The sequence below is a fragment of the Micromonospora sp. CPM1 genome (assembly GCF_023896895.1).
Taxonomy (GTDB): domain Bacteria; phylum Actinomycetota; class Actinomycetes; order Mycobacteriales; family Micromonosporaceae; genus Micromonospora; species Micromonospora tulbaghiae.
Genome location: NZ_JAMHIU010000033.1, coordinates 1 through 43,195, shown reverse-complemented (window position 1 = coordinate 43,195; position 43,195 = coordinate 1). Strand labels below are relative to the sequence as shown.

Here is a 43,195-nt window from a genome sequence, read left to right as displayed (position 1 = left end):
AGGACAAGTCGACGCCACGGCACACCAACTGACAGCGGCCAGATCTTGCATGAGTCACCCATAGATCACCAACGTCGAACCCTACCGATACCAACCTCCCGGAACCGGCCCACCTATAGAAGCGTCGACGCGCGGAAGGGGCCGGGGGGGAAGGGCGAGGACGGGGGGCGCGGGTTACCAGTGGGTCAGGCGGGTGGCCAGGACCGTGAGGGCTGCCACGCCTGCCGTGGACGTGCGCAGGACGGACGGGCCCAGGCGGACCGTGCGGGCGCCCGCCTCGGCGAACGCGGCCAGCTCGTGGTCGGCGATGCCGCCCTCCGGGCCGACCACCAGGACGATCTCGCCGGCCGCCGGCAGGTCGACGGTGGTCAGCCGGTCCTGCGCGCCCTCGTGCAGCACGTACGCACCGGCCGCCCCGGCGATCCGGCGGGCCACCGAGACGGTGGACTCGTCCGGCGCGCCGGCCACCACCGGCAGCCACGGGCGGCGGGCCTGCTTGGCCGCCTCCCGGGCGGTGGCGACCCACTTCTGCCGGGCCCGTTCGCCCCGCTCGCCGCGCCACTGCGCCACCGAGCGGGACGCCGCCCAGGGCACGATCTCATCCACGCCTACCTCGGTCATCGCCTGCACGGCGAGTTCACCCCGGTCGCCCTTGGCGATGCCCTGCACCACGACCAGCCGGGGCACCGGCGCGTCCGCGTACCCCCGGCTGGTGAGCCGCAGGTCGAGCGTGCCGCGGCCGACGGCGGTGACCACCGCGGCGGCGGTGCCGCCCCGGCCGTCGGCGAGCACCAGTTCCTCGCCGACGCGCAGCCGCTGCACGGTGGCCGCGTGGTGGCCCTCCGGGCCGTCCAGCGTCAGCGTGTCACCGGTGGGCAGCGCGTCGACCAGGAACAGCGGCGCGGACACCTCAGGCGTGCCCGTTGAAGGCGTCGCGCATCCGGGAGAAGAAGCCGCCCTGCTTGGTCAGCTCGGCGACCTCCTCGCCACGCGTCTTGGCGAAGTCGCGCAGCATCCGCTCCTGGTCGGCGTCGAGCTTGGTCGGGGTACGCACGTCCAGGTGCACGTAGAGGTCGCCCCGGCCGGTGCCGCGCAGGTGCGGTACGCCCCGGGCGCGCAGCCGCAGCGTGCTGCCGGGCTGGGTGCCGGGCTTGACGTCGACCGTCTCCTCGCTGTCCAGCGTCTTGATGGTCAGCCGGGTACCGAGCGCGGCGGCGGTCATCGGCACCGTCACCCGGCAGTGCAGGTCGTCGCCCTTGCGGGAGTAGACGTCGTGCGGCCGCTCGTGGATCTCGACGTAGAGGTCGCCGGCGGTGCCGCCGCCCGGGCCGACCTCGCCCTGCTGGGCCAGGCGGATCCGCATGCCGTCCTCGACCCCGGCCGGGATCTTGACGGTCAGCGAGCGGCGGGTACGCACCCGGCCGTCGCCGGCGCAGGTCGGGCAGGGGTGCGGGATGGTGGTGCCGTAGCCCTGGCAGACGGTGCACGGGCGGGCCGAGACCACCTGACCGAGGAAGGTCCGCTGCACCGACTGCACCTCGCCGCGGCCGCCGCACGCCTCGCAGGTGGCCAGGTGGGTGCCGGCGGCGGTGCCGGCGCCGGAGCAGGTGGTGCAGAGCACCGCGGTGTCGACGGTGATCGGCGCCTCGACGCCGAACGCGGTCTCGTTGAGGTCCAGTTCCAGGCGCAGGATCGCGTCCGCGCCGGGGCGGGTACGCGGACGCGGGCCCCGGCTGCCGCCCGCGGCGCCGCCGAAGAACGCGTCCATGATGTCCTGGAAGCCGACGAACGGACCGGCGCCGCCCGGGCCGCCGGGACCGCCCGCGCCACCGCCGCCCGGGGCGAGCGGGTCGCCGCCCAGGTCGACGATCTGCCGCTTCCGGTCGTCCGAGAGGACCTCGTACGCGGCGTTGATGTCCTTGAACTTCTCCTGGGCCTCCGGGTCCGGATTGACGTCCGGGTGGAACTGCCGCGCCAGCTTGCGGTAGGCGCGCTTGATCTCGTCGTCGGAGGCGTCCCGGCTCACGCCGAGAATGCCGTAGTAGTCCCTGGCCACTGCGTTAGGTGTCCTCATGTTCGTCTCGCGTCGCTCCGGTCGTCGGCCGGAACCGGCCGTCGGCCCTGACTTGTCAGTTCTGGGCCAGCAGTTCGCCCACGTAGCGTGCCACGGCCCTCACCATGGCGATATTGCCGGGGTAGTCCATCCGGGTCGGCCCGAGCACGCCGAGTCCGCCGACGATCGTGCTGCCCGGTCCGTAGCCGGTGCTGACCACCGAGGCGGCCCGCAGGTTGTCGTATTCGTTCTCGTCGCCGATGAGCACCCGGGTGGTGCTCGGCTCGGTCTCGCCGATCAGCTTGAGCAGCACGACCTCTTCTTCGAGCGCCTCCAGGATGGGCCGCAGCGAACCCTGGAAGTCGAGCAGGCCACCCCGGGTGAGGTTGGCCTGGCCGGCCAGCGCGAGGCGCTCCTCGTGCCGTTCCACGAGCGTCTCCAGCAGCACGGTGGAGAGCGTGGTCATGGCCGGGCGCAGATGCGGCGCTGACTCGTCGACGAGCGCCTGCACCAGCGGCGGCGTCTCGGCGAGCTGGCTGCCGACGAGCTTCTCGTTCACCAGCCGGCGCAGGTCGGTCACGTCGTCGGCGGGCACCGGGGCGGGCAGCTCCACCAGCCGCTGCTCGACCCGGCCGGTGTCGGCGATCATGACGACCATCAGCCGGGTGGTGGAGATCGGCACCAGCTCCAGGTGGCGCACCTTGGAGCGGGCCAGGCTCGGGTACTGCACCACGGCGACCTGCCGGGTGAGCTGGGCGAGCAGCCGGACCGTACGGTGCACCACGTCGTCCAGGTCGACGGCGCCGACCAGGAAGCGCTCGATCGCCCGGCGCTCGGCCGGGCTGAGCGGCTTGACCCGGGAGAGCCGGTCGACGAAGAGGCGGTAGCCGCGGTCGGTGGGCACCCGGCCGGCGCTGGTGTGCGGCTGCCGGATGTAGCCCTCCTCCTCCAGCACCGCCATGTCGTTACGCACCGTGGCCGGCGAGACGCCGAGCTGGTGCCGCTCGACCAGGGCCTTGCTGCCGACCGGCTCCTGCGTGGCGACGTAGTCCTCGACGATGGCGCGCAGCACGGCGAGTTTGCGGTCGTCGAGACCCATTCCCCACCTCCTGACGCACCTCGGTCCGGCCGGCGCGCGGCATCCGCCGGGCGGCTGGCACTCGACTGTAGCGAGTGCCAGTCTACGTCGGCACCCCCGCCGATGCGATGATCGCCTGACGGACCTGCGGTGCGGCCCGCCACACAGCACGGCCCACCAGGGCCGAACAGCCGGTCATCGTCGGTCTGTGTCGCTCTGGTGCGGGTTGCCCGGTGCACCTACCGTGGCGACCATGACAGAACCTCCTCGCCCTCCCGGGGCAGGGGACTCCGGCCCCCAGCCCGACCCGTCGGCGCCCTACGGCTCGCCGGCCGGTGAACCGCCGACCGCTCCACTGTCCGGCGCGCCGGGCGCGGGCGGCTATCCCCCGCCCGGTGACTATCCGCCCCCGGGTGGCTACCCGCCTCCGGGCGGCCAACCTCCGCCGGGCGGCTACCCGCCCCCCGGTGGTTACCCCCCGCCGGGCGGCACGCCGGGCTACGGCGCCGGCTACCCCGCCGGTGGCGGATACGGCCCCGCCGCGTACGCCAACAACGACGAGAAGACCTGGGCGCTGGTGTCGCACTTCGGTGGCGCCGCGGGCGTCATCGTCGGCGGTGGCCTGCTCGGCTGGGTCGCTCCGCTCATCGCGCTGATGAGCCGGGGCCAGCAGTCGCCGGCGGTCCGCGCGCACGCCGTCGCGGCGCTGAACTTCCAGATCACCTGGGCCATCGCCAGCGTGCTCGCCTGGGTGATCACGATCATCACCTGCGGGATCCTGTTCTTCGTCCCGATGCTGGTCTGGCTGGTGCCGCTGATCTTCGGGATCATCGGCGGGGTCAAGGCGAACGACGGCGTGCTCTACCGCTACCCGATGAGCTACAGCTTCACCAAGTGACTCCGCCGGCCGGCCGAGGGGGCGGCCGGCCGGCCCCGGTCACGGCAGCAGGTCGCGTACCACCGCGTCGGCCAGCAGCCGGCCGCGCAGCGTCAGCACCACCAGCCCCCGCGCGTACGCCCCGGCGTCGAGCAGCCCGGCGTCCCGGGCCCGCTCGGCGCCCGCCCGGCCGGCGGCGTCCAGCACGTCCAGCGGCAGGCCGGAGGCGAGCCGCACCCGCAGCATCACGTCCTCCATGTGCTGCTCGTCAGCGGTGAGCCGTTCCCGGGCCAGCGCGGGCGAGGCGCCCTCGGCCAGGCGCGCCGCGTACGCGCTCGGGTGCTTGACGTTCCACCAGCGCACGCCGCCGACGTGGCTGTGCGCTCCCGGGCCCAGACCCCACCAGTCGGCGCTGGCCCAGTAGAGCAGGTTGTGCCGGCACCGGGCCGCCGCCGAGCGGGCCCAGTTCGACACCTCGTACCAGGAGAATCCGGCCTCGCCGAGCGCGGCCTCCGCGGCCAGGTAGCGGTCCGCCGCCACGTCGTCGGAGGGGTACGGCAGCTCGCCGCGGCGCATCCGCGCGGCCAGCCGGGTGCCGTCCTCCACGATCAGGGCGTACGCGCTGACGTGGTCCACGCCCGCGTCGACCACCTGGGCCAGCGAGGCGGCGAAGTCCTCGGCCGTCTCGCCCGGCGTGCCGTAGATCAGGTCCAGGTTCACGTGCTCGAACCCGGCGTCGCGCGCCTCCAGCGCGGCGGCGGTGGCCCGGCCCGCGCTGTGCCGCCGGTCGAGCACCGCGAGCACGCCCGGTGCGGCGGACTGCATGCCCAGCGAGATCCGGGTGTACCCGGCGGCTCGCAGCGTCTTGAGCGACTCCGGGCTCACCGACTCGGGGTTGGCCTCGGTGGTCACCTCGGCGTCGGCGGCCAGCCCCCAGACGCGGTCGATGCCGTCGAGGATCCGGGCCAGGTCGTCGGCGGGCAGCAGGGTGGGCGTGCCGCCGCCGACGAAGACGGTGTCGACCCGGGGCGGCGGCGAGTCGCCCAGCACCCGGGCGGCCAGCTCCAGCTCGGCCAGCACGGAGTCGGCGTACGTCTCCCGGCTCGCCCCGCCGCCCAGCTCCGACGCGGTGTACGTGTTGAAGTCGCAGTAACCGCACCGGCTGGCGCAGAACGGCACGTGGACGTACACGCCGAAGCCGCGCGCGCCGACGGCGCGAGTGGCGGTGGCGGGCAGCGATCCGTCGCGCGGGACGGGTTCGCCTTCTGGAAGGACGCCGGGCATGGCCACTAGTGTGCCCGGCATGACCTCTCCGGACGCTCTCGTGCGAGTCGCCACGGCCCGTGGGGTGACCACCCTCACCCTGGACAGCCCGCACAATCGCAACGCGCTCTCCACGCCCCTGATGACCGAGCTGCTGGCCGGGCTGGCCGGCGCGGTCGCCGACGACGCGGTACGCGCGATCGTGCTCGACCACACCGGCCCGGTCTTCTGCTCCGGCGCCGACCTGAAGGAGACAGCCGCCGCGTACGCCAGCGGGACGGTGCCCGCCGGGATGCTCGGCGACGTGCTCGTCGCGGTGCGAGAGTGCCCGAAGCCGGTGGTGGCGAAGGTGGCCGGGCCGGCCCGGGCCGGCGGGCTGGGCCTGATCGCCGCCGCCGACCTGGCGGTCTGCGCGCAGGAGGCGACGTTCGCGTTCACCGAGGTGCGGATCGGGGTGATCCCGGCGGTGATCTCGGCGACCGTGCTGCCCCGGCTGGGTCAGCGGGCCGCCGCCGAGCTGTACCTGACCGGCGACACGTTCGACGGCCGCCGGGCCGCCGAGATCGGCCTGGTCACCGCCGCGGTGCCGGCCGACGAGCTGGACGCCGCCGTCGAGCGCTACTGCGCCTCGCTGGTCAAGGGCGCCCCCGGGGCGCTGGCCGGGGCGAAGGAGCTGCTGCGCCGGCCCGCCGGGCCGGACCTGCGGGCCGAGATCGCCGAGTTGGCCGCGCTGTCGACCGGGTACTTCCTCTCCGACGAGGGGCGCGAGGGCGTGATGGCGTTCCGGGAGAAGCGTCCCGCCGCCTGGGTACCCGCCGAAGACTGAGGTTCGCGGCGGGCCCCGCGTGAGCCACCTGCGGCCGACGTGGGGCCCGCCGGTCGGCCGAGAGCCGCCGTGGCGGGTGGGACGTACGCTTGTCGGACTGTCGGGACAGGGGGTGCGGGTGCGGACGCGAGCGGCGATCGTGGCATCTGGGGTGGCGGTGTGCGTGCTGGCACTGCTCGCGGTCTACGTCGTCACCAAGCAGTTCGGCGAGCACCTGCGGCTGCCCCTGGCCAGCCGGACCTGCACCGTGAAGGCGGACGGCGAGGTGGTGCTCGGCGCCGACCAGATGGCGAACGCGGCCACCATCGCGGCCATCGGGATGCAGCGCCGGATGCCCGAGCGGGCGGTGGTGGTGGCGCTGGCGACCGCGTACCAGGAGTCGCACCTGCGCAACATCGCCCACGGCGACCGCGACTCGCTCGGCCTGTTCCAGCAGCGCCCGAGCCAGGGCTGGGGCACCCCGGAGGAGATCCAGGACCCGCGGTACGCGGCGAACAAGTTCTACGCCGCGCTGAAGAAGGTCAAGGGCTGGGAGCGGATGCGGATCACCGACGCCGCCCAGCGGGTGCAGCGCTCGGCGTTCCCCGAGGCGTACCAGAAGTGGGCGGACGAGTCGGAGGTCCTCACCCGCGCGTTGCTCGGCCACGCGACCGGCGCGGTGGCCTGCACGGTCGGCTCGCCGCCGACGATGCGCGGCCCGGCCGCCGCCAGCGCCGTGCTGGAGAGCCTGTCGCTGGACTGGGGGCTGCCCCGGCTGGCCACGGCGACCGACCTGACCGCGCTCACCGTGCCGGCCGGCGACGACCGCAACGGCTGGCGGTACGCGCACTGGCTCGTCTCGCACGCCGACGACCACGGCGTGAAGAAGGTCCGCTTCGGCAACCTGGAGTGGACCGCCGAGCAGGGCTCCTGGGCCCGGGTGAAGGGCGATCCGACCACCGAGGTGCGCGCCGAGGTGTTCGCCGCGGCCTGACCGGCGCCCGCCGGGTCAGCCCTTGACCGCTCCCGCCACCAGGCCGGAGACCATCCGGCGCTGCACCAGCAGGAAGAAGACGATCACCGGCAGGGTGAACAGCGTGGACGCGGCCATGACCGAGCCCCAGGCGGTGTCGTCCCGGCCGAAGAAGAACGTCATCGCGACCGGCAGCGTGTACTTCTGCTGATCGTTGATGAACGTCAGCGCGAAGATCAGTTCGTTCCACGCGGTGATGAACGAGAAGATGCTGGTGGCGACCAGGCCGGGCGCGACGAGCGGGAACAGCACCTTGCGGAACGTCTGGGCCCGGCTGGCGCCGTCGATGGCGGCGGCCTCCTCCAGTTCCTTGGGCACCGCGGCGACGAAGCCGCGCAGCATCCAGACCGCGAACGGCAGCGAGAAACCGAGGTACGTGAGGATCAGGCTGGGCAGCGTGTTGTAGAGGCCGAGCCGCTGGATCATCAGGAACAGCGGGATGACCAGCGCCTCCAGCGGGATCATCTGCACCACCAGCAGCATGATCAGGAACGTGGTGCGCAGCTTGAACCGGAACCGGGCCACGGCGGTCGCGGCGAGCAGCGCGACCAGCCCGCTCAGCAGCACCGTCGCCAGCGCGACGAGCGCGCTGTTGAGGAAGAAGTCGGCGAACGTGACGCCCGGGATCAGGTTGCCGGTGAGGATCTCCCGGTAGTGCTCCAGCGTCGGCTCCGCCGGCACCGGCCGGGGGGTGGACGAGAAGATCTCCCGGTTGGGCTTCAGCGAGGTCGCCACCATCCAGTAGACCGGGAACGCGGCGAAGAGCGCGACCAGCAGGCCCGCGCCGTTGAGGGCGATCTTCTTCATCATTCGTCCTCCTGCCGCAGCACCATGCGGACGTACAGGGCGGTCACCACGAGCAGGATCACGGTGAGGATGACGGCGATGGCGGAGCCGAGGCCGTACTTGGGCGGCGGCGAGAACGCCTCCGCGTACGAGTAGATCGACAGCATGAACGTCGACCGGTCCTGGGTGCCGCCGGCCAGCACGAACTGCTGGGTGAAGACCTTGAAGTCCCAGATCGTGGAGAGCACCACGAGGATGCCGAAGACCGGCCGCAGCACGGGGAACGTGACCGACCAGAACACCTTCCACGGCCCGGCGCCGTCGACGCGGGCCGCCTCCTGCAGCTCCGTCGGCACGCTCTTGAGCCCGGCCAGGACGCTCACCGCGATGAACGGGAACGAGTGCCAGACCACCACGAGCGTCAGGATGGCGAAGAACAGCAGCGGGTCGTTGAACCAGCCGTACCCGGTCCAGTCGCTGCGCCCGAACAGCGCCGTGGACAGCCCGTCCGGGAGCTTGTTGAACAGCCAGGTGACCAGGCCGCTGGTGTCGTCGAAGATCCACTTCCAGACGATCGTGCCGGTCAGCGCCGGGGTGGCCCAGGCGAGCATCACGCAGCTCGCCACGAACGTGGCCATCTTCTTGCCCAGGCGGTTGAGCAGCAGCCCGACCAGCGTGCCGAGGATCATCGTGAGCGCCACGTTGGCGAGCGCGAACAGCACGGTGTTGCGCAGCACCGTACGGAAGAACGGGTCGCCGAGGATCTGCGCGTAGTTGGCCAGGCCGACCCACGGCCACTCGCGGTCGCCGCGTAGCTGCCGGACGCTGTCCAGCTTGTGGAAGGACATCCACACGACCTGGCCGAGCGGCCAGAGCAGCAACACGGCGATGATCGCCAGGCAGGGCAGCAGGAGCAGGTACGGAAGGTGGTCCACCCGGCGACGGCGCCGCCGCGCGGGGGTCTCCCGCGCGGCGGCCTCGCCGGTGGCCTCGGTCAGCGTGGTCACTTGGCGTTGAGGATGCTTTCCATCTCGGTGGCCGCGTCGGCGGTGGCCTTCTCGACCGTCTTCTGGCCCTTGATGACCGAGCTGTTCATCGCCTGGGTCACCGTCTTGGTGCGGCTGACCTCGACCCACTTCGGGGTGAGCGGGGTCAGCTTGGTGTTCTGGATGGCGGTGGCGAACGCGGCCATCACCTTGTCGTTCGCGTAGTCGCCGCTGCTGACCAGGTCCTGGTAGACCGGGAAGAAGCCGAGGCTGCTGGCGAACTCCTTGTCCTTCTGCTTGCTCAGCAGCACGGTCATGTAGTCCCAGGCCAGCGCCTGCCGCTCGCTGTCCTTCCAGATGGCGATGTCGGATCCGCCGGCGAACGCCGGGGCGGGCTTGCCGTCCGGGCCGGGGATCGGGAACGTGCCCCACACCTTCTCGATGTCGGGGTTGTCCTTCTTCATCGCGCCGCCCTGCCAGCTACCGGCGAACGCCATGGCGGCCTTGCCGGTGGCGAACTGGGTGCGGGCGTCGACCTCGTTCCACCCGGCCGCGGCCGGCGGGGCGACCTTGTGCACGGTCACCAGGTCGGTCCAGAACTTGACCGCCTTCTGCGCCTCGGGCGTGTTGTAGCCGGACTTCCAGCTGTCGCCCTCCTTGGTGGCGATCTCCGCGCCGGCACCCCAGAGGAAGGAGTAGAACGGCAGCTCGGAGTTGCCGGGCAGGGCGATGCCGTAGGTGCCGGGCTTCTTGGCCTGCACGGCCTTCGCCGCGGCGACCATCTCGTCCCAGGTCGTCGGCGGCTTCACGCCGGCCTCGGCGAACCAGTCGGTGCGGTAGTAGACGGCGCGCACGCCGGCGTACCACGGCACGCCGTACTGCTTGCCGTCGAGCTGGGCGTTCTTGACCAGGTCGGGCAGGATGTCCTTGCCCTCGGACCAGCCGTTGAACTTGTCCGAGACGTCGGCCAGGGCCTCCTGTGCGGCCCAGCCCTGGGTCTCGGTGTTGCCCAGCTCGGTGACGTCCGGGCCCTCGCCACCGGCGAGCGCGGCCTGGAACTTCTTCGGCGCCTCGAGCCAGGGGATGTACTGCACCACGACGTCGGTCTCGGGGTGCTTCTTCTTGAACTCCGCCTCGACGCTGTCGAGGAACGTGGTCTGGGCGTCGCCGCCCTCACCCATCATCCACACAGTGAGCTTGCTGTTGTCGGCGGCCTTGTCGTCGTCGCCGGAGCCACCGCACGCGGTCAGCACCAACGCGGCCGACGCCACGATGGCGGTGACCGGAGCCAGCCGCTTCCACCTGTTCACGCCATATCTCCCTCAGGGCCGTTTGGCACTAACCTTCTCCGCCGCACCTTAGTAGGAAAATTTCCTTTACAACAGGGGGTGTTCGTGACGGAGGGCACAGGCGACCGTATCGCAGCCGGAGGCCCGGCCGACATCGATGCCGTCCGGGCAGTTCAGGGCCCCACGTACGCCGACGGGCGCCCGGCCGGTGAGGCCGGGCGCCCGTCGAGGCGCGTGGTGCGGGGTCAGTAGCGCGAGACGCTGCGGCGACGGCCGATACCGGCCACCAGGGCCACGCCGATCGCGGCGAAGAGCACCTGCAGCAGCAGCTCGCGCCAGTCGATGCCGGCGGTCTCGGCGAAGCCGGAGGCCCGGGCCACGATCGTGCCCAGAAGCGCGGCGCCGACGCCGATCAGCATGTGCAGCCACATCGGCATGTTCTGCCGGCCCGGCACGACCAGCCGGCCCAGCGCGCCGACGATCAGACCCACGACGAGCGCGGTGATGATGCCCCAGACGGTGAACTCCACGGTCGGTCCTCCTAAGCGATTTCGCACGTTCTGTGTGCGTTTGCTGTCGTGCCCGCTAAGTGCCCGACGCATCGAAAACCGAAACCGGCGGCATCGACCGCCGCTCCCCCGACCGGGACGAACCCGCAGGTGGGAGCGCTGCCAGAGGCTGAAAATTTCCTGGGTACGCGAACCGGCCGGCGCCCTGGGGACAGGACGCCGGCCGGTTCGTGGAGCCTGACCGTTACTTCTTGCCGGCGGGCTTGCCGTCGCCGGAGTCGGACGACAGCGCCGCGATGAACGCCTCCTGAGGAACCTCCACCCGGCCCACCATCTTCATCCGCTTCTTGCCCTCCTTCTGCTTCTCCAGCAGCTTGCGCTTCCGGCTGATGTCACCGCCGTAGCACTTGGCGAGCACGTCCTTGCGGATCGCGCGGATGGTCTCCCGGGCGATCACCCGGCTGCCGATGGCCGCCTGGATCGGCACCTCGAACTGCTGGCGCGGGATCAGCGAGCGCAGCTTCGCCGCGATCGTCGTGCCGTACGTGTACGCCTTGTCCTTGTGCACGATCGCGCTGAACGCGTCGACCGGCTCGCCGTGCAGCAGGATGTCGACCTTGACCAGGTCGGACGCCTGCTCGCCGGAGGGCTCGTAGTCCAGCGAGGCGTACCCCTTGGTGCGGCTCTTGAGCTGGTCGAAGAAGTCGAAGATGATCTCGGCCAGCGGCAGCGTGTAGCGCAGCTCCACCCGGTCGGCGGAGAGGTAGTCCATGCCGAGCAGGCTGCCCCGGCGGCCCTGGCACAGCTCCATCACCGCGCCGACGTAGTCGTTCGGGGTCAGCACCGTCGCCCGCACGGTCGGCTCGTACACCTCGGCGATCTTGCCGGTCGGGTACTCGCTCGGGTTGGTGACCACGATCTCCTCGCCGTCCTCCTGGATGGCCCGGTAGACCACGTTCGGGGCGGTGGAGATCAGGTCGAGGTTGAACTCCCGCTCCAGCCGCTCCCGGATGATCTCCAGGTGCAGCAGGCCGAGGAAGCCGCAGCGGAAGCCGAAGCCCAGCGCGCCGGAGGTCTCCGGCTCGTACGTGAGCGCCGCGTCGTTGAGCTTGAGCTTGTCCAGCGCCTCGCGCAGGTTCGGGTAGTCCGAGCCGTCGATCGGATAGAGACCCGAGTAGACCATCGGCTTCGGATCCTTGTAGCCGCCGAGCGCCTCCTTGGCCGGGTTGTTGTTGATGGTGACGGTGTCACCCACCCGGGACTGGCGCACGTCCTTCACGCCGGTGATCAGGTAACCCACCTCGCCGACGCCGAGCGCGTCGGCCTTCACCATCTCCGGCGAGATGACGCCGATCTCCAGCAGCTCGTGGACCGCGCCGGTGGACATCATCTTGATCCGGTCCCGGGCGGAGATCCGGCCGTCGATCACCCGGACGTACGTGACCACGCCCCGGTAGACGTCGTACACCGAGTCGAAGATCATCGCGCGGGCCGGAGCCGCGGCGTCGCCCACCGGCGGCACGAACTGGCGGACGATCTCGTCCAGCAGGTAGGGCACGCCCTCGCCGGTCTTGCCGGAGACCTTGATGCAGTCCGCCGGGTCGCCGCCGATCAGGTGGGCCAGCTCCTCGGCGTACTTCTCCGGCTGGGCGGCCGGCAGGTCGATCTTGTTGAGCACCGGGATGATGTGCAGGTCGTTCTCGAGCGCCAGGTAGAGGTTGGCCAGCGTCTGCGCCTCGATGCCCTGCGCGGCGTCGACGAGCAGGATCGCGCCCTCGCAGGCGGCCAGCGAACGGGACACCTCGTAGGTGAAGTCCACGTGGCCCGGGGTGTCGATCATGTTGAGCACGGCGGTCTCGCCGGCCCGGTCGCCCTCGCGGATCGTCCACGGCATCCGCACGGCCTGGCTCTTGATGGTGATGCCGCGCTCGCGCTCGATGTCCATCCGGTCCAGGTACTGCGCGCGCATCTGCCGCGGGTCGACCACACCGGTGAGCTGCAACATCCGGTCGGCCAGGGTCGACTTCCCGTGGTCGATGTGGGCGATGATGCAGAAGTTCCGGATGCGCGCCGGGTCGGTGGCACCAGGAGCGTTCGCGCCGGGATCGAGCGTCGGTGGCACAGCGGTCCGTTCTGGTCGGCTGACGTGAGCGGCCGGCGCGCCGCCGGCCCCCTCCATGGTCCCACGTCGCCCGGGGCGCGCCCGGACTCCCCCTTCACTCCACCGCTATTCCACGGGTGGCTCCGCTATTCCACGGGTGGCTCGACGAACAGGGCGGCCAGCCTCGGCAGGCGGCGGCGGGCCTCCTCCTCGTCGTCGAAGTCCCAGAAGTCGTTGAGGTCGGGCACCGGAACCGGGTCACGCTCGGCCGGCAGGTCGGACGCGGTGGCCTTCCGGTACGCGTCCCACGGCACCGCCAGCATCTCCTCGCACTCGAACTCCTCGCCGCTGAGCGCCGCGGCACGCACCTGCGGCAGCTCGGCCAGCGCGTCGGGGTCGCCGACCGCCCGCGCGAACACCGCCCGCCCCTGGGTCATCAGCCAGCCCCGGAAGTATTCGAAGCCGTCGTCCGAGGCGCCCCCGTTGATGAGGTAGGCCGCGCCCCAGAGGTCGACCTTGTAGGAGGCGGCGAGCACCCGCCGCTGGTGGTGGGCGTACCCGACGATCTCCTCCGGGTCGCGCTCGGCCAGCAGCGCGACCGCCCGGGCGGCGACCGCGTCGGGCTCTCCCCCGGCACCCGCGCGGGCGTCGTCGATCAACTGCCAGAACTCCTCGGTCCTCATGACGGGCAGTCTGGCAGAGCCCACCGACGCGCCGGTTCGCCGCGCACCGCCGGTGCGGCAGCATGGAGCGGTGCGCGCGATCTCCCTACCGCCGGTTCCGTACGGGTCGACAGCCGTCCGGCCCGGCTGGGCCGACCTGCCGGCCGGGCTGCGGGACGCGCTGGCCGCCCGGATCGGCGGCGAACCGGCGGCGGTCCGGGTGACGGCCGGCGGGTTCACCAGCGGCTTCGCCGCCGTACTGACCGGCCTTACCGGCGAGCGCGTGTTCGTCAAGGCGGCGGCACTGCACGGGCAACGGCACCTGGTCGACTGGTACGCCCACGAGGCGGTGATCCTGGCCCGGCTCCCGGCGGGCCTGCCGGTGCCCCGGCCGCGCTGGGCGCTCACCGAGTCCGGCTGGTACGCGGTCGCGCTCGACGCGATCGACGGGCACACCCCCCGGCTGCCCTGGGAGCCGGCCGAGCTGCACGCCGCCCTCGCCACGTACGCCGAGATCGCCGCCGCGCTCGCCGAACCGCCCGCGGAGCTGGCCGCGCTCCGGCTCCCCCGCCTCGCGGACCTGGCCCGCGACGACATCCTCTGGTGGGGCGAGGTGGCCGCCGGACGCGAGCCGCTGCCCGAGCCGGCGGCCGGCGCGCCGCTGGCCGAGCTGGTCGCGCTGGAGTCGCGCCTGCCCGGGTACGCCGACGCGGCACCCGGGCTGGCCCACGGCGACCTGCGGGTGGACAACCTCCTGATCGACTCCGGCGGACGGGCCTGGCTGTGCGACTGGCCCTGGCTCTGCCACGGGCCGGCCTGGTTCGACCTGGCCGGGCTGCTGCTCACCGCATACGCCAGCGGCCTGGACGCGGACGCCGCGTTCGCCGCCCACCCGGCGGCGGCCGGGGCGCCCGCTGACGCGCTGGACGTGACGCTCGCCGCGCTGGCCGGGTACTTCCTGACCGGCGCCGAGGCCGGGCCGTCCAACGCCTCCCCGCACCTGCGCGCCCACCAGCGCTGGAGCGGGGAGCAGGCACTCGGCTGGCTGGCCGAGCGCCGGGGCTGGTCCTGGGCACACCCCACCCCTTCCCCTTGATCCACACCAGTTCGGCGAGATGGCGGCATCCCACGGGCCCTGACCCCGCCACCTCCCCGAAGTGGCCCGCCGCTTCGGGTTGGTGGTGGGGATCGGACGGGCCGGGCGGAGGCGTTTTGGCTCGTACGGGGCCGACCTGGTAGCCTGGCTTTTCGCGCGGCGATGACGCATGCTCGTCGTGCGCGAAAGCAGACCAACCCGAGCTATCAAGACGAGGCTGTCGCGTGGCGAACATCAAGTCCCAGATCAAGCGCAACCGGCAGAACGAGAAGCGCCGGCTGCGTAACAAGTCGGTCAAGTCGTCGCTGAAGACCGCCATCCGGAAGTTCCACGAGGCTGCCGAGGCGGGCGACACCGAGAAGGCCACCGTGCTCATGCGTGAGGCCACCCGCAAGCTGGACAAGGCTGCCAGCAAGGGTGTCATCCACTCGAACCAGGCGGCCAACCGGAAGTCGGCGATCGCCAAGCGCGTCGCCTCGTTCTCTGCCTGACCAGCGCTACAGATCCCACCGGAAGCCCCGGGGTCATTGTGCCCGCGGGGCTTCCGCCTGTCCGCACTCCCCCACGGAGCGGACGCAGCGCGCGGAGATCTTGGAGGATTTCGGCCCCTATAGGGGCCCTTTCGTACCAAGATCTGCGGCGGTGATCGGTGCCGCCGACGGGCAGCGGTGGCCCGGACTGGGTGCATGTGCGGTCGGCTGGCCGGTGATCACGTCGGCGGGAGGATGCGGACCTCGGGAGGCGCGGCGGGCGGCTTTGGTGTGCCGCAGCCCACCGCGGCCGAGGCGAGCTGGGGGTCGGCGCACACCGGGGACGCCGTGGTCACCGCTCGCCGGGGCGGTCGAACGTCGAGCGTCGCGGCTGGTGGTAGCGGACGCCCCGAGGGTCGGCGACCGGCGTCGGAGTGCCCGGAAACGCCCGCCCGCTCGCCGGCGCCGCGCCGCCTGACAACGCGCGAGCGCTCGCCGATGTCGGTGCGCCCGGCAGTGCGCGGGCGCTAGTGGGCACCCGGGCCCGCCCGATCACCGGCTCCATCTGCCGGCGGAAGCGGTCCCGCTCCTGCTCGGGCACCTGCGCGGCGGTGCGGACGACCATCTCGGCCACCACGTCGTTGAGCTTGACCATCGCGGCCACCGCGACCGGCAGCACGAGCACCGCCCACCAGCTCACCAGTTCGGCGAGCGCGAGCAGCACGGCCAGCGCCACCGCGCCCTCGAAGAAGAGGAAGCAGAGCACCCCACCCGGGTTGACGAAGCGCAGTCCCAGCACCCGGGCGTAGAGCGGGCGGTACCGCTCCTCGTCCGTGGCCACCGTCGACCACGCTCGGGTCACCGGGCGCCGCCCTGCCGGGCCGCCGCCACCGAGAACACGGCCCGCTCCAGCGCGTACGCCCGGTCGTCGGCGCCGCCCTTGACGGCCGCGTTGCACTCGGCGGCCACCCGCATCGCCTCGACCAGGCCCTCGGGCGTCCAGCCCCGGGCGCGCACCTGGGCCTTCTCGATCTTCCAGGCCGGCATGCCGAGCGTCTTGGCCAGCTGGAACGCGCTGCCCCGGCCGGCGGCGGCGACCCGGGCCACGGTCCGTACGCCGTCGGCCAGCGCGTCGGCGATCGGCACCGGGTCGACGCCGACGTGCAACGCCCACCGCAGCGCCTCCAGCGCGCCGGGCACGTCACCGACCATCGTCGCGTCGGCGACGGTGAAGCCGGTCACCTCGGCCCGTCCCCGGTAGTACCGGGCGACCGTGTCCGCGCCGATCCGCCCGTCGGTGTCGGCGACCAGCTGCGAGCAGGCGGCGGCCAGCTCACGCATGTCGTTGCCGACGGCGGCGACCAGGGCGTCGGCCGCGTCGGGCGTGCACTTGCCGCCGATGCGGCGGATCTCGTCCCGCACGAACGCGGCCCGCTCCCGGTCGCCCTTGAGCTTCACCGCCGGCACCACAGCGGCGCCGGCCGCCCGCAGGCCGTCGGCGAACGCCTTGCCCTTGGCCCCGCCCAGGTGCAGCACGACGAGCTGCACGTCGGGGTCGGGATTCTTCGCGTACGCGAGCAGCGCGGTCGACAGGTCCTTGCGGGCGTCCTGACCGGAGCGGAGCACGAGCACCCGGCGACCGCCGAACAGCGACGGGCTGAGCATCTCGGCGATCTCGCCGACGGTGAGCGTGCCGGCCTGGTATTCCCGCACGTCCACGTCGGGGTCGACCTCGCGGGCCCGGGCGACGGCTTCGGTGACCGCTCGCGTGGCGAGCAGCTCCTCGTCGCCGAGGACGAGCACAATAGGAGGCAGGTCGGCGGGGGTCACGTCGCCCATACTCGCACGCCCTCCGACCCGGCCGGGCCTGCTCATCGGGGACTGTGACGGCGCAGCCCGCACACAGCGCAAATCCAGACATTTGCCTTGATCCCCCATCTACTGCGACAAGATCCCCCGGTTATCGAGGCGGCCCCGACTCGGCCCCGCGTTTCACCACCGCGAGACCGGCACCCGCCCGGACCGCCGCCACGTCCCCGTCGGTGTCGGTACGCAGCACCCGCGCGCCGCCCCGGGTCAGCCGGTCCAGCAGCCCGGCGTTGGGGTGCCCGTAGTCGTTGTCGACCCCCACGCACACCAGCGCCACCGCCGGGCGCACCGCGGCGAGGAACTCCGGCGCCTGGTACGCCGACCCGTGGTGGGCCACCTTCAGCACGTCGGCCCGGATCTGGGCGGCCGGCGTCGTCTCCAGCATCGCCCGCTGTTCCTCCGTCTCGGCGTCCCCGGTGAGCAGGATCCGTACCCCGCCCACGGTGGCGGCCAGCACCAGCGAGTTGTTGTTCGGATCGGACCGGCTTCCCCGCAGCGGGTACGGCGGCCCGACGGCGACCAGGTCCACCGCGCCCGCCCGCCACCGCCACCCCGCCTGCACCGAAGCGACCGGCGCACCGGCCCGGCGGGCCGCATCCCGTACCTGGGCTGCGCCGTAGGGCGGCTCGGACCAGGACGGACCCACCACCGCACCCACCCGACGGCCGCGGAACACCCCGGCCACGCCGCCGACGTGGTCGACGTGGAAGTGGCTGACCACCAGTAGCGGCACGTCGCGTACGCGGAGGCGGCGCAGGCAGGCGTCCACGCCGGACGGCTCCGGGCCGGCGTCGACCACCACGGCCCGGCCGGCGCCGACCGGCAGCACCACCGCGTCCCCCTGCCCCACCGCGCACGCCACCACCACCCAGCCGCGCGGCGGCCAGCCGGAGGCGAGCAGCCGGACCGGCACCGCGCCAAGCACCACCGCCACCGCGACGACAGCGATCAGCCGGCGCGCCCGGCGTCGGCGGAAGGCGAGCAGCAGCGCCACGCTCACCGCCGCCAGCAGCAGGGCGCCGGCCACCCCGCCCGCCCACGGCAGGTTCCCGGCCGGCAGGTCCGCCCCGTACGCGGCCACCGCCACCAGCCAGCGCGCCGGCCAACTCGCCAGCCAGGCCAGGAACTCCGCGCCGCCCGGCCACACCGGCGACAGCACCGCCGCCAGCACGCCGAGCACAGTGGCCGGCGCGACGGCCGGCACCGCCAGCAGGTTCGCCGGCACGGCCACCAGGCTGACAGTGGCGGACAGTCCGGCGATCACCGGGCCGCAGGCGAGTTGTGCTGCGGCCGGCACCGCCAGCGCCTCGGCCAGCCCGCTCGGTACGCCCCGCCGCCGCAGCGCGTCCCGCCATCCCGGCGCGAGCAGCAGCAGTCCGCCGGTGGCACACACCGACAACGCGAAACCCGGATCGCCCGCGAGGTCCGGGTCGAACAGGACCAGCCCGGTGACCGCCGCGGCGAGCGCGGGCAGCGCCGATCGGGACCGCCCGGCGGCGAGCGCGGCGAGCCCGATCGCGCCCATCGCCGCGGCGCGCACCACGCTCGGCGAAGGCCGGACGAGGATGACGAACCCGACGAGCGCGAGTACGCAGAGCGTGGCGGCGGTACGCGGACCGGCGCGCGCCCAGCGGGCCAGCAGCAGCACCGCCCCGACGACGATCGCCACGTTGGAGCCGGACACCGCGTTGAGGTGCGTCATCCCGGTGGCCCGGAAGTCCTCCTCCACCTCCGGAAGCAGCCGGCGGGTGTCGCCCACCACGAGCCCTGGCAGCAGCCCGCCCGGCGCGTCGGGCAGCGGCTCGCAGGCCCGTTGCAGCCCGGCGCGCAGCACGCCTGCCGCCCGTTGCGGCCACGACGCGTCGCCGCGCAGCGTGGGCGGGTCGGCGGTGGAGAGCACGGCGGCGGTGAGGTCGCCGCCACGCGGGGCGGACAGCCGTCCCCGGCTGGTGACCCGCTGCCCGGGCAGCAGTGGACGCCAGGCCGGGTCGGTGGCGAGCACCAGCGCGCGGACGGGACCGGTGACGCGAGCGCCGTCGGGTCCGGTGAGCCGGATCAGATCCACGCGGACCAGCAGCATCGGTGGGCGGCCGGGCGCACCGCGTACCGGACGGGGGTCGTCGCGGAGCACCAGCTCGGCGGTGACCGGGGCACGGTCGGTGACGAGCGCGCGGACCGGGGCGGCGTCGCGGACCGCGACCCGGGCGCCGGTGGCGGCCGCGCCGCAGAGCACGCCGAGCAGCACGGCGACCGCGATCCAGCCGTAGCGGCGGACCGTTGCACCCGGCCGGCCCAGCACGCCGCACAGGTGTAGGCCCGTGACCAGGGCGAGCGCGGCGGCGACGGCGGCCATCCACACCGTCACCCGGACCGTGAGGTGCAGCCCGGCCAGCGCGGCGAGCCAGGCCGCAACCGCCAACCCGGCCAGCCGAAGATCGGGCACGTCGCGGTCGGCCGCGTCGCCATCGAGGGGCGCGGGAAACCCTCGGCCGAGCTCACCGCCCGCCACAGCGCCGGACAGCGTCCCGGAGGCCACGGGAACGCCCCGACCACGCTCACCCCCCGCCGCAGCGCCGGCCGGCCCGGTCTCGTGAGCACCGGCTCGCCCTGCGGCGCTCCTACCGGCGATGCCAGGGCGATCCAGGGCCGGGCGCGGCCCGCGTCGCCGGCTCACACCGTCACCAGTTCCTTGAGCTGCTCGTACCGGGCGTCGCCGATGCCGTCGACCTGGCGCAGGTCGGACACGGACCGGAACCCGCCGTTGCGGTCCCGGTGGTCGAGGATCCGCTGGGCGAGGACCGGCCCGACGCCAGGCAGCGCGTCGAGCTGGGCCAGCGTCGCCGTGTTGAGGTTGACCGGGCCGGCGGGCGCCGCCGAGCCGCCCGGCGCACCGCCGCCCGCTGCGGCGGGTCCGGCCTGCCCCGGCGGGGCGGTGACGCCGACCAGGATCAGCTCCCCGTCGGTGACCTTGCGAGCCGGGTTGAGCAGCGCCACGTCGACACCGGGCAGCGCGCCGCCGGCCGCCTCGATCGCGTCGGCCACCCGCGCGCCGGCCGGGAGGCGGACGAGGCCGGGACGCCGGACCTTGCCGGCCAGCGCGACGACCACCTGACCGGGTGAGCCGGCCGGCGCGGGCACGCCGGGGACAGCTTCGGTCGCCGCGCTCACCGGCGCCTCGGCGGACGCCGCTACCGGCTGGACGGGCTCGGCGCTGGGACGTGAGCGCCACGCCCAGACGGCGGCCATCACGACCACCACTGCCGCCACCGCCGCGAGCGCCCGCACACCCCGGCGGCCGGGGTCGAACGCCCCTGGGCCGGGCAGCCGGGACACCAGACCTCGCACAGACGCCGACGGAGGGTCAATCTCGGCGTCCGTCGCAACGGACGCGGGATCGCCGAATGGCTGCTCCCACACGCCGTCAGGCTCCGGGAGAGCTGGTCGCAGCCCGTAGCCCGGCTCGCCCTCACCTGTCACACGCCCGGAACCGGATCCGGGCCGATCCTCCGGGCCCAGCCCACCGCCGGATCCCGAACCAGGCCGAGCCCTGGATCCCAGACCGGCCCCACCGGACCCGCGCGCAGAGCCGGACGGATCCTTGGAGTCCGGCCCGAACGCACCAGGGCCGCGCCCAGAGGCGGAATCCAGCCCGGTCCCACCTGACCCAGGTTCGAGACCCGGCTCGAAGGACCGCCGGGGCTCGGGCGGAGACAGCGCCTCCGGCATCATCGCGCCGATGGGCCGGCGCGGACGGCCGACAAGAGCCGGCGGGGCGGCACCTGCCGCATCAGCGCCCCCGAACAGCCGGGCGAGCCGCCGCCGTACCGTCGTCTCCTCGTCGTCTGGCACGGCTCGGGACGCTACGGCGACGGCTCGTCAACCGTCGGCCGGTGAACTCTCACCTGTGGACGACGGGAGCACTGTGGACAGCAACCCGATCAAACCCTGATTGTGCTAGGGCAGCCGGGAGGCGAAGCTCAGCGCGCCTCCGGGTCCAGGCCGAGCGCGGCCCGTCCCCCGTCCACCGGCACCGTCGCGCCGTTGACGAACGAGGCGCGGTCGGAGAGCAGGAACGCGACCACCTCGGCCACCTCGTCGGTACGCCCGATCCGGCCGAGCGGGTGCAGCCTGGCCATCTCCGCGTCGACGTGCGCCACCCCGGCCGGGTCGAGTCCGGCCAGGTAGGCGGCGTGCCGTTCGGTGTGGATCGAGCCGAGCGCGACGGCGTTGGCGCGGATGCCGCGCGGACCGTAGTCGACGGCGAGCGCCCGGGTCAGCCCCTCCAACGCGGCCTTCGCGGTGGCGTACGGCAGCGCGCCGGGCACCGCCCGGCGGGCCTGGTGGGAGGAGACGTTGACGATCGCGCCGCCGGACCCGGCGGCCAGGAACCGGCGTACGGCGGTGCCGGCTCCCGCGACGGCGGGCCGCAGGTTGAGCGCGATCAGGTCGACGACCTCAGCCGCGGGCGCGCGGTGCAGGTCGGCGTCGCGGAAGACGGCGGCGTTGTTGACCCAGCCGGCCAGCGGCGCGTACGCCTCGGCGCGGTCGGCGGCCCGGCCGGTGACCGCCTCGTCGCCGGCGTCGCCGGTCACGGCGTGCAGCCGGTCGGCCAGCGGATGCCGGGCCAGCCAGTCTAGCGCGCTGGTGTCCCGCTCGACCACGACCACGGTTCCGCCGTCGGCGGCCAGCCGTTCGACGATGGCCCGTCCGACTCCGCGCCCGCCGCCGGTGACGACGTACGACAGTGGGCTCATCCGGCCACCCTAGGGCGTGCGGCGGTGCACCACCACGCATGCCAGGCCGGGTCCGGCGTGCGCGGCGACCACCGCTCCGGCCTCGGTGACGTACGTGTCGTGCAGGCGGTCGCCCAGCCGCTCGGTCAGCGCCGCCAGCAGTTGCTCGGCCCGTTGCGGCGCGGCGAGGTGGTGCACGGCGAGGTCCACAGGGGCGTCGTCCGCTGCCTCGACTGCCAGGTCGATCAGGCGTGCCACGCCCCGGCTGGCGGTACGGACCTTGTCCTTCACCACGATCGCGCCGTCCGGCATGTGCATGATCGGCTTGACCGAGAGGGCGGTGCCGAGCAGTGCCTCGGCCGCGTTGATCCGGCCGCCCCGGCGCAGGAACTCCAGCGTGTCGACGTAGAAGTAGATGGTGGTACGGGCGACCGCGTCCAGCGCCGCGTCGCGTACCCCGGTCAGGTCGGCACCCCCGGCGGCGGCCGCGGCGGCGGCGAGCGCCGGGAAGCCGAGGCCCATGCCGGTGGATCGGCTGTCGACCACTGTCACCCGGTCGTCGCCGACCTCGGCGGCGGCCAGCCGGGCGGCCTCGACGGTGCCGGACAGCTCGGCGGACAGGTGCACCGACACGACCCCGTCGGCGCCCTCGGCGAGCAGCGCGCGGTAGACCTGCGCGAACTGTTCCGGCGCGGGCCGGGACGTGCTCACCGAGACCCGCCGGCCGCTCAGCGCGCGGGTGGCGTCGGCCGGGGAGGTCTCGACGCCCTCCAGCCCTTCCGCGCCGTTGAGGACGACTGTGAGCGGGACGACTGTGAGCCCGCGTGCGCGGACCAGGTCGGGCGGCAGGTAGGCGGTGGAGTCGGTGACGACCGCGACGGGCATGACCGGCACGCTAGCCGATGGCGCTGTGACGTGCCGGGGCCGGAGGTGTCAGACCGCGTCGGTGAGCGCCGGCTGGGTGATCAGGCCGACGTTGTGCGCGCGCAGGTGCCAGCCCCGGACGTCGTCGTGGCGCAGTTCGGTCCAGTGGCAGTTGGCCAGCGAACCGAGGCTGCGCAGCACCGTGTGGTCCCAGCCGAGCAGGTGGCCGACGCCCTGCCGGGCGCCGCCGCCGTGGGTGGTCACCACGACGGTGCCGCCGGTGGCCAGGTCGGCCGCGTCCTGGAACCCGGCGCCGAGCCGGGCGCCCAGGTCACCCAGGGGCTCGATGCCGGCGCCGGGGTCGGGGTCGCCGGCCCGCCAGCGGGCGTACTCGTCGGGGTAGCGCTCGGCCACCTCGGTGAGGGTGAGGCCCTGCCAGGTGCCGAAGTGCCGTTCGCGCAGCCGGGCGTCGGAGCGTACCGGCAGCCCGGTCAGCGCCGCGAGCGCGGCGGCGGTGTCGGCGGCCCGGCGCAGGTCGCTGGCGACGATCGCGTCCGGGCGCAGCGCGGCCAGCACCGGCGCGGCGGCGCGGGCCTGCTCCCGGCCGAGGTCGTTGAGCGGCACGTCGGTCTGGCCCTGGACCCGGCTCGCGGCGTTCCAGTCGGTGTTGCCGTGCCGCCAGACGATCAGGCGGGTCATTCGGCGGTGGCGGTGCCGGCGGCCGAGTCGGCCAGGTCGCGATCGGTGAACGGGATCTGCGGGCAGTCCTTCCAGAGCCGGTCGAGCGCGTAGAACTCGCGCTCCTCGGTGTGCTGGACGTGGACCACGATGTCGACGTAGTCGAGCAGCACCCAGCGGCCGCCCCGCTCGCCCTCGCGGCGCACCGGCTTGGCCTTCTCCGGCAGCTCCAGCAGGCGCTCCTCGATGGCGTCGACGATGGCGAGCACCTGACGCTCGTTCGGAGCGGCGGCCAGCAGGAACGCGTCGGTGATCGCGAGCTGGTCGCCCACGTCGATGATGACGATGTCCTGTGCCTTCTTGTCGGCCGCGGCCTGGGCGGCGGCCATCGCCAGCTCGTGCGCGCGTTCGGAAACTGTCACCGTTCTCCTTCGATCAACCGTGCGACCCTCCAAGCCTCTCACACCCGGCGGTGCGCCGACTTGTCAGTTCTGGTCGATTTCAGGCATGAACCGGGACGTACGGGGGCGAATCACCGCTGGTAGAGGCGCCGTTTCGCGATGTACTGCACCACACCGTCGGGCACCAGGTACCACACCGGCTCCCCGCGGGCGACGCGCGCGCGGCAGTCGGTCGAGGAGATGGCCATCGCGGGCACCTGCACCAGGCTCACCGAGTCGGCCGGGAGGTGCTTGTCGGTGAGTTCGAAACCGGGCCGGGTCACGCCGATGAAGTGGGCCAGTTCGAGCGCCTCGTCCAGGTCCTTCCAGGAGAGGATGCGCTCCAGGGCGTCCGCCCCGGTGATGAAGAACAGCTGCGCCTTCGGGCCGTACTCGGCGTGCAGGTCGCGCAGCGTGTCGACGGTGTAGGTGGGACCGCCCCGGTCGATGTCGACCCGGCTCACCTGGAAACGCGGGTTGGAGGCGGTGGCGATCACCGTCATGAGGTAGCGGTCCTCGGCCGGGGTGACCGCTTCCTCCGCCTTCTGCCACGGTTGCCCGGTCGGCACGAACACGACCTCGTCCAGACCGAACCGGTCGGCCACCTCGCTCGCCGCCACCAGGTGCCCGTGGTGGATCGGGTCGAACGTGCCGCCCATGATGCCGACCCGCCGGATGTCTTCCTCCACCCAGCGATCGTAGGCCGCGCCCCGCACGGGCCCGGGCGGGGTCGGCCACGCCGGGCGGATGAGCCCGCCCGGCGTGGCTTCGGTCAGGCCGACGCGGCGGCCACCGCCGTCCGGGCCACGAGCGCCCGGCGCATGTCGTCGTCCAGGTCGGTCACCCACCGCCGCAGGCCGGGCGTCAGGTCGTCGCGGGCCAGCAGCGCCGCGGCCGTCTCCCGGGTGGTCTGCGCCACGGCGTAGCGGGGGTACGCGGCGATAGTGACCGCGTCGGCCACCCACGCGGTACGCAGACGCGCCGCCGCCGGCATGTCGGCGAAGTAGCGCTCCACGTAGCCGGCGGTCAGCTCGGCCTGCTCGGGCTGCCAGAAGCCCTCTGCGGTCGCCTCGACCAGGCGGTTGGACAGCTCGGTGCTGCGGGTGACGATCTCCCAGGCGGCGCGCTTCGCGTCGGCGTCGGGCAGCGCGGCCCGGCACGCGGCGGCCTGCTCGGCGCCGGTGGCGCTGCGGTCGGCGTCGGTCTCGGCGTCGATCTCCGGCGTCCCGGCCGCGCCGAGCACCACGAGCCGGCGCAGCACCGCCCAGCGCAGGTCGGCGTCGATCGCCAGCCCCGGCGGAACGCCCTCCCCGGCCAGCCAGCCGGTCAGCATCGCGGTGTCGGTGGTGGCGCCGATCAGACCGCGCGCGGCGGCGAGCTGCAACGAGCCGCCCGCGGACGCCGAGTCGAGCAGCGCCGCGCAGGCGTTCGCCACCCGCAGCAGCGCCGCGTCACGGGCGAGCGGATCGAGGTAACGGTCGATCAGCCGGCGGCTGAGCAGCAGCACGTCCTCGACGATCGTCACCTCGGTCTCGGCCGGAAGCGCAGCCCCGATCAGCTCGGCGAGCGCGCCGGCCGGCCGTTCCCCGTCGGTGACCGCGTCCAGCGTCTCGGCCCAGAGCAGCGCCCGGGCCAGCGAATCGTCGATCGCGGGAAGCAGCAGCGGCACCGCGTCCGCCGAGGCCGGATCGAGCCGGATCTTCGCGAACGTCAGGTCACCGGCGTTCGGCAGCACGAGCCCGGTGGCGGGCCGCCCGACCAGCTCGGGCAGGGGCGTACGGCCGCCGTCGGCGTCCGGGTCGAGGTCGACCTCGAACCGGTACGCCGGGCCGTCGGCGGTGTGGTGGGCCACGCCGATGCGGTGCGGCCGCAGCACCGGGTGGCTCGCCGGGGCGGTCTGCACGATCGCCACGTCGGTCCACCGGCCGTCGGCGTCCACAGCGGTGTCGACCCGCAGCGTGTTCACCTGCGCACGGCGCAGCCAGCGTTCCGCCCAGCCGTCCAGGTCGCGACCGCTCGCCGCGCCCAGGGCGGCCAGCAGGTCGGCGAGCGTCGCGTTGCCGAACCGGTGCGCGGCGAAGTGCGCGTTCAGCCCGGCCAGGAACGCCTCGTCGCCGAGCCAGGCGACGAGCTGGCGCAGCACGCTGGCACCCTTGGCGTACGAGATGCCGTCGAAGTTCAGCAGCGCCTGCGCGGCGTCGGCGACCTCCTCCGGTGCCACGGGATGGGTGGAGGGGCGCTGGTCGGCGGTGTAGCCCCACGCCTTGCGACGGCTCGCGAACGTGGTCCACGCCCGGTCGAACCGGGTCGCCTCGGCGGTGACCCGGGTGCCGAGGTATTCGGCGAACGACTCGTTGAGCCAGAGGTCGTCCCACCAGCTCATGGTGACCAGGTCACCGAACCACATGTGCGCCATCTCGTGGGCGATGGTGGTGGCGCGCAGCTCCCGCTGGGTGTCGGTGACGGCGGAGCGGAAGACGTAGTCGTCGCGGATCGTGACCAGGCCCGGGTTCTCCATCGCGCCGGCGTTGAACTCGGGCACGAACGCCTGGTCGTACTTGCCGAACGGGTAGCGCTCGGCGAAGAGCTGGTGGAAGCGGTCGAGGCACTGCCGGGTGACGGTGAAGATCTCGTCGGCGTCGGCGTCCAGGTGGGCCGCGAGCGAACGCCGGCAGTAGAGGCCGAGCGGGATGCCGTCGTGCTCGGCGCGCAGCACGTGCCAGGGGCCGGCGATCAGCGAGACGAAGTACGTGGCCAGCGGCTCGGTGGGGGCGAACTCCCAGCGCCCGGGCGCGGGCCGGTCGGCGAGCGGCCCGTTGGCGGCGACAGTCCACTGCGGCGGCGCGGTGACGGTCAGCGTCACCGGTGCCTTCAGGTCGGGCTGGTCGAACGCGGCGAAGATGCGCGGCCCGTCGTCCAGGAAGGACATCGCGTAGAGGTACGTCTCGCCGTCGGCCGGGTCGACGAAGCGGTGCAGGCCTTCGCCGGTGTTGGAGTAGGCCATCTCGGCCTCGACGGTGAGCGTGTTGGTCGCGGCCAGGCCGGTCAGCGGGAGCCGGTCGCCGGCCAGCAGGGCCGGGTCGAGGTCGCGGTCGTTGAGGCGGGCGGCGAGGAGTCGGCGCGGCTTGACGTCGACGAAGGTCTCGGCGCCGGGGGTGGCCCGGAACCGGATGGTGACGGCGGAGCGGAACCGCTCGGCGTCGCCGGTCAGGTCGAGGTCCACATCGTAGGACTCGACAGCGATCGACGCGCGGCGCGCGGTCGCCTCTGCACGGGTGAGGCTCGGCATCCGCTTATCCTGCCCGATGAGGTCCGCTCGGGCCTTCTCGTTACGCATGGCGATGGAGGAGCAGCGATGGGTCAGCACCCCAAGGGCGATTTCGACCTCTCCCGGGCGGTTTGGCAGCGGGCAGAGGGCGACACCTCCGAGGGAGCGGTCGAAGTGGCATTCGTCGACGACCTGATCGGCATGCGCAACTCCGCCGAGCCGGACGGGCCGGTGCTGGTCTTCACGCAGGCCGAGTGGGACGCGTTCGTCGCGGGCGCCCAGGACGGCGAGTTCGACCTGGACTGAGCGCGCCTCAGTCACCGTCGCCCCAGCCGAGGCCGCCCGGACCGGGCGCGTGGTGGAAGCCGGGGTGACCGGCCACGTCGGCGCAGCGCTCGCCGTCGGGCCCGACGGCCTCGCAGAACAGCCGCTCGGCGCGGTGCCAGGCGTCCGCCGGGGACAGCGCCGCCGCCCCGAGCGCCAGCTCCGGGCGGAGCAGGCCGAGCGCTTCGGCGTACGCCACGGCGTGCTCCCGCGCGACGGCGGGATCGGCGGCGGCGAAGCCCAGGTGCACGGTGAAGTGGCGCGGCGGGCGGGGTGCGGAGCGCCGGGGCGCGCCGATCAGCGGCCCGTCGCGGCCGTCGCCGCGCAGCCGGGCCGACGCCTCGAAGTGCCGTCGTGCCGCCCTGTCGTCACGCATCCGTGCCCTCCCCCGTCGCCGGTGACGCCCGCCGGACGTCGCGCCGGCGGGTGGCGGACCGGTCGCCGCCGGCCCGCGAACCCGAGCCAACCAGCTTTTCCGCGCCCGGGGAGGGGCCAGCGCCCGCCGGCGCGGCCGGCCCCTCCCCCGAAGGGCCGGAGCTGCTGGAATGGAGGGTTCGGCCGCGTCGGCCAGGGTAGGTAGGCAGGGTCGCCGAACCGCGTCAGGAGCAGCCCAGATGAGCACCATGCCGAGCGACCGGAGCCCGGACAGCACGATTGCGTTCCTGCGGGAGGGCTACCGCTTCGTCGGCGACCGCTGCGACCGCCTCGGCACCGACGTCTTCCAGACCCGGCTGCTGCTGGAGCCGACGATCTGCCTGCGCGGCCGGGAGGCCGCCGAGCTGTTCTACGACGAGGAGCGGTTCGCCCGGCGCGGCGCCATGCCGATGCGCGGACAGCGCACGCTCACCGGCGTCGGCGGCGTGCAGGGCCTCGACGGGCAGGCCCACCTGGTCCGCAAGGCGATGTTCATGTCGATCATGACGCCGGCCGCGATCCGCCGCCTCGGGGAGATCTTCGACGAGCAGTGGCGGGCCCGGATCCCCGACTGGGCCGAGGGCGGCCCGGTGGTGCTCTACGACGAGGTGGGAGAGATCCTGACCCGTACGGTCTGGGCCTGGGCCGGCGTGCCGCTGGCCGAGGCCGACGTGCCGCGCCGCACCGCCGAGATGCACGCGATGATCGAGGCGCCGGCCGCGCTGGGCCCCCGGCACTGGCGCGGACGGCTCGGCCGCCGGCACGCGCAACGCTGGGCCGGCGAGCTGATCGAGCGGGTACGCGCGGGCGCGGTGCCCGCCCCGGAGGGCAGCGCGCTGGCGGTCGTGGCCGGGCACCGGGACGAACGGGGCCTGCCGCTGCCGCGCCGGATCGCCGCCGTGGAGCTGCTGAACGTGCTGCGCCCCACCGTCGCCGTGGACCGGTACGTGGTCTTCGCCGCGCTGGCGCTGCACGACCACCCGCACTGGCGGGACCGGCTACCCGGCGACGACGCCGCGACCGAGCAGTTCGTGCAGGAGGTACGCCGCTACTACCCGTTCTTCCCGGTCGCCGCGGCCCGGGTACGCCGCTCGTTCCAGTGGCGGGGGTACTCGTTCCCGCAGGGCCGGCGCGTGCTGCTCGACCTGTACGGCACGAACCACCACCCCGACGTGTGGCCCGAGCCGGAACGGTTCCGCCCGGAGCGCTTCGCCGGGTGGCGGGACGACCCGTTCGGCCTGGTCCCGCAGGGCGGCGGCGACCACTACACCGGCCACCGCTGCGCCGGTGAGTGGATCACGATCGAGCTGATGAAGCGGGCGGTGACGAACCTGACCGGCGCGATGACCTACCGCGTACCGCCGCAGGACCTGGCGCTCGACCTCGGCGCCATGCCGGCGTTGCCGCCCGGCGGGCTGGTGCTCGACGGGGTACGCCCGCTCGACGGAGTCCGCCCGGCCGGCGGGGTGCGCCCGCCGCACTGAACGGGCGCACCCCGCTGGACGGTCAGGCGGCCTGCGGGTGCAGCACCGTACGCAGGCAGCCGTCCTCCTTCTTCTCGAAGATCTCGTAGCCCCGGGCGCCCTGCTCCAGCGACATCGGGTGGGTGGCCAGGTAGCCCGGGTCGATCTCGCCGGCCGCGACCCGGTCCAGCAGCATCGGGATGTAGCGCTGGGCGTGCATCTGCCCCATCCGCAGCACCAGGGCCTTGTTCATGGCCGCGCCGAGCGGGAACTTGTCCACCAGGCCGCCGTACACGCCGACGATGCTCACCGTGCCGCCCTTGCGAGCCGCCATGATCGCCTGCCGGACCGAGGTGGGGCGGTCGGTCTGCGCGCGTACCGTCTGCTTGGCCTTGTCGTACGCGTACGCCGGGCCGACGTCGTGCGACTCCATGCCGACGGCCTCGATGCAGGCGTCCGGGCCGCGCCCGGCGGTCATCTCGCGCAGCGCCTCCAGCACGTCGGTCTCGGCGTAGTTGATGGTCTCCACGCCGAGACGCTGCGAAGCGGTGGCGAGCCGCTCCGGCAGCCGGTCGATGACCACGACCCGCTCGGCGCCGAGGATCTGCGCGGACCGGGCCGCCATCTGGCCGACACCGCCGGCGCCCCAGACCGCCACCACCTCGCCGCCCTTGAGGTTGCAGAAGTCGGCGGCCATCCAGCCGGTCGGCATGGCGTCGGAGGCGAACACGACCGAGTCGTCCGGCACCCCGTCCGGCACGGTGAACGCGCCGACGTCGCCGAACGGCACCCGGATGTACTCGGCGTGGCTGCCCGAGTAGCCGCCGGCCGCGTGCGAGTAGCCGAGGATGCCCGCGGGCGAGTGGCCCCACAGCTTCTCGGTGAAGACCGGCTGCGGGTTGGAGTTGTCGCACAGCGAGAACTGCTCGGTGCGGCAGTACCAGCACGAGCCGCAGGCCACCACCGACCCGACCACCACCCGGTCGCCGACGGAGATACGCCGCACGTCCGGGCCGGTCTCGACCACCTCGCCCATGAACTCGTGGCCGAGGATGTCACCCTCGCGCATCGCCGGCAGGTAGCCGTTGATCAGGTGCAGGTCGGAGCCGCAGACGCTGCTCGCGCGCACCTTGACGATGATGTCGCCGCCGGACCTGATCGTCGGCTCCGGCACGTCCCGCACGGCCAGTTTGCCGACGCCCTCCCAGCACAACGCCCTCACGGTCGTCCTCCCGCCATCAGCTTCTCGCGTACCTTGTCCGTCGCCCGTTCCTGCCGCGGGCTGCGCCCGGACGGGTCGTGCCGGGTGTCGAGCACCTGCCCGGTCTCGATCAGCGACTTGATCCGGCGCAGCGTGGTGCGCAGACCCAGGTCCGGGTCGCTGCCGCCGACGAGGCCGACCGCCCGCCGGATCGGGCCGGACCGCCACCGCAGCTCGGCCCGGATCTCGGTGCCCCGGTCCTGCGGGGCGGCGGCCAGCTCGACCCGGCCGCGCTGGGCCACCGGCCCGTCGGTGACCCGCCAGCTCAACCGGCCCGGGCCGTCGACGGTGATCTCGGCCCGCCACTCGGTGCCGCCGCCGGCCGGGTCGGCCGCCACGCAGCGCCACCGGTTCGCGTCGAACTGCTCCAGCGTCGCCCACTCGGCCAGGCCCCGGTCGAGCCGTTCCCGGTCGGTCCAGAAGCCGATGACCTCGTCCATCGGCCGGTTCACGGTGATCCCGCGGCGCACCACGTACCAGCCGTCCTCCCGGTCGGGCTGGTGCCGGTGCCGCCGCCGGGCCACCGTCCGGGTGACCCCGAGCGCGGTCACCGCGGCGGCGCCGGCCAGCGCCCATCTCGTCGCGTTGCTGGGCATCACGTCTCCTCCCGACTCGGACCGTCCGTATCCGGGTGCGCTACCCGGCGCAGCGCGCCCGAAACGGTTTCAGCAGCCGCATTCCGGGCAAGTCGCGTCACCCGACCCGAAGGAGGCGACGTGACCCGACCGACCGCCGCGCAGCCGCGCGACGAGGGCGCCGCGTCCGCGCCGGTCCGGCTGCCGATGGCGTACGTCCTGCCGTTGCGCGCCCACGACGACGGCGGCCTGGACGAGCTGACCGGGTACCTGCGCGAGCTGAGCCGCTGGGTCGACGTGGTGGTGGTCGACGGATCGGCGCCGGAGCTGTTCGCCCGGCACGCCGCCGCCTGGCACGCTCTGGTGCGGCACGTACCGCCGGATCCGGCGCTGCGCGGGCGCAACGGCAAGGTGCTCGGCGTGCTCACCGGCGTCGCGCTGGCCCGGCACGAGCACGTGGTGATCGCCGACGACGACGTCCGGTACGACCGGGCGGCCCTGTGCGCCGTGCACCAGATGCTGGACGGGGTGGACCTGGTCCGGCCGCAGAACCACTTCGACCCGCTGCCCTGGCACGCCTGGTGGGACACCGGCCGGACGCTGCTGGCCCGCGTGTTCGGCGGCGACTGGCCGGGCACGCTCGCGGTGCGGCGGAGCACGTTCCTGGCCATGGGCGGCTACGACCCCGACGTGCTCTTCGAGAACCTGGAGCTGGTCCGGACCGTGCGCGCGTACGGCGGCAGCACCGCCACCCCGGCGTGGCTGTACGTGCGGCGGCTGCCGCCGACCGGCGCGCACTTCCTCGGGCAGCGCGTCCGCCAGGCGTACGACGAGACGGCCCGGCCGGTGTGGCTGCTGGCGGCGCTGGCGGTGCTGCCGGCGACGGCGGTCGCGCTCGCCACCCGCCGGCCCGGGCTGCTGTTGCGTGCCGGACTGGCGACCGTGGCAGTGGCGGAGCTGGGCCGGCGACGGGCCGGCGGCACCCGGGTCTTCCCGGCGCACACGAGCCTGGCCGCGCCCGCGTGGGTGCTGGAACGCGGCCTGTGCGCCTGGCTGGCGGTGGGCCGGCGGCTGCGCGGCGGGGTGCCCTACGCGGGCGCCCGGTTGCGGACGGCGGCCAACCCCACCCGCCTCCTGCGCCGGCGGATGACCCGGCGCCGCCCCGACGATCTGGTGCTGTGGGTGGAGACCGGCGCGGCACCCCCACCGCTGCACGCCGAGCGGGCGGCCCGCTGAACGGTCACCGGCACGGAAAGGGCCCGTCCGATCGTCGATCGGACGGGCCCTTCCCGGACGCGGGAGCGGACCGTCAGGACCGCACCTCGTCGCGCGCCTGCTCGGCGCTGTGCCGGACGTCCTGGGCGGCGGCACGGCCGTCGTCCTTGACCGTGTGCGCGGCGTCCTGCGCGGTGGCCTTCACCGACTCGGCGGCGTGCTGCGCCGGCTCGCGCAGCTCCTCCTTCAGCTCGGTGGCGACCTCGCCCAGCTTCTCCTTGACGACGCCGCCGTGCTCGGCGGCCTTCTCCTTGACCTGCGCGGCGACCTGCTGCTCGCGGCGGGTGGCCGGGATCAGCGAGGAGACCAGCATGCCGACGCCGAAGGCGATCACGCCGGCGGCGATCGGGTTGCCCTCGGACTTCTGCCGCACCACCTGCGGCGCCCGGTGGGCGGCGTCGCTCACCGTGGCGGCGGCGGACTGCGCCTTGTCGCCCACCGTGGAGGCCATCGAGGAGGCGTGGTCGCCCACCGAGTGGGCGGCGTGGCCGGTGCTGTGGCCGAGGTCCGATGCGGTTCCCATCACCTTGTCCTTCACGTTCGTCAGCGCGCTGCGGACGCGCTGCTTGCGGTCGTCGACGATGCGGCTCGGGCTGACCTTGTACGCCAGGGCGTCCACGTCCGAGCTGAGGTTGTTGCGGGTGGCTTCGATCTCGCGGCGGATCTGCTCGGGATCGGTGCTCATCGGGTGACTCCCTCCGGGTGCGGCTTGAGCGCGTCGGGGATGCGCTGCACGCTGTCGTTGGTCTGCTTCAGGCCGCGGATCCGCTCGGCGTTCTTCTTGCCCATCGAGTACAGGACCGCGGCGACCGCGGCCCAGATGACGGCCACGATCAGCGCGGCCAGCCCGGAGTCCATGACGTTGTCGAGGAACTGCCAGATCGCGATCGAGACGAAGAGCGCCACCATGTAGCCGCCGAAGCCGGCGCCGCCGAACAGGCCGGCGGCCTTGCCCGCCTTCTTGCCCTCCTGGCGGATCTCGGCCTTGGCCAGCTCGACCTCCTGGCGCATCAGCGTCGACAGGTCCGTGGTGACCTGGCGCATCAGGTCGCCGATCGAGGTGCTGCGCACCTCGTCGGCGTGGGGCGGGGCGCCCGCCGCCTGATAGCCGGGGTCCTGCGTGGGTACGGTCATGCCGTCGCCTCCCTTCTGCCGGTGCGGCCGGTCACGGGCGGGGAGCGCCGGTCGACGGGACACCCGGCAGCGGGTCGGTGCGCTCCGGCGGCGGCAGCGGCTGGCCGGTGCCACCCGCCGGGTCGGCCCAGGTGTTCGGGGCACCGCCGGTCGGGTAGGTCGCACCCGGCGCGGAGTAGCCCGGGTCCGGCTCGGCGTAGCTGCCCGGCGTCGGGTCGAGGTAGCCGCCCGGCGGCACCTGGTCCGGCACCTCGCGCGCGGTCGGGATGACGGCGGTGCGGTCCGGGTCGTACGCCGGCCGCGCCGTGCTGTCGTCGCCGAGCGCGGTGATGTTGCGGGTGAGCCGCCCGGCGACCACGCCGAGCAGCGCCGCGCCGACGAGGAACGTGCCCGGGTTGCGGCGGGCGTAGCTCTTCACCTCGTTGAGCAGGTCGCCCGGCTCGCGCTGCTCCAGCCAGCCGGCCACGCCCTGCACGCGCTCGGCCGCCTGGTGGGCCAGCTCGGTCACCGGCCCGGAGCCGCCGCCCTGCTGCGCCATGGTGCGCATCTCGTCGGCCAGCGACCGCAGTCCGCTGGCGGCGCGCTGCTGCTGCTGACCGGCCTGCGCGGTGACCTGACCGCGGGCCTCGCCGTAGAGGTCGCGGGCCTGCCGCTTGGCCTCGCCCACCACCTCCCGGCCCTGCTCCTTGGCGGTCTGCGCGACCGCGCCGCCCGCGCTTGCGGCGTCGGAGCCGACCTGGCGGGCCTGGTCACGCACGCCGCCACCGTTCGTCGACTGGTACGTGGCCGAACTGGGAGAAAGATCCTGAGTCATGGTGTCCCTTCCGCTCGTGTGTTCCAGCGGGTGTCTTCGGGGGGTACGCGGATTGTTTCCGCGTGACAATCGCCCTACCCCAGGTCGACGGGTCCATGCCTGTTTCCTGATTTCTCTGCCGGAGCGGCCCGCCCCGGTCAGACAATGGAATGCCTGCCCGCCCGGGGCGGCGGCGAGTCCCACGGGGGTGACAGGGATGGCACGTGACCTGCGCGAACACGCGTCCGCCCGGCCTGCGGTGCAGAAGGTCGCGCTCGCGGCGGCAGCCCTCTTCGCGCTGATCGGCGTGCTCGGTTTCGTGCCCGGCATCACCACCCACTACGGCGACATGACGTTCGCCGGGCACCACTCCGAGGCGAAACTGCTCGGGGTGTTCCAGGTGTCGGTGCTGCACAACCTGCTGCACCTGTCGTTCGGGCTGGTCGGTCTGCTGATGGCCCGGCGGCTGGGCGGTGCGCGGGTGTTCCTCGCCGGCGGCGGCGCGCTCTACCTGGTGCTGTGGCTGTACGGCTTCGCCATCGACCGGGACACCGCGGTGAACTTCGTGCCGGTGAACGACGCCGACAACTGGCTGCACCTGGCCCTCGGCTTCGGCATGCTCGCCGCCGGCCTGCTGCTCAACAACAACCTCGGCACCGGCAGCCGGGTGGAGGCACCCTTCGACCGCCCCTGACCAGGCGCGACACGCCGAGTGGGCGTTTGCCCCGGCCCGGCGCCGGGCAGGAGGGCAACCGCGAACGGGTCGAGGAGGTCCGGCGATGCCACGGTGGTTGCGCGACAACATGCTCTCGATAGCCATGCTCGGCGCGTTCCTGGTCTTCCTGCTGCTGCAGAGCGTCTTCGGCTGGCAGGTGCACAACGAGGAGCTGAGCCAGTACGGCGCCGAGCCGCTGAGCTGGTGGGCCTACCTCGGCACCGGGCACTTCGCCGAGGCGGTGTTCGAGAACTGGGAGTCGGAGTTCCTCCAGATGGGCGGCTACGTGCTGCTCACCGCGTACCTGGTGCAGAAGGGCTCGGCCGAGTCGAAGCCGGAGGACCAGACGGACCGGCCGGAGGACAACCGCGACCACGCCGGCCCCGACTCGCCGTGGCCGGTGCGCGTCGGCGGGCTGCCGCTGGTGGTCTACCGGAACAGCCTCGCCATCGCGCTCCTGATGATCTTCGGGGGCGCGTTCCTGGGGCACCTGTTCGGCGGCGTGGCCGCCTACAACCAGGAGCAGGCGCTGGAGAGCGGCGCCGCCCCGATCAGCGCGTGGCAGTTCCTCGGCACCAGCGACTTCTGGTTCCAGTCCATGCAGAACTGGCAGAGCGAGTTCCTCGCCGTGGGCGTGCTGATCCTGCTCAGCATCGTGCTGCGCCAGCACGCCAGCCCGGAGTCCAAGCCGGTCACCGCGCCGCACGCGCAGACCAGCGCCTGAACGTCCGGCCCCCGATCCGGCTGCCGATCAGGCCGCCACCGGAAGCCGCTTGGCGAAGCAGACGCTGTACGGGTTGTCCACATACTCGCCGTAGACCGGGATCGGCTCGTACCCGCTGGAGCGGTAGAGCCCGATCGCGGCCGGCAGGTAGGTGCCGGTCTCCAGGCACACCGTGCGGTGCCCCTGCCGGAACGCCAGCTCCTCCAGCGCCACGAGCAACTGCCGGGCGATGCCCCGGCCCCGGTACGCCGGCCGCACGTACATCCGCTTCAACTCGCCGGTGTCCGCGTCGAGCGCCTGGAGCCCGCCGCAGCCGACCGCCCGGCCGCCGATCACGACGGCCAGGTAGCGGATGTCGGTGTGCACGACAGTGACCTGCCCGTCCAGCCCGCCGTCCGCGTCGCGCAACTCACGCTGCTGGGCGACGACGAGCGCGGCGATCTCCGGATCGGTGGCGGGACGGGACTCGATCAACATGCCCGTACGCTAGATCGGCCGGATTTCGCGCAGGTTTCCCGCCACCGACCCGGAAACGGCTACTCGGCGTCCGCTTCTGCCGCCGGCGCGGCCTCGACCTCGTCCTCCGGCCGGACCCGGCGGGCCTTGCGGGCCGCCAGTCGGTCCGACGCCGACGGACGGTTCGACTTCTCCTCCAGCCGCACGTCGGTGCCCCGGTTGCCGGGCACGAAGTCGACGCCGGCGTAGAGCGTCGGCTGCCAGTCGAACTCCCGGTCGCCGATGCGCACCAGGTCACCCGCCTGCGCGCCGGCCTTGGCGAGCTTCTCCTCGACGCCGAGGCGGGCCAGCCGGTCGGCCAGGTAGCCCACTGCCTCGTCGTTGTCGAAGTTGGTCTGCTTGACCCAGCGCTCCGGCCGGCTGCCGCGCACCGTGTACGAGCCGTCCGGCTCGGCCTCGATGGTGAAGCCGGCGTCGTCGACCGCCTTCGGGCGGATCACGATCCGGGTCGGCTCGGCCGGCGGGGCGGCGCGGCGGCCCTGGTCGACCAGCTCCGCCATCGCGTACGTCAGCTCGCGCAGACCCTCGCGGGTGGCCGTCGAGATGTCGAAGACGCGCAGGCCGCGGGCCTCCAGGTCGGGGCGGACGATGTCGGCCAGGTCCTTGCCGTCCGGCACGTCGACCTTGTTGAGCGCGACCAGCCGGGGCCGGTCGGTCAGGCCGCCGTACTGGGACAGCTCCGACTCGATGGCGTCGATGTCGGCGAGCGGGTCGCGGCCGGGCTCCAGCGTCGCGGTGTCGATCACGTGCACCAGCACGGCGCAGCGCTCGACGTGGCGGAGGAACTCCAGGCCGAGGCCCTTGCCGCTGGCCGCACCCGGGATCAGGCCCGGCACGTCGGCGACGGTGAAGGTGTGGTTGTCCACCCGGACCACGCCCAGGTTCGGCACCAGCGTGGTGAACGGGTAGTCGGCGATCTTCGGCTTGGCCGCGGAGATCACCGAGATCAGCGACGACTTGCCGGCCGACGGGAAGCCGACCAGGCCCACGTCGGCGACGCTCTTGAGCTCCAGCACCACGTCGAGCCGGTCGCCGGGCTCACCCAGCTCCGCGAAGCCCGGCGCCTTGCGGCGGGCGTTCGCCAGCGAGGCGTTGCCGCGCCCGCCCCGGCCGCCCCGGGCCGCCTCGAACGTGGTGCCGACGCCGACCAGGTCGGCCAGCACCTCACCGTCGAGGCTCTGCACCACGGTGCCGTTCGGCACCTTGATGACCAGGTCACGGCCGTTGGCGCCGTCCCGGTTCGAGCCGGCACCGCCCTTGCCGTTCTCGGCCTTCAGGTGCGGCCGGAAGTGGAAGTCGAGCAGCGTGGTGACCTGCGCGTCGACCACCAGGGACACGCTGCCGCCGTGGCCGCCGTTGCCGCCGTCCGGCCCGCCGAACGGCTTGAACTTCTCCCGGTGGATCGAGACACAGCCGTGCCCGCCGTCGCCGGCCTGCATGTGCAGGACGACCCGGTCAACGAACGTCGTCACGACGCCAATCCTTCCAGCGGGGTCCGCCCCGCGCGTGAAAAGGCGAAGCGGGCCGGGACTCAGAGGTCCGCGGCCCGCTTCGCCAGAAAACTACTGCTGCGGCACGATGCTGACGGTCTTGCGACCGCGCTTGGTGCCGAACTGCACCGAACCGGCGGCCAGCGCGAACAGCGTGTCGTCGCCGCCACGGCCGACCAGGTCACCGGGGTGGAACTTGGTGCCACGCTGACGGATGAGGATCTCACCCGCGCTGACGACCTGACCACCGAAGCGCTTCACGCCGAGTCGCTGGGCCGCGGAGTCACGGCCGTTACGCGAGCTGGACGCACCCTTTTTGTGAGCCATTGGAGGACGACCTACTTCCCGCTGGAGATGCCGGTCACCTTGACCTGGGTCAGCGGCTGGCGGTGACCCTGGCGCTTGTGGTAGCCGGTCTTGTTCTTGAACTTGTGGATCCGGATCTTCGGGCCCTTGGTGTGCGCGGCGATCTCGCCGGACACCGCGACCTTGGCGAGCTTCGCCGCGTCGGTCACCAGGTCGTCACCGTCGACGAGGAGCACCGCGGTGAGCTTCACCGCGTCGCCGGGGGCACCGGCGAGCTTCTCGACCTCGATCACGTCGCCCTCGGCGACCTTGTACTGCTTGCCGCCGGTCTTGACGATCGCGTACATCGGAGGCGGACTCCCTGTCGTTGAGGCTGCTGGCGTCTATTGCACCGTTGCCGGCTGTCACACCGTCGACGGTCGTTCCCACGGCGTCTCGCCGGGAGCCGTGACACCGGCGGCGCGGGCACGCGGGAACTCGGCACACCAAAGTGCGCCGCAGGCAAGCCTACGCCATACCCGGGCCGCCTCCCAAACCGGGCTGCCGGTCGGCGCTTCTCCGCCCGGCCCGGCGGGCACGACAGGGCCCCCGCCCCGCCTTCTCCCGGCGGATCGGGGGCCCTGTTCGCGCGGGTCAGCGCGTAAAGCCTTACGGCCGGGTACGCCGCCGGGCGCCACCACGACGCGCCCGCCGGCGCGGAGCGCCGCTGTCGTCGTCGCTGTCCCCGTCACCGATAGCGTCCGGGTCGTCGGCGGCGGCCAGCCGGGCCGAGTCGCCCTCCTGGCTGTCCGCGACCGCCGGGGCGGCCGGCGTGTCCGTCTCGAACCGGGACAGGTCGTAGCCCTGGGTGTCGTAGTAGTCGTCGTCGTTCTCGACTACCTCGGCGACGGTCCGCTCCGGCGCGACCGGTGCGGCCGGCGGCTCGGCGGCGGCCTGCGCGGCCGGCTGCTCCGGCGCGGCCTCCACCGCGGGCTTCTCCGCGGCAGCCTTGCGGCCCCGGCGGCGGCCCTTCTCCTCGGCCGGCGCGGCGACCGCCGAGGCGACCGCCTTGACCTTCTCCCCCGCCCCGCCGCGCGGCTTCTCCGGCACCGGCTCGGTGTGGATGATCACGCCCCGGCCCTTGCAGCACTCGCAGGTCTCGCTGAACGCCTCCAGCAGGCCCGCGCCGATGCGCTTGCGGGTCATCTGCACCAGGCCGAGCGAGGTGATCTCGGTGACCTGGTGCTTCGTCCGGTCCCGGCCGAGACACTCGGTGAGCCGGCGCAGCACCAGCTCCCGGTTCGACTCCAGCACCATGTCGATGAAGTCGATCACCACGATGCCGCCGAGGTCGCGCAGCCGGAGCTGGCGCACGATCTCCTCGGCCGCCTCCAGGTTGTTGCGGGTGACCGTCTCCTCCAGGTTGCCCCCGGAGCCGGTGTACTTGCCGGTGTTGACGTCGATGACCGTCATCGCCTCGGTGCGGTCGATCACCAGCGAGCCGCCCGAGGGGAGGAAGACCTTCCGGTCCAGCCCCTTGAGGATCTGCTCGTCGATCCGGTACTCGGCGAACACGTCCGCCACCCCGGCGTGCCGGCGCAGCCGCGCCACCAGGTCCGGGGACACGTGCGACAGGTACGACTCGACCTCGCCGTACGCGGACTCGCCCTCGATGACCAGCTCGCGGAAGTCCTCGTTGAAGAGATCCCGGACCACGCGGATGACCAGGTCCGGCTCCTCGTAGAGCAGCACCGGGGCGCCGCCCTCGGTCGACTTGGCCTGGATGTCCTCCCACTGCGCCTGGAGCCGCTTGACGTCGCGCGCCAACTCGTCCTCGCTGGCACCCTCGGCCGCGGTCCGGACGATCACCCCGGCGCCGTCCGGCACCAGCTTCTTCAGCACGTCCCGCAGGCGCTTGCGCTCGGTGTCGGGCAGCTTGCGGCTGATCCCGGAGGCGTTGCCGTTCGGCACGTAGACCAGGTGCCGGCCGGAGAGCGCGATGTGGCTGGTCAGCCGCGCGCCCTTGTGCCCGATCGGATCCTTGGTCACCTGCACCAGCACCGAGTCGCCGGAGCGCAGCGCCTGCTCGATCGAGCGGGCCCGGCCCTCCAGGCCGGTGGCGTCCCAGTTGACCTCGCCGGCGTACAGGACCGCGTTGCGCCCGCGCCCGATGTCGACGAAGGCCGCCTCCATGCTCGGCAGGACGTTCTGGACCTTGCCCAGGTAGACGTTGCCGGCCATGGTGCCGGACGAGTTCCGCGTGACGTAGTGCTCCACGAGCACGCCGTCCTCGAGCACGGCGATCTGGGTGCGGTCGCCGCGCTGGCGGACCACCATCACCCGGTCCACCGCCTCGCGACGGGCCAGGAACTCCGACTCGCTCAGGATCGGCGGCCGCGTACGCCGCTGCTCGCGGCCGTCCCGGCGGCGCTGCCGCTTGGCCTCCAGCCGGGTCGAGCCGGAGACACCCTGCACCTCGTCGACCGGCTTGCGCGGCTCACGGATCTTGACGACGGTCGGCACGCCGTCCTCGGCGGCGGTGTCCGCCTCCCCGGCGCCCCGGCGGCGACGACGGCGACGGCGGCGGGTCATCCCCTCGCCCTCGGCCTCCTCGTCCTCCGCGGACTCCTCGGCCTCGCCCTCGGCGGTCTCGGCCGCGCCGGACTCGTCGATGTCCTCGTCGTCGACGTCGTCCGCGCCGCCCTTGCCCCGGCCACGACCCCGGCGGCCCCGGCGGCGGCGACGCCGGCCCGCGGCCGTCTCGTCGTCCTCGTCCGCCTCGGCTGCCTCCTCGGCCTCGGCTGCCGGCTCCTCCTCGGCGACCTCCGGCTCGACCTCGGCCTCGACCGGCTCGACCTCACGGCGACCGCGACGGCGGCGCCGGCCGGTCTCGACGGCTTCCTCGATCGGCTCCTCCGCCGCCGGGTACGTCACCTGGACGGCCGGCGCCTCGTCGGGCTGCGGCGCCATGAACAGGACCGTCGGCGCGGAGAGCGCGGCACGACGCCGGCGGCCGGTGGCCGGCGGCGTCTCGGCCGGCTCCTCGGCCGCGCGCGGCACTGCGGCGCCCGTCGACACCACGCCCGTCGCGTCCGCCGGGCCGCCGCTGCGGGCCAGGTTGATCTCTTCGGTACGCGCAGCCGCGGCGCTCGCGTCCGCAACGCTCTCGGCTTCGGCGTCCTCGTCCTCGACGTCCTCGCCGGTGGTCTCACCGATGCCGCCGGTGACCGCCACGCCGCCCGTGCTCACCTTGCCGCCGCGCGTGGCCTTGTTTTCGCTGGTGGCGGCCTTGTCTCCGGTAGCGGTCTGGTCGCCGGTAGCGGTCTGGTCGCCGGCGGCGGTCTGGTCGCCGGCGGCGGTCCGGTTGCCCCTGGCGGTGCGCCGGCCGGCGGTGCGCTCGCCGGTGGGGGTCTGCCCGGAGGTCCCGGCGGCGGCACCGGCGGTCTCCCCGGTGGCGGCTCCGCCCGTGGTGGTCTCGCCCGTGGTGGTCCCGCCGCCGTCGATGTCGGCGCGTCCCTCGGCGATCAGGTCGCCCCCGGGCGCGGAGACCGGCCCGTCGATCACCCCGTCCGCGGGGGCCTGCCCTGCGGCGGTCTCGTCCGGCGCGACCGTCTCGGCGGCCGGCGGCGTGGCCTTGCGGCGACGGGTCCGGGTCACCTTGACCGGCGGCACGACCTCCTCCGAGGCGGCCTCCACCCCGGCCGCGGCCACCGGCTCCTCGACCGCCTTCGCCGGCGTCGCCTTACGACGCCGCCGGGTGGTCTTCGGCGCGGTGTCCAACTCGCCGGCCACCGGCGCGAGCACCTCGGCCTGCGGCGACTCGCCGCTGCCGGTCACCGTCGTGGACGCCTCGACCGGCGCGTCGGTCTGCTCCGGCTGGTTCAGCGGAGCGGCCTTGCGGCGGCTGGCCCGCTTACGGGCCGGCGGCTTGGTCTCGGCGACACCTTCCGCGGTGGTGCCGCCTTCCACGGTGGCGCCAGCTTCCCCGGTGGCGACACCTTCCGCGGTGGCGCCGTCGGCGCTGCCGGAGGAGGCACCCTCCGTGCGGGCGGAGGCGGTTGTGTCAGCGCTGCCGGAGGCGGTGGCGGCGCTGTCGGCGGTCGTCCCGGCCGGCTCTGCGCCGGTCCGTTCGCCGCCCTCGGGCTCGTTCTCGAGCATGGACGTTCTCCAGTTCTGGCCGCCCCGGGCGCGGGTGAGCGCTGCCACGCAGGGTTGCCGCAAAGGTGTTTCCGCCGGGCACGCAAACGCGCGACCGCCGAAGTCTGCCTGCCAGAGCGTTGACCGACGGTCAGCGCTCTCCGATGGGTGCCCCGTCGCGATCCGCGTCCAACGGATCGACGATCTCGCCCTGCGCGGTCAGCGTGCCCTGCGCCAGCCGGATCACCTTCGGGGTGACCGGCGGCTCCAAGGCGGCCACCGCGCGGAGGCCGGACAGGACGTCATCGGGCCGAACGGACGGGGTGACCTGCCGCACGACCAGTTCGAGTATCGCACACGGTACGGCCGCCGCCCCGGAAGGCGTCTCAGCCGGAGCCATGGCATCGATCGATACCACTGCCGCTCGGGCGTCGAACGTACGCCGCCCCTGCTTGGTCATCCGCTCGACCTGGATCTCCTCGGCGGCGGTGAAGGCGGCCACCGCCTCCGCGAGCACCTTCGGATCGACCTCGGGCAGCTCGATCCGCCAGTACGACGCCTCGATCCGGTCCGCCAGGCTGCCGCCGGCGGCCTCCACCGCCTCGAGCACGTCGAGCCCGGGCGAGAGCGCGGCGTCGAGCGACTCACGCAGCCGCGCCGGGTCGACCGGCTCACGGAGCCCGATCTCCAGGTACTCGGCCTCGCTCGCCACACCCGTCGGCGCGGCCGAGGCGTACGAGATCTTCGGGTGCGGAGTGAACCCCTGGGAGAAGGCGATCGGTACGCCCGCCCGGCGCAGCGCGCGCTCGAAGGCCCGGGCGAAGTCCCGGTGCGAGGTGAACCGCAGCGGCCCACGCTTGGCGTACCGGATACGGATCCGCTGGACGACGGGGGCCTGGCCGCCCTCGGGTTGAGGCTTTCTGGCGATCGTGAGCTCCTCGGCTGTGCCTGCGTATCGGTCTCATCCTGACGCAGCGCCCACCACGCCCCACACCCGGGGCCACCCCACCCACCCCAAACCCACCCAAACCCCAGCCCTTCCCGGCACCGGCGTGACTCCCCGCCCCGTGATCAAGGACTTGACGTCCAGATCCGCCGCACCTAAGCCCACAAACCCCTTGATCACCGAGCACAGCCGGCCGGACTGCTGGACTGCCGGACGATCATGAAGTTGGCGGTGCAATTGGAGATCGACAACGCCGTCAACTTCATGATCAACGGGGTGGGCG

General features: G+C 73.5%; 42 protein-coding genes. 10 read left to right on the top strand and 32 right to left on the bottom strand.

Annotated features, from left to right (window positions below; all coding sequences use genetic code 11):
* Positions 1–174: 174 nt before the first annotated feature.
* The 3 genes from M8C11_RS27715 to hrcA form a co-directional block, all read right to left on the bottom strand.
* Positions 175–909 carry a 16S rRNA (uracil(1498)-N(3))-methyltransferase gene (locus M8C11_RS27715; protein ID WP_121683479.1) on the bottom strand — a complete coding sequence of 245 codons (735 nt, stop codon included), beginning with the start codon at positions 907–909 and terminating at the stop codon, positions 175–177.
* A 1-nt stretch (position 910) separates the two neighbouring features.
* A complete protein-coding gene (dnaJ, locus tag M8C11_RS27710) occupies positions 911–2,056 on the bottom strand; it encodes a molecular chaperone DnaJ (protein ID WP_176710436.1) in 1,146 nt (381 codons plus the stop codon).
* Between the two features lie 73 nt (positions 2,057–2,129).
* The gene (gene hrcA, locus M8C11_RS27705; RefSeq protein ID WP_091572036.1) at positions 2,130–3,152 is read right to left on the bottom strand and encodes a heat-inducible transcriptional repressor HrcA; all 1,023 of its coding nucleotides are present in this window, start codon (positions 3,150–3,152) and stop codon (positions 2,130–2,132) included.
* A 232-nt stretch (positions 3,153–3,384) separates the two neighbouring features.
* Between hrcA and M8C11_RS30440 the strand changes: the two genes are divergently transcribed.
* Positions 3,385–4,029 carry a DUF4870 domain-containing protein gene (locus M8C11_RS30440; RefSeq protein WP_305884576.1) on the top strand — a complete coding sequence of 215 codons (645 nt, stop codon included), beginning with the start codon at positions 3,385–3,387 and terminating at the stop codon, positions 4,027–4,029.
* Positions 4,030–4,068: 39 nt separating this feature from the next.
* Here the strand turns inward: M8C11_RS30440 and hemW are convergent, their stop codons facing one another.
* Complete coding sequence (hemW, locus tag M8C11_RS27690; protein ID WP_252454287.1) at positions 4,069–5,292, bottom strand: radical SAM family heme chaperone HemW; 1,224 nt, start codon at positions 5,290–5,292, stop codon at positions 4,069–4,071.
* 19 nt (positions 5,293–5,311) lie between these two features.
* On the opposite strand from hemW, the gene M8C11_RS27685 reads away from it, so the two are divergent.
* Both M8C11_RS27685 and M8C11_RS27680 read left to right on the top strand, forming a co-directional pair.
* Positions 5,312–6,097 (top strand): enoyl-CoA hydratase-related protein, encoded by a 786-nt coding sequence (locus M8C11_RS27685; protein WP_252454285.1) that lies wholly within the window; start codon positions 5,312–5,314, stop codon positions 6,095–6,097.
* 112 nt (positions 6,098–6,209) lie between these two features.
* Positions 6,210–7,070 carry a hypothetical protein gene (locus M8C11_RS27680; protein WP_199733070.1) on the top strand — a complete coding sequence of 287 codons (861 nt, stop codon included), beginning with the start codon at positions 6,210–6,212 and terminating at the stop codon, positions 7,068–7,070.
* Positions 7,071–7,085: 15 nt separating this feature from the next.
* Here the strand turns inward: M8C11_RS27680 and M8C11_RS27675 are convergent, their stop codons facing one another.
* The 6 genes from M8C11_RS27675 to M8C11_RS27650 all read right to left on the bottom strand — a co-directional run bounded on the left by M8C11_RS27675 (position 7,086) and on the right by M8C11_RS27650 (position 13,463).
* Entirely contained in the window at positions 7,086–7,919 is an 834-nt protein-coding gene (locus tag M8C11_RS27675; RefSeq protein WP_013287980.1) for a carbohydrate ABC transporter permease, read from the bottom strand.
* The gene (locus tag M8C11_RS27670; RefSeq protein ID WP_013287981.1) at positions 7,916–8,902 is read right to left on the bottom strand and encodes a carbohydrate ABC transporter permease; all 987 of its coding nucleotides are present in this window, start codon (positions 8,900–8,902) and stop codon (positions 7,916–7,918) included. The genes M8C11_RS27675 and M8C11_RS27670 overlap by 4 nt, the downstream gene beginning before the upstream one ends.
* Positions 8,899–10,191, bottom strand: coding sequence for an extracellular solute-binding protein (locus M8C11_RS27665; RefSeq protein WP_252454283.1), 1,293 nt, complete (start codon positions 10,189–10,191; stop codon positions 8,899–8,901). Before M8C11_RS27665 ends, M8C11_RS27670 begins: the two co-directional genes overlap by 4 nt.
* A gap of 224 nt (positions 10,192–10,415) precedes the next feature.
* Complete coding sequence (locus M8C11_RS27660; RefSeq protein ID WP_252454281.1) at positions 10,416–10,700, bottom strand: GlsB/YeaQ/YmgE family stress response membrane protein; 285 nt, start codon at positions 10,698–10,700, stop codon at positions 10,416–10,418.
* 223 nt (positions 10,701–10,923) lie between these two features.
* A complete protein-coding gene (gene lepA, locus M8C11_RS27655; RefSeq protein ID WP_252454279.1) occupies positions 10,924–12,801 on the bottom strand; it encodes a translation elongation factor 4 in 1,878 nt (625 codons plus the stop codon).
* 125 nt (positions 12,802–12,926) lie between these two features.
* The gene (locus tag M8C11_RS27650) at positions 12,927–13,463 is read right to left on the bottom strand and encodes a DUF4240 domain-containing protein (RefSeq protein WP_120568499.1); all 537 of its coding nucleotides are present in this window, start codon (positions 13,461–13,463) and stop codon (positions 12,927–12,929) included.
* Here M8C11_RS27650 and M8C11_RS27645 point away from each other — a divergent pair.
* Both M8C11_RS27645 and rpsT read left to right on the top strand, forming a co-directional pair.
* Entirely contained in the window at positions 13,462–14,538 is a 1,077-nt protein-coding gene (locus M8C11_RS27645; RefSeq protein WP_252454278.1) for an aminoglycoside phosphotransferase family protein, read from the top strand. The two genes, M8C11_RS27650 and M8C11_RS27645, sit on opposite strands and share 2 nt — an antisense overlap.
* Positions 14,539–14,762: 224 nt before the next feature.
* The gene (gene rpsT / locus M8C11_RS27640) at positions 14,763–15,029 is read left to right on the top strand and encodes a 30S ribosomal protein S20 (protein WP_013287988.1); all 267 of its coding nucleotides are present in this window, start codon (positions 14,763–14,765) and stop codon (positions 15,027–15,029) included.
* Positions 15,030–15,360: 331 nt separating this feature from the next.
* On the opposite strand, the gene M8C11_RS27635 is transcribed toward rpsT, so the two are convergent.
* From M8C11_RS27635 to pepN, 10 genes are all read right to left on the bottom strand, one after another.
* Positions 15,361–15,870, bottom strand: coding sequence for a hypothetical protein (locus M8C11_RS27635; RefSeq protein ID WP_252454276.1), 510 nt, complete (start codon positions 15,868–15,870; stop codon positions 15,361–15,363).
* Positions 15,867–16,847 (bottom strand): DNA polymerase III subunit delta, encoded by a 981-nt coding sequence (holA, locus tag M8C11_RS27630; protein ID WP_252454274.1) that lies wholly within the window; start codon positions 16,845–16,847, stop codon positions 15,867–15,869. Before holA ends, M8C11_RS27635 begins: the two co-directional genes overlap by 4 nt.
* Positions 16,848–16,968: 121 nt before the next feature.
* On the bottom strand, positions 16,969–19,320 hold the full coding sequence (locus tag M8C11_RS27625) for a ComEC/Rec2 family competence protein (RefSeq protein WP_252454272.1): 2,352 nt from the start codon (positions 19,318–19,320) through the stop codon (positions 16,969–16,971).
* A 227-nt stretch (positions 19,321–19,547) separates the two neighbouring features.
* Positions 19,548–20,393 carry a helix-hairpin-helix domain-containing protein gene (locus M8C11_RS27620; protein WP_374669255.1) on the bottom strand — a complete coding sequence of 282 codons (846 nt, stop codon included), beginning with the start codon at positions 20,391–20,393 and terminating at the stop codon, positions 19,548–19,550.
* Between the two features lie 461 nt (positions 20,394–20,854).
* Complete coding sequence (locus tag M8C11_RS27615; RefSeq protein ID WP_252454271.1) at positions 20,855–21,631, bottom strand: SDR family NAD(P)-dependent oxidoreductase; 777 nt, start codon at positions 21,629–21,631, stop codon at positions 20,855–20,857.
* A 9-nt stretch (positions 21,632–21,640) separates the two neighbouring features.
* On the bottom strand, positions 21,641–22,495 hold the full coding sequence (locus tag M8C11_RS27610) for a DegV family protein (protein ID WP_252454270.1): 855 nt from the start codon (positions 22,493–22,495) through the stop codon (positions 21,641–21,643).
* A gap of 48 nt (positions 22,496–22,543) precedes the next feature.
* Positions 22,544–23,173, bottom strand: a complete 630-nt coding sequence (locus M8C11_RS27605) for a histidine phosphatase family protein (RefSeq protein ID WP_252454269.1) — start codon at positions 23,171–23,173, stop codon at positions 22,544–22,546.
* Positions 23,170–23,574, bottom strand: coding sequence for a ribosome silencing factor (rsfS, locus tag M8C11_RS27600; RefSeq protein WP_013287996.1), 405 nt, complete (start codon positions 23,572–23,574; stop codon positions 23,170–23,172). Before rsfS ends, M8C11_RS27605 begins: the two co-directional genes overlap by 4 nt.
* Positions 23,575–23,684: 110 nt before the next feature.
* Positions 23,685–24,281 carry a nicotinate-nucleotide adenylyltransferase gene (gene nadD / locus M8C11_RS27595; protein WP_013475510.1) on the bottom strand — a complete coding sequence of 199 codons (597 nt, stop codon included), beginning with the start codon at positions 24,279–24,281 and terminating at the stop codon, positions 23,685–23,687.
* 83 nt (positions 24,282–24,364) lie between these two features.
* Positions 24,365–26,881 carry an aminopeptidase N gene (gene pepN / locus M8C11_RS27590; protein WP_252454268.1) on the bottom strand — a complete coding sequence of 839 codons (2,517 nt, stop codon included), beginning with the start codon at positions 26,879–26,881 and terminating at the stop codon, positions 24,365–24,367.
* Positions 26,882–26,947: 66 nt separating this feature from the next.
* Here pepN and M8C11_RS27585 point away from each other — a divergent pair, with 66 nt between their 5' ends.
* Positions 26,948–27,166 (top strand): DUF397 domain-containing protein, encoded by a 219-nt coding sequence (locus M8C11_RS27585; protein WP_013287999.1) that lies wholly within the window; start codon positions 26,948–26,950, stop codon positions 27,164–27,166.
* A gap of 7 nt (positions 27,167–27,173) precedes the next feature.
* On the opposite strand, the gene M8C11_RS27580 is transcribed toward M8C11_RS27585, so the two are convergent.
* Positions 27,174–27,560, bottom strand: a complete 387-nt coding sequence (locus M8C11_RS27580) for a hypothetical protein (protein ID WP_252454267.1) — start codon at positions 27,558–27,560, stop codon at positions 27,174–27,176.
* A gap of 238 nt (positions 27,561–27,798) precedes the next feature.
* Here M8C11_RS27580 and M8C11_RS27575 point away from each other — a divergent pair, with 238 nt between their 5' ends.
* The gene (locus tag M8C11_RS27575) at positions 27,799–29,082 is read left to right on the top strand and encodes a cytochrome P450 (RefSeq protein ID WP_252454266.1); all 1,284 of its coding nucleotides are present in this window, start codon (positions 27,799–27,801) and stop codon (positions 29,080–29,082) included.
* Positions 29,083–29,104: 22 nt separating this feature from the next.
* Here M8C11_RS27575 and M8C11_RS27570 read toward each other — a convergent pair whose 3' ends face one another.
* Positions 29,105–30,283 carry a zinc-dependent alcohol dehydrogenase gene (locus M8C11_RS27570; protein WP_069087988.1) on the bottom strand — a complete coding sequence of 393 codons (1,179 nt, stop codon included), beginning with the start codon at positions 30,281–30,283 and terminating at the stop codon, positions 29,105–29,107.
* Positions 30,280–30,918, bottom strand: a complete 639-nt coding sequence (locus M8C11_RS27565; RefSeq protein WP_252454264.1) for a cyclase — start codon at positions 30,916–30,918, stop codon at positions 30,280–30,282. Before M8C11_RS27565 ends, M8C11_RS27570 begins: the two co-directional genes overlap by 4 nt.
* A 120-nt stretch (positions 30,919–31,038) precedes the next feature.
* Here M8C11_RS27565 and M8C11_RS27560 point away from each other — a divergent pair, with 120 nt between their 5' ends.
* A complete protein-coding gene (locus tag M8C11_RS27560; protein WP_252454262.1) occupies positions 31,039–32,133 on the top strand; it encodes a glycosyltransferase family 2 protein in 1,095 nt (364 codons plus the stop codon).
* Positions 32,134–32,206: 73 nt separating this feature from the next.
* On the opposite strand, the gene M8C11_RS27555 is transcribed toward M8C11_RS27560, so the two are convergent.
* The 3 genes from M8C11_RS27555 to M8C11_RS27545 are packed head-to-tail and all read right to left on the bottom strand — an operon-like array spanning position 32,207 to position 34,063.
* Positions 32,207–32,857: a DUF3618 domain-containing protein gene (locus M8C11_RS27555; protein WP_120568485.1), complete on the bottom strand. Its 651-nt coding sequence runs from the start codon at positions 32,855–32,857 to the stop codon at positions 32,207–32,209.
* Positions 32,854–33,306, bottom strand: a complete 453-nt coding sequence (locus M8C11_RS27550; protein ID WP_252454260.1) for a phage holin family protein — start codon at positions 33,304–33,306, stop codon at positions 32,854–32,856. Before M8C11_RS27550 ends, M8C11_RS27555 begins: the two co-directional genes overlap by 4 nt.
* 31 nt (positions 33,307–33,337) lie before the next feature.
* Positions 33,338–34,063 carry a hypothetical protein gene (locus tag M8C11_RS27545; RefSeq protein ID WP_233585458.1) on the bottom strand — a complete coding sequence of 242 codons (726 nt, stop codon included), beginning with the start codon at positions 34,061–34,063 and terminating at the stop codon, positions 33,338–33,340.
* Positions 34,064–34,328: 265 nt separating this feature from the next.
* On the opposite strand from M8C11_RS27545, the gene M8C11_RS27540 reads away from it, so the two are divergent.
* Both M8C11_RS27540 and M8C11_RS27535 read left to right on the top strand, forming a co-directional pair.
* A complete protein-coding gene (locus M8C11_RS27540) occupies positions 34,329–34,793 on the top strand; it encodes a DUF4383 domain-containing protein (protein ID WP_181726627.1) in 465 nt (154 codons plus the stop codon).
* 85 nt (positions 34,794–34,878) lie between these two features.
* On the top strand, positions 34,879–35,538 hold the full coding sequence (locus M8C11_RS27535) for a DUF6766 family protein (RefSeq protein WP_252454258.1): 660 nt from the start codon (positions 34,879–34,881) through the stop codon (positions 35,536–35,538).
* Between the two features lie 27 nt (positions 35,539–35,565).
* Here M8C11_RS27535 and M8C11_RS27530 read toward each other — a convergent pair whose 3' ends face one another.
* The 6 genes from M8C11_RS27530 to M8C11_RS27505 form a co-directional block, all read right to left on the bottom strand.
* Positions 35,566–36,015, bottom strand: coding sequence for a GNAT family N-acetyltransferase (locus tag M8C11_RS27530; RefSeq protein ID WP_120568482.1), 450 nt, complete (start codon positions 36,013–36,015; stop codon positions 35,566–35,568).
* A 59-nt stretch (positions 36,016–36,074) separates the two neighbouring features.
* The gene (gene obgE / locus M8C11_RS27525) at positions 36,075–37,526 is read right to left on the bottom strand and encodes a GTPase ObgE (RefSeq protein ID WP_120568481.1); all 1,452 of its coding nucleotides are present in this window, start codon (positions 37,524–37,526) and stop codon (positions 36,075–36,077) included.
* Positions 37,527–37,616: 90 nt separating this feature from the next.
* On the bottom strand, positions 37,617–37,871 hold the full coding sequence (gene rpmA / locus M8C11_RS27520; RefSeq protein ID WP_013288010.1) for a 50S ribosomal protein L27: 255 nt from the start codon (positions 37,869–37,871) through the stop codon (positions 37,617–37,619).
* Positions 37,872–37,882: 11 nt separating this feature from the next.
* A complete protein-coding gene (gene rplU, locus M8C11_RS27515) occupies positions 37,883–38,197 on the bottom strand; it encodes a 50S ribosomal protein L21 (RefSeq protein WP_018787289.1) in 315 nt (104 codons plus the stop codon).
* Between the two features lie 301 nt (positions 38,198–38,498).
* Positions 38,499–41,987: an Rne/Rng family ribonuclease gene (locus M8C11_RS27510; RefSeq protein WP_252454256.1), complete on the bottom strand. Its 3,489-nt coding sequence runs from the start codon at positions 41,985–41,987 to the stop codon at positions 38,499–38,501.
* Between the two features lie 130 nt (positions 41,988–42,117).
* Positions 42,118–42,837: a TIGR03936 family radical SAM-associated protein gene (locus M8C11_RS27505; RefSeq protein WP_374669253.1), complete on the bottom strand. Its 720-nt coding sequence runs from the start codon at positions 42,835–42,837 to the stop codon at positions 42,118–42,120.
* Positions 42,838–43,195 lie beyond the last annotated feature (358 nt).

Excerpts from the sequence above, each read along its gene's own strand:
- hrcA (WP_091572036.1), bottom strand. The coding sequence starts at position 3,152 with ATGGGTCTCGACGACCGCAAACTCGCCGTGCTGCGCGCCATCGTCGAG.
- M8C11_RS30440 (WP_305884576.1), top strand. The coding sequence starts at position 3,385 with ATGACAGAACCTCCTCGCCCTCCCGGGGCAGGGGACTCCGGCCCCCAG.
- hemW (WP_252454287.1), bottom strand. The coding sequence starts at position 5,292 with ATGCCCGGCGTCCTTCCAGAAGGCGAACCCGTCCCGCGCGACGGATCG.
- M8C11_RS27685 (WP_252454285.1), top strand. The coding sequence starts at position 5,312 with ATGACCTCTCCGGACGCTCTCGTGCGAGTCGCCACGGCCCGTGGGGTG.
- M8C11_RS27675 (WP_013287980.1), bottom strand. The coding sequence starts at position 7,919 with ATGATGAAGAAGATCGCCCTCAACGGCGCGGGCCTGCTGGTCGCGCTC.
- M8C11_RS27645 (WP_252454278.1), top strand. The coding sequence starts at position 13,462 with ATGACGGGCAGTCTGGCAGAGCCCACCGACGCGCCGGTTCGCCGCGCA.
- M8C11_RS27650 (WP_120568499.1), bottom strand. The coding sequence starts at position 13,463 with ATGAGGACCGAGGAGTTCTGGCAGTTGATCGACGACGCCCGCGCGGGT.
- holA (WP_252454274.1), bottom strand. The coding sequence starts at position 16,847 with ATGGGCGACGTGACCCCCGCCGACCTGCCTCCTATTGTGCTCGTCCTC.
- M8C11_RS27615 (WP_252454271.1), bottom strand. The coding sequence starts at position 21,631 with ATGAGCCCACTGTCGTACGTCGTCACCGGCGGCGGGCGCGGAGTCGGA.
- M8C11_RS27610 (WP_252454270.1), bottom strand. The coding sequence starts at position 22,495 with ATGCCCGTCGCGGTCGTCACCGACTCCACCGCCTACCTGCCGCCCGAC.
- M8C11_RS27605 (WP_252454269.1), bottom strand. The coding sequence starts at position 23,173 with ATGACCCGCCTGATCGTCTGGCGGCACGGCAACACCGACTGGAACGCC.
- pepN (WP_252454268.1), bottom strand. The coding sequence starts at position 26,881 with ATGCCGAGCCTCACCCGTGCAGAGGCGACCGCGCGCCGCGCGTCGATC.
- M8C11_RS27585 (WP_013287999.1), top strand. The coding sequence starts at position 26,948 with ATGGGTCAGCACCCCAAGGGCGATTTCGACCTCTCCCGGGCGGTTTGG.
- M8C11_RS27580 (WP_252454267.1), bottom strand. The coding sequence starts at position 27,560 with ATGCGTGACGACAGGGCGGCACGACGGCACTTCGAGGCGTCGGCCCGG.
- M8C11_RS27575 (WP_252454266.1), top strand. The coding sequence starts at position 27,799 with ATGAGCACCATGCCGAGCGACCGGAGCCCGGACAGCACGATTGCGTTC.
- M8C11_RS27565 (WP_252454264.1), bottom strand. The coding sequence starts at position 30,918 with ATGCCCAGCAACGCGACGAGATGGGCGCTGGCCGGCGCCGCCGCGGTG.
- M8C11_RS27555 (WP_120568485.1), bottom strand. The coding sequence starts at position 32,857 with ATGAGCACCGATCCCGAGCAGATCCGCCGCGAGATCGAAGCCACCCGC.
- M8C11_RS27550 (WP_252454260.1), bottom strand. The coding sequence starts at position 33,306 with ATGACCGTACCCACGCAGGACCCCGGCTATCAGGCGGCGGGCGCCCCG.
- M8C11_RS27535 (WP_252454258.1), top strand. The coding sequence starts at position 34,879 with ATGCCACGGTGGTTGCGCGACAACATGCTCTCGATAGCCATGCTCGGC.
- M8C11_RS27530 (WP_120568482.1), bottom strand. The coding sequence starts at position 36,015 with ATGTTGATCGAGTCCCGTCCCGCCACCGATCCGGAGATCGCCGCGCTC.
- rpmA (WP_013288010.1), bottom strand. The coding sequence starts at position 37,871 with ATGGCTCACAAAAAGGGTGCGTCCAGCTCGCGTAACGGCCGTGACTCC.
- rplU (WP_018787289.1), bottom strand. The coding sequence starts at position 38,197 with ATGTACGCGATCGTCAAGACCGGCGGCAAGCAGTACAAGGTCGCCGAG.
- M8C11_RS27510 (WP_252454256.1), bottom strand. The coding sequence starts at position 41,987 with ATGCTCGAGAACGAGCCCGAGGGCGGCGAACGGACCGGCGCAGAGCCG.